This window comes from Pseudomonas sp. UBA4194 (assembly GCF_002379585.1).
GTDB lineage: Bacteria > Pseudomonadota > Gammaproteobacteria > Pseudomonadales > Pseudomonadaceae > Aquipseudomonas.
The window spans coordinates 1,111-56,883 of sequence record NZ_DFUE01000022.1; the positions used below are offsets into that span (position 1 = coordinate 1,111).

Sequence of the window (55,773 nt, forward strand, 5' to 3'; positions counted from 1 at the left end):
GAGGGGACCATTCACCGCAGACCCAAGAACAATCCCGCAAATTTCCCCATTCACCCCATAGCCAAACCCAACCCGCCCCAGTACCGTAAGCCAATCAAACAACCCCTTCGAGGTCCCCATGCTTCTGGAAACCTGGCTGGCCTTCTTCGCCGCCTGCTGGATCATCAGCCTGTCCCCTGGCGCGGGTGCCATTGCGTCGATGTCCTGCGGACTGCAGCACGGCTTTGTGCGGGGCTATTGGAACGCGCTGGGCCTGCAACTGGGTCTGATCATGCAGATCGCCGTCATCGCTGCCGGCGTCGGGGCGATCCTGGCGGCGTCGGCCACAGCCTTCCAGGTAATCAAGTGGTTCGGCGTGGTCTACCTGCTGTACCTCGCGGTCAAGCAATGGCGGGCGCTGCCCACCGATATCAGCGAAGAAGCGGATGGGCGTCCGGTGGGCAAGGCGTCGACGCTGGTGTTGCGGGGTTTCCTCGTCAACGTCAGCAACCCCAAGGCGTTGGTGTTCATGCTGGCCGTGCTGCCGCAGTTCATCGATCCCCACGCGCCGCTGCTGGCCCAATACCTGACCATCGGCGCCACCATGGTGGCGGTGGACATGATCGTCATGGCGGGCTACACCGGTCTGGCCGCCAAAGTGCTGCGCTTGCTGCGCACACCGCGCCAGCAACGGCGCATGAATCGTACCTTCGCGGGACTGTTCGTAGGGGCAGCGACGCTGCTGGCAACCTTGCGGCGGGTGCCTGCCTGACGATGATCAGGGTCTGTGCAGTCTTTGCACAGATCCTGTTTGACCGGCGATCTAGTGCCTGCCGGTGCGGCTATCTAGACTGGGCTCCCCAATTGGCTCTGCCTGGTGATTTGCCATGATCCTGCGTTTTCCCCGTCGTCTGTTTTCCGCCTGTGTACTGCTCGGCATGGCCAGTGCGGCCAGTGCTCAACCCACCATCCGCGCCATGTCGGGCGTCAGTACGATCAGCCACCTGGTTGCACCCAAGACCGCCTTGGTGATCATAGATTTCCAGAATGAATACTTTAGCGGCAACATGCCGATCGTCGACGGCGAAGCCGCATTGAACAATAGCCGGTCACTGATCGAGTTCGCCGACCAGCACGAGATCCCTGTCTATCATGTGCAGCACGTGGCGCCTGCCGGGTCCGCCCTGTTCGCCGCGGACGGCGAAAACGTCAAGTTCCATCCGCGCATGCTACCCCGCGCGGCTGACGTTACCGTGCGCAAGAGCACGGTGAGTGTATTTGCCAGCAGCGATCTGGACGCGCAGTTGAAGAAACGTGGCATTGATACGCTGCTGATCGCCGGCCTGATGACGCATGCCTGCGTGGCGGGCGCGGCCCGGGACGCGGTGCCACTGGGCTACAACGTGGTAGTGGCATCCGATGCCTCGGCCACCCGCGCCATAACCCGTCTGGACGGCACCAGGATCGATCAGAAGGCGCTGCACAATGCGGCGCTTGCCGAGATCGAAGACACCTTCGGCGACGTCCTGACCACCGCGCAGATCAAAAGCCTGCCCGTACGCTGAGAGTCACACATGAACCAACTGTTCGCCATGCGCGTTTTTCGCTGTCTGGTTGAGGCCAACGGTTTCAGCGCAGCGGCCGAACGGCTGGACATTACCCACTCGACCGTCTCCAGACAGCTGCAGCAGTTGGAGGCGCAGCTAGGTGCACGACTGCTCAATCGTACTTCGCGCCAGCTCAGCCTGACCGACGCCGGTCAGCGCTACTACGCCGCGTGCGTGGACATCCTGCAGCGCATCGACGCTGCCGGCGAGGCGGTGGAGGGTGGTCAGGAACGACCATCGGGCCTGTTGCGCGTCAGCGCCCCGCTGGTCATCGGAACGCTGGAACTGCCTTATTGGCTGCCCGCGTTTCAACAGCGCTACCCTGATATCCAACTAGAGCTGTCGTGTTCCGACACCTTGGTGGATCTGGTCGCCGATGGCTTCGACGTGGCGCTGCGCATCTGCACGCCGCTGGCCGATACCAGCCTGGTGGCGCGCTTGTTGGCGATCTCGCCCATGGTGTTGGTGGCCGCGCCCGGCTACCTGCATCGGATGGGCCTGCCGCGGGTGGCCGAAGACCTGAGCGAGCACCGCCTCTTGGCCTATGGCCGCGACACGCTGTGGGAAGTGCAGGAGCCCAGCGGCCAGAGCGCCCAGATAGAACCAGGGCATGCGTTTCGCAGTGACACCATCACCGCCTTGCACGCTGCGACAGTGGCGGGCTTGGGGGTGGCGGCCTTCACGCATGCGACGGTTCAGGCCGACCTGCTGGCTGGCCGACTGGTCAGGGTGTTGCCAGGCATGACGCTGGGTGAGCGCAACTATTACGCCCTGTACCCCCACGCCCGGCACTTGCCTGCGCGGGTACGGGCATTCGTTGACTTCATGCTCGAGCATTATCGCGTCGCAGGCGCAGCGTAACCGGTTGGACGCAACCCGCTGCCTATTCCTGGGTCAGCTCGATCACCCGGTCCACCAGCTTGTTGATCCCCGCTGCAGCTTCGCCAATCGTCTTGGCGCGCATGTACGCGGGGGTGCTGACCAGCTTGCGCGCAGTGTCCTCGACGATGTCGGTCACCTCGCACTCCTCATGGGTGCCGCCCATCTTGTCGATGGCCTGGGCGGTGTCGGCGTCGTTGCCGATGGTGCAGGTCACGCCGGGGCCGTAGATCTTGGCGGCCAGCGCTGGCGAGATGCAGATCAGACCCACCGGCTTGCGCGCTTCGGCGAACGCCTCGGCCAGCGCCTGAACCTGCGGGTCCAATGTGCAGCCGGCGCCCTGGGTGGCAAAGTTGGAGAGGTTCTTGGCCGCGCCGAACCCGCCGGGGACGATCAGCGCGTCGAAATCATCGGCATTGGCTTGGGCGATGTCCTGTACTGCGCCGCGGGCAATCCGCGCCGATTCCACCAGCACATTGCGGGACTCGGCCATTTCCTCGCCAGTCAGGTGATTGATCACGTGCATCTGCGCGATGTCGGGGGCGAAGCACTGGACCTCGCAGCCGCGCTGATCAAGGCGCAGCAGGGTGATCACGCTTTCCTGGATCTCGGCGCCATCGTAGACGCCACAGCCGGAAAGAATCACGGCGATTTTCTTGGTCATGGGCTCAACTCCGATTCTGTCCATTCTCTGTAACATGGATCATGATCGGCACCGCATGTTCACTGCAAGGGTGATATCAGGGCTTTTGCGTCTCGGCCTCGGCGCGCGCCTTGCGGGCAATCCGGGCGGCCTTGATGCGCCGGCGTATCCACAGGCCGACGCCCAGCAGCACCAGGGCGCCGAGCACCCACAGCTCGTACTTCTTGACGTTGCCCAGCATGTGCTCCAGGAACGAGCCGAAATGATAGGCCGCCAGGCCCAGGGCCGTGGCCCACACGGCGGCGCCGATGCCGTTGAGCAACAGGTAGCGACGCGGCGGGTAGCCGGACAGGCCGATGGCCACGGGCATCACCGTGCGCAAACCGTAGACGAAGCGAAAGCTCAGCACCCAGATATCCGGATGTTTGCGAATATGCTCCAGGGCCTTGTCGCCCATCAACTGCCAGCGAGGCTTGCGCGCAAGTAGTTTGCGTCCATGCTTGCGCCCCAGGAAATACCAAAGCTGGTCGCCTGCGTAGCTGCCGAAAAAGGCCACCACCACAACCATATTGATATCCATGTAACCACGGAACGCCAGAAACCCGGCCAGGACCAGAATCGTCTCGCCTTCGAAGAACGTACCGAGAAACAGGGCGAAGTAGCCAAAATCGTTCAGGAATTGTTGGAGCATTTTATCGATGCTGGCGAAATGAACGCGAAGCCTAACCCTTCGCGAAGATTCATGAAAGTATCGAAATGTGTCTTGGCGTTAACATTTCTTGTCAATCTTGTAGGGCAGGGCGGCATTGAACCCGTTCACGGGCCTGTCATCCAATCGTCACAATGGATGCTTATAAATGTTGCGCTCGTCCGTTTAGGATGGGAACGGCTGTCACCAGGGGCTCGTTCACCATGATCGCCCGTTGCCGACACGCGCCTGGGTACATTTCCTCGCGGCAGGGGTCCATGGCCGGCGCACTCGCCGGCCTCCCTGCCGCTCACTCGCTGAGAGGGCGTCAATGCCCTCGGGACCGCTAGATGAACAACGAAGCACAGACCGAAGTCGCTCTCATGGAAGATCAGCCCGTACTCGATATCGCCCCGAAGGCGCCGGTAGCCGAAGTACCGCCCGCCGACCTGGTGATCGAGGAACCTGCGCCCGTGGCACCGGCCATTGCCGTGCCTGGCCTGGACGACAGCAGCCTGTACATTCATCGCGAGCTGTCCCAGCTGCAATTCAATATTCGCGTGCTCGAGCAGGCACTGGACGAGTCGTACCCGCTGCTCGAGCGGCTGAAGTTCCTGCTGATCTTTTCCAGCAACCTGGACGAATTTTTCGAGATTCGCGTGGCAGGTCTCAAGAAGCAGATCACTTTTGCCCGCGAACAGGCCGGCGCCGACGGCTTGCAGCCGCACCAGGCGCTCGCACGCATCAGCGAGCTGGTGCACGGGCATGTCGATCGCCAGTACGCGATTCTCAATGACATCCTGTTGCCGGAGCTTGAGAAGCACCAGGTGCGCTTCATCCGTCGCCGTCACTGGACCACCAAGCTCAAGACCTGGGTGCGCCGGTTCTTCCGCGACGAGATCGCGCCGATCATCACCCCGATTGGCCTGGACCCGACTCACCCGTTCCCGTTGCTGGTGAACAAGAGCCTGAACTTCATCGTCGAGCTCGAAGGTATCGACGCCTTTGGCCGCGACTCGGGCCTTGCGATCATTCCTGCGCCGCGTCTGCTGCCGCGTGTCATCAAGGTGCCTGAAGACGTTGGCGGGGCAGGGGACAACTTCGTGTTCCTGTCGTCGATGATCCATGCCCACGCCGATGATCTGTTTCAGGGCATGAAGGTCAAGGGCTGCTACCAGTTCCGCCTGACCCGCAACGCCGACCTGTCGGTGGACACCGAGGACGTCGAAGACCTGGCGCGTGCCCTGCGTGGCGAGCTGTTCTCCCGTCGCTACGGCGATGCGGTACGTCTGGAAGTGGCGGACACCTGTCCCAAGCACTTGTCCGACTACCTGCTCAAGCAGTTCAACCTGGCCGAAACCGAGCTGTATCAGGTCAATGGTCCGGTGAACCTGACGCGGCTGTTCAGCATCACTGGTCTGGACAGTCATCCGGAGCTTCAATACCTGCCGTTCACGCCGCAGATCCCCAAGCTGCTGCAGAACAGCGAGAACATTTTCAGTGTGGTGAGCAAGCAGGACATCCTGCTGCTGCACCCCTTCGAATCGTTTACTCCGGTGGTCGACCTGTTGCGCCAGGCCGCCAAGGACCCTCACGTGCTCGCGGTGCGCCAGACCCTGTACCGCAGCGGCGCCAATTCCGAGATCGTCGATGCGCTGGTGGATGCCGCCCGCAACGGCAAGGAAGTCACCGCAGTGATCGAGCTGCGCGCACGTTTTGACGAAGAGTCGAACCTGCAGATGGCCAGCCGCTTGCAGGCAGCCGGTGCAGTGGTGATCTACGGTGTGGTGGGTTTCAAGACCCACGCCAAGATGATGCTGATCCTGCGCCGCGAGGCCGGTGAGATCGTCCGCTACGCGCATTTGGGCACCGGTAACTACCACGCCGGCAATGCCAAGCTCTACACCGACTACAGTCTGCTGACTTCGGACGACGCCTTGTGCGAAGACGTCGGCAAGCTGTTCAGCCAACTGATCGGCATGGGCAAGACGTTGCGCATGAAAAAGCTCCTGCATGCGCCGTTCACCTTGAAGAAGGGCATGCTGGACATGATTGCCCGGGAGACCCAGTTCGCCGTGGACGGCAAGCCGGCGCACATCATTGCCAAGTTCAACTCGTTGACCGATCCAAAGATCATTCGAGCGCTGTACAAGGCCAGCCAGTCGGGTGTGCGCATCGATCTGGTGGTGCGCGGAATGTGCTGCCTGCGTCCGGGCATCGCCGGGGTTTCGCACAACATCCACGTGAGGTCCATCATCGGTCGCTTCCTGGAGCACACCCGGGTGTTCTACTTCCTCAACGGAGGCGAGGAGCAGATGTTCCTGTCCAGCGCCGACTGGATGGAGCGCAACTTGGACAAGCGGGTCGAGACTTGCTTCCCGGTGGAAGGCAAGAAGCTGATCATGCGGGTCAAGAAGGAGCTGGAGAGTTATCTGGCCGACAATACCCACTCATGGATCCTGCAGTCCGACGGGCGTTATGTGCGTAACACGCCTACCGGCAACCAGAACGCCCGCAGCGCTCAGGATATCCTGCTGGAAAGGCTGAGCAATCCGATCCTGCCAGTACGTTAACCTGTAGCACCGGCGTAAGCCGGGTCCGGCCGCCGCGGTGTATCAGACCCACCGCAACCCCCAACACCCGACCCACCAATGTAGCACCGGCGTAAGCCGGGTCAGGGCTCCGTGGTGTATCAGACCCACCCCGATATCGCCGGACGCGGCTTACGCCGCTGCTACAGGGTGGGTCAGCGCACGCTTAGGGTGAAGCCTACGCGTGTCAGCCATTCCGCTTCCTGGTCGAAATCCGCCTTGGTCAGCTGGTTGTTCTCCAGCCAGCCATCGGGGAATACCACATCCAGGCTCTTGGCCTTGGCGTGCAATGTCACCGAAGGCATCTCCTGGGTGCCACGGATATGGTGAAACAGGATCGCGAAGCGCAGCAGCACGCACAAGCGGATCAGCTGGGTGCCTTCATCGCCGAAGTCGGCGAATTTGTCCTTGGGGATGTTGCGCCGGTGGCCACGGACCAGCAGTGCCAGCATCTGCTGGTCTTCGCGGGAAAAGCCGGCGAGGTCTGAGTGCTCGATCAGGTAGGCGCCGTGCTTGTGGTAGTGGTAGTGCGCGATGTCCAGGCCAATTTCGTGCACCTTGGCCGCCCAGCCCAGCAACTCGCGCCACACGCCATCGTCCAGTTCCCAATCGGTCGCCACCTGATCGAACGCATGCAGCGCCTTGCGTTCGACCCGCTGGGCCTGCTCCACATCGACGTGATAGCGCTCCATCAGCGAGCTGAGCGTGCGCTCGCGCACGTCTTCGTGGTGGTGACGGCCCAGCAGGTCGTACAGCACGCCTTCGCGCAACGCGCCGTCGCAGTGATCCATACGCTGCAGTGCCAGGGCATCGAAGATGGCTTCGAGAATGGCCAGGCCGGCCGGGAAGATGGTGCGCCGGTCCGGCTTGATCCCCTCGAAGTCGATCTTGTCGACTTCACCGAGCTTGAACAGCTTGCGCTTGAGCCAGGCCAGGCCGTCGGCATTGACCTCCCCCGAACCCTGGCCGCCTGCCTTGAGGGCCAGGCCAATCGCACGGATGGTGCCTGACGAGCCGATGGCCTCATCCCAGCTCAAACGATGCAACGCGTTCTCGATGGCCATGATTTCCAGCCGCGCCGCGGTGTAGGCCTGGGCGTAACGCGCCGGCGTGATCTTGCCATCGCGAAAATAGCGCTGGGTGTAGCTCACGCAGCCCATTTGCAGGCTTTCGCGCAGCAGGGGCTCGAAGCGCTGGCCGATGATGAATTCGGTACTGCCGCCGCCGATGTCGGCCACCAGACGCTTGCCCGGGGTGTCGGCCAGGGTATGGGAGACGCCCAGATAGATCAGTCGCGCTTCCTCGCGCCCGGAGATGACCTCGACGGGGTGGCCGAGGATCTCCTCGGCGCGAACGATGAAGTCGTTGCGGTTGCGTGCCTCACGCAGGGCGTTGGTGCCGACGATGCGCACGGCGCCCAGGGGCAGACCGTTGATCAACTGGGCGAAGCGCTTCAGGCAATCGAGGCCGCGCTGCATGGCTTCTTCGCTGAGCATGCGCTCCTCGTCGATACCGGCGGCCAGCTGGACCTTCTCGCCTTGGCGTTCGAGGATGCGGATTTCATTGACGTGGGCCTTGGCCACCACCATATGAAAGCTGTTCGAGCCCAGGTCGATGGCGGCGATCAGGGACAGGTTCTTGGCTTTGGTCTGCGGCATGGTCAGAGGATCTCGGTCGTTAACCCCAACATCGTGCCACGATCGGGCCGCGCCGCCAACGCGGCATATTTGGGATGGGGGGTGGATGGTCCCCTCACCCCAGCCCTCTCCCTGAGGGAGAGGGGGCTAGAAGCAGATCGAGGTGCGTCGGCAGGAGATGGCCGGCTGCGATGCCTACCCCTGCTGCATCCCAATGAAATTCGCCAATTCCGGCGTCTGCGGATTGGCGAACAGAATCTTCGGATCGCCCACCTCATGCACTTTTCCGTGGTGCATGAACACCAGCTTATCCCCCACCTCGCGCGCGAAGCGCATCTCGTGGGTGACCATGATCAGCGTCATGCCTTCCTCAGCCAGCTTGCGCACCACGCTGAGCACTTCGTTGACCAGCTCAGGGTCCAGCGCCGAGGTAATCTCGTCGCACAGCAAGACCTTGGGTGACATCGCCAGCGCACGGGCAATCGCCACGCGCTGCTGTTGCCCGCCGGAGAGCCGGTCCGGGAACGCATCGAATTTCTCGCCGAGCCCGACCCGTTCCAGCATGTCTTTGGCCAGTTCCCGGGCCTTGGCCTTGGACACTTTCTGCACCACCTGCGGCGCCAGCATCACATTCTCGCCCACGGTGAGGTGGGGGAACAGGTTGAACTGTTGAAACACCATGCCGACCTTCTGCCGCAGACTGCGCAAGTCGGCGCGGGCGGCGTCCAGGTATTCGCCGTCCACCTCGATGACCCCATCGTTGATCGACTCCAGGCCATTGAGCGTACGCAGCAGCGTGCTCTTGCCCGAGCCGCTGCGGCCGATGATCGCCACCACCTGGCCTTCCTCGACGCTCAGGTCGATGCCCTTGAGCACGTGGTGATCGCCATAGTATTTGTGCAAGGCGGAAATTCTAAGCAGAGGCATGCAGTCTCCTTTCCAGATAGCGAGCGCTGAGCGACAGCGGGTAGCACAAGGCAAAATAGCCCAGGGCCACGAAGCCATAGACCATGAAGGGTTCGAAGGTGGCATTGGCCAGCATGCCGCCGGTCTTGGTCAGCTCGGTGAAGCCGATGATCGAAGTCACGGCGGTGCCTTTGACCACCTGCACCGAGAAGCCCACCGTCGGCGCCACGGCGATGCGCAGTGCCTGGGGCAGAATCACGTAGCGCAGTTGCTCGGTCCGGTTCAGCGCCAGGCTGGCCGAGGCTTCCCATTGGCCATTGGCGATGGATTCCACGCAGCCGCGCCAGATCTCCGCCAGGTAGGCGCTGGTGAACAAGGTCAGGGCCAATGCGGCGGCCAGCCAGGGCGAGATGTCCACGCCCAGCAGGGCGACGCCGAAAAACACCAGAAACAGCTGCATCAGCAGTGGCGTGCCCTGGAACAGCTCGATGTAGCAACGCGCCAGGGTGCGGATGGGATGGGTCTTGGAGATGCGCATCGTCATCACCAGCAAACCGATCACGCCGCCGCCGACGAACGCCACCAGGCTCAGGGCCAGTGTCCACTGCAACCCCACCAGCAGGTTGCGCACGATGTCCCATAAGGTGAAGTCCATCAGCTGTTCCTCATGATGTAGCGCCGCCCCAGCCAGTTGAGCAGCATGCGGATCAGGATCGACATGGCCAGGTACACCAGTGTCGTCAGCAGGTAGGTCTCGAAGGCGCGAAAGTTACGCGACTGGATGAAGTTGGCGTAGAAGCTCAGCTCCTCGGTGGCGATCTGCGAGCACACCGCCGAACCCAGCATGACGATGATGATCTGGCTGCTCAGGGCGGGCCAGACCTTGCCCAGCGCCGGCTTGAGCACCACATGACGGAACGCTTCGAAGCGGCTCATGGCCAGGGCCGCCGAGGCTTCCAGCTGGCCCTTGGGGATGGCCTGGATGCCGGCACGGATGATCTCCGTGGAGTACGCGCCCAGGTTGACCACCATGGCCAGTATCGCCGCCTGCCATTCGCTGATCTGCACCCCCAGAGAGGGCAGGCCGAAGAAGATGAAAAACAGTTGCACCAGAAACGGCGTGTTGCGGATCAATTCCACGTACACGCCGAACAGGGCGGCGAACGGCTTGATGTTCCAGGCTCGCACGGCGCCGCCGACGATGCCCAGGCCGACACCGAACACGGCGCCGATGAACGTCAGCTGCAAGGTGAACAGCGCACCCTGAAGCAACAGATCAGCGTGCTCCAGTACCGGGGCGAAAGAGAACTGATAAGCCATGGGCTGCTCTCGCGAATCAAAGGTCGGCTGGCAGGGGCTGCTTCAGCCAGGTCTGGGAGTTTTTCTCCAGGCTGCCATCGGTCTTGCCGCTGGCGATGATCTGGTTGACCTTCTCCAGCAGGGCCGGCTGGTTCTTGTTGATACCCACGTATACCGGCGAGTCCTTGAGCTTGAGCTTGAGGGCTGGAATACGCTTGGGATTCTTCTCGGAAATGGCCACCATCACCACGTTGCCGCTGGCGATCAGATCGGTCTGGCCGGCCAGGTAGGCGGCGATGGTCGAGTTGTTGTCTTCGAAGCGCTTGATGGTGGTGCCTTCGGGGGCCACCTTGCTCAACTCGATGTCTTCGATGGCGCCGCGGGTGACGCTGATGGTCTTGCCCTTGAGATCGTCGAGGTTGGCGACAGCCGCCTCAGGCGGGCCGAACACCGCGAGGTAGAAGGGTGCATAGGCACTGGAAAAATCGATTACCTGCTCGCGCTCGGGGTTCTTGCCCAGGCTGGAGATCACCAGGTCGACCTTGCCGGTAGTGAGGAACGGGATGCGGTTGGTCGAGTTGACCGGGGTCAGTTGCAGCTTGACCTTCAACTGGTCGGCGATCAGCTTGGCGGTGTCGATGTCCAGCCCGCGCGGCTGCATGTCCGGGCCCACTGAGCCGAAGGGAGGGAAATCCTGAGGCACGGCGACGCGCAACGTGCCGCGGTCGGTAATGTCGCTCAAGCCATCGGCGTGGACGGCTTGGGTCAGCATCAGGCTGGTTACCAGGGCAGTGAGCAGAACGCTGCAACGCTTGATCATGGCTTTACTCCATCAGGGAAAAACGCGAGGTGCATTGCTGATAGCACAGCCCGTGCCAAGATGGGGCAGGGCGCGCCTCGGCCCGGCAGGCATTGAGCGGCAGCGGTCCAGGATCGGTCATGCCGGACTCGCTCGGCGCACCATAAAGGGGCGCGCATGGAGCGAATGCATGCACCGCGCGATGATGCCGTCATCGTTCCATTGGCTGTATCACCCACGTTCATAGTGACGATCAATGATCATCGGCTTCCTGTGGACGGCGGGTGCGGCTATGATGGGCAACGTTTTTCAGAATATGACCACGGAGACACTCCATGAGCAGCGACCTTATCAAGCACGTCAGCGATGCCAGCTTCGAAGCAGATGTACTCAAGGCTGACGGTGCTGTACTCGTCGACTACTGGGCCGAATGGTGTGGCCCGTGCAAGATGATTGCACCGGTTCTCGACGAAATCGCCGAAACCTACAAGGGTAAACTGACCGTCGCCAAGCTCAACATCGACGAGAACCAGGAAACCCCGGCCAAGCACGGCGTGCGGGGCATCCCGACCCTGATGCTGTTCAAGAACGGTAACGTCGAAGCGACCAAGGTCGGCGCACTGTCCAAGTCTCAGTTGGCCGCGTTCCTGGACGCCAACATCTGATACGTGAAAGGCCCCGCATTCGTCGGGGCTTTTTTCTGGGCTCGACACTAGACGCCCAGAAATCGAGGTGTTACATTCGGCCTCGCATTGGTTTCTCCTCTGCCCCCTGCAAGCCGTCGCCGACGCACTCCTACTCGAATCAGTACGCGATCCTGTCGCCTTCTCTGCGGCGCGGCCTCATTAAGCCCAAAGCTTAATTTCTCCCTCCATACACGATTACGTCATTCCCTTATGAACCTGACTGAACTCAAGCAAAAGCCGATTACCGATCTGCTCGAAATGGCCGAACAGATGGGCATAGAAAATATGGCCCGTTCGCGCAAGCAAGATGTGATTTTCTCCCTGTTGAAGAAGCACGCCAAAAGCGGCGAGGAAATCTCCGGTGATGGCGTGCTGGAGATTCTCCAGGACGGCTTCGGCTTCCTGCGTTCGGCTGACGCCTCGTACCTGGCCGGCCCCGACGACATCTACGTCTCGCCCAGCCAGATCCGCCGCTTCAACCTGCGTACCGGCGATACCATCGTCGGCAAGATCCGCCCTCCCAAGGAAGGCGAGCGTTATTTCGCCCTGTTGAAAGTCGACACCATCAACTTCGACCGCCCGGAAAACGCGAAGAACAAGATTCTCTTCGAAAACCTCACGCCGCTGTTCCCCACCGTGCGCATGAAGATGGAAGCCGGCAACGGCTCCACCGAAGACCTCACCGGTCGCGTCATCGATCTGTGTGCACCGATCGGCAAGGGCCAGCGTGGCCTGATCGTCGCCCCGCCGAAAGCGGGCAAGACCATCATGCTGCAGAACATCGCGTCGAACATCACGCGTAACAATCCGGAAGTGCACCTGATCGTTCTGCTGATCGACGAGCGTCCGGAAGAAGTGACCGAGATGCAGCGCACCGTGCGTGGCGAAGTGGTTGCCTCCACGTTCGACGAGCCGCCGACCCGCCACGTGCAGGTTGCCGAAATGGTGATCGAGAAGGCCAAGCGCCTGGTCGAGCACAAGAAGGACGTGGTCATCCTGCTGGATTCCATCACGCGTCTGGCCCGTGCCTACAACACCGTGATCCCGAGCTCCGGCAAGGTCCTGACCGGTGGTGTCGACGCTCACGCCCTGGAGAAGCCGAAGCGCTTCTTCGGTGCCGCGCGTAACATCGAGGAAGGCGGTTCGCTGACCATCATCGCCACCGCGCTGGTTGAAACCGGCTCGAAGATGGACGAAGTGATCTACGAAGAGTTCAAGGGTACCGGCAACATGGAACTGCCCCTGGACCGCAAGATCGCCGAGAAGCGCGTCTTCCCGGCCATCAACATCAACCGTTCCGGCACCCGCCGCGAAGAGTTGCTGACCGCCGACGACGAACTGCAGCGCATGTGGATCCTGCGCAAGCTGCTGCACCCGATGGACGAAATCGCCGCCATCGAGTTCCTGGTCGACAAGCTCAAGCAGACCAAGACCAACGACGAGTTCTTCTTGTCGATGAAGCGCAAGTAAGCCACCGGGCTGCTTGACCCGAATGGCGCCCTACCGGGCGCCATTTGCATTTCAGATCCTCGCAGCATCGCGTAACAGGGAACGTTATGACTGACCTCGCCTATCGACGTGACATCGACGGCTTGCGTGCCTTGGCCGTTATCGCCGTTGTGTTGTTTCACTTTGGGGTGCCCGGATTTTCCGGCGGATTCGTTGGCGTGGATATCTTCTTCGTCATCTCCGGCTACCTCATCACTTCGATCATCTGGCGCGAACGCCAGGCGGGTCGCTTTCGTTTCGTCGATTTCTGGGAGCGCCGCGCGCGGCGTATCCTTCCAGCCCTTGTGGTGATGATGTCGGCGTGCCTGGTGGTCGGGTGGTTCCTGCTGGTGCCGCGCGACTACGAGGAGCTGGGGCGCTCGGCACGCTACCAGGCCATGTTCATCGCCAATGTCCTGTTCGCTCGTCAGGATGGCTATTTCGATATCGATTCGGAACTCAAGCCTCTGCTGCACACCTGGTCACTGGCCGTGGAGGAGCAGTTCTACATCGTCCTTCCGCTGCTCCTGGCGGTGCTTGGCCGCTATCTGCGGTCCTGGCGCCTGGCGTTGCTGGGGGTTGCATTGATGTCGTTCGCGCTCAGTGTGTGGCAGGTCCAGCATGCCTCGGCCCAGGCGTTTTTCCTGCTGCCGGCCAGGGCTTGGGAGTTGTTGGCGGGCAGTCTGCTGGCGCTGGCACCTGCCACACGCCGGCCGGTAGCCGACGGGGTGCGCCAGACGGTTGCCGCTGTCGGACTGGGCGCGCTGTTGCTGGCGATCATCGGCTATGACTGGCAGACCGCCTTCCCAGGCGTGGCGGCGCTGTTGCCGGTGGGCGGGACCGTGGCAATCATCTGGGCCAATGCCGGCCAGCGCACCTGGATTGCGCGCCTGCTGGGCCTGCCGCCATTGGTGGCCGTGGGGCTGATTTCCTACTCGTGGTACCTGTGGCACTGGCCGGTCCATGTGTTTGCCAACTACGCCGCGGTGGACGGTCTGCAGCCTTTGGAAAATGCCGGCTTGATTCTGTTCAGCCTGGGGCTGGGCTACCTGTCCTGGCGTTGGGTGGAGACGCCGTTGCGGCGCAAGCGTTGGCTGGCACAGCCGCGGCGGATGCTCGCTGCGGCAGTCTTGGCCATGTTGCTGGTAGGCGGCGCGGGCCAGGCACTGCGCAGCAGCGAAGGCTGGCCCTCCCGTCTGCCCGAGCAAGCGCTGCGTTATGCCCAAGCCAGCCAATGGCGGGCGGGGCAGCGCGATTGCATGTTCGACAAGCACTCGGCTGCCGATCAGTGGGTGTGCCACTTCGGGACATCCAACGCAGCAGACACCCCCCCGCTGGTATGGGGCGACAGCCACGCAGCTGCATTGGCGCCCGCGCTGCGGCTGCTCGGCGAGCGGTCCGGGAAGGCGCTGGACCTGGCCAGTTCGGCAGGTTGCGCGCCGGTAGCGGGGCTGGAGCGCGACGCGCTATGTCGCCAGTTCAACCAGAACGTGCGGGCCTTGCTTGAGCGCGATCCGAACCGGGACGTGGTGCTGGTCGCCCGCTGGAGCCTGTACCTCTACGGCGATGAACATGGCGACATGACCTATCGCATGAGTGGCCCGGACGCGCCGGGACAGCTCGCCGCCGCCCTGGGCCGCGAGGTCAAGGCGCTGCGCGCCCGTGGCAGCCGTGTCTGGCTGGTAGAGGAAGTGCCGTTGCAACGGGTCAATGCGCCCTATCGGCTCAGCCGCCTGGCCATGCTGCACCGCCCCACCACCGGTGTGGGCCGGCCGCTGGTCGAACATCAGCAACGTCAGGCGTTCGTGCATGCCTTGTTCGCCGACCTCAGTGCCGGTGATCCATCGGTGCGGGTATTGCGTCCCGCAACACTGTTCTGCGCCGATGGCGTGACCTGCGTTGCCGAGGCGGCCGGGCGCTCGCTGTACATGGATGACAATCATCTGGGTGACGATGCGGCGGGCTTTATCGCGCCGCTGTTTGCGCCGTTGTTGTTGCCCGCCGCAACGCGGACCGAGGTCAATCTCCAATAATGCCTCGCCGGCGGCTGCCACCGGCCGCCAGAGCAGGTACGATGTACGCCTATTTTCTAAGTGGCATGGTCGATGAAATTCAAGGATCTTCGGGATTTCGTGCAGCAGCTTGAGCAGCGCGGAGAGTTGAAACGCATTCAGGTGCCCATCTCGCCAGTGCTCGAAATGACCGAGGTCTGCGACCGCACCCTGCGTGCAAAAGGCCCGGCTCTGCTATTCGAAAAGCCCACCGGTTTCGATATCCCGGTACTCGGCAACCTGTTCGGCACCCCTGAGCGCGTCGCCATGGGCATGGGCGCCGAATCCATCGGCGAGTTGCGCGAGATCGGCAAGCTGTTGGCTTTCCTCAAGGAGCCCGAGCCGCCCAAAGGTCTCAAAGACGCGTGGTCGAAACTGCCGATCTTCAAAAAGATCATCGCCATGGCGCCCAAGGTGGTGAAGGACGCGGTGTGCCAGGAGATCGTGCTGGAAGGCGACGACGTCGACCTCGGCATGTTGCCGGTGCAGCATTGCTGGCCCGGCGATGTAGCGCCCCTGATCACCTGGGGCCTGACCGTCACCAAAGGGCCGAACAAGGATCGCCAGAACCTGGGCATCTATCGCCAGCAGGTGATTGGTCGCAACAAGGTGATCATGCGCTGGCTGAGTCACCGTGGCGGCGCGCTGGATTATCGCGACTGGTGCGAGAAACATCCCGGTCAGCCTTTCCCGGTGGCCGTTGCCTTGGGAGCGGACCCGGCAACCATCCTCGGCGCCGTGACCCCGGTGCCCGACAGCCTCTCCGAATACGCCTTCGCCGGCCTGCTGCGAGGCAACCGCACGGAACTGGTCAAGTGCCGTGGCAACGACCTGCAGGTCCCGGCCACGGCCGAGATCATCCTGGAGGGCGTGATTCATCCAGGCGAAATGGCCGATGAAGGGCCTTATGGTGATCACACCGGCTACTACAACGAGGTGGACAAGTTTCCGGTGTTCACCGTCGAGCGGATCACCCATCGTATCAAGCCGATCTACCACAGTACCTACACCGGGCGGCCGCCTGACGAGCCCGCCATCCTGGGCGTGGCATTGAACGAAGTGTTCGTGCCGATCCTCCAAAAGCAGTTCCCCGAGATCACCGATTTCTACCTGCCACCTGAAGGTTGCTCCTACCGAATGGCGGTGGTGACCATGAAGAAGCAGTATCCGGGGCATGCCAAGCGCGTCATGCTGGGGGTGTGGTCGTTTTTGCGACAGTTCATGTATACCAAGTTCGTTATCGTCACCGACGACGATATCAATGCGCGGGACTGGAACGACGTGATCTGGGCCATCACCACCCGCATGGACCCCAAGCGCGACACCGTGATGATCGACAACACACCGATCGACTACCTGGATTTCGCCTCGCCGGTTTCCGGTTTGGGGTCGAAGATGGGGCTGGACGCCACGCACAAGTGGCCTGGCGAAACCACCCGGGAATGGGGACGTGTCATTGTCAAGGATGAGGCGGTGACCCGGCGTATCGATGAACTCTGGAATCAGTTGGGAATAGATTGATGCGTGTGACCTTGCAGCCTTCGGGCGCGGTGCTTGAAACCTTGCCTGGCGAGTCGATCCTGGCAGCCGCGCAGCGTCTGGGATATGAGTGCCCGCAGAGCTGCCGCAATGGCAACTGCCATGTGTGCAGTGCCTTGATGGTCGAAGGTCGGGTGCGTCAGGAGGGCGAAGTCATCGATCAGGGCGAGATCTACACCTGTATCGCCGAGCCCCTGGAAGACTGCGTGATTCTCTGGGACGGTGTGCTGGCCAAGGGCGAGCTGCCGGTACGCACCCTGGCGTGCCAACTGACCGAATGCATCGAAGTGGGTGGCGATGTCTGGCGAGTGCGGCTGCGCGCACCGGCGGGCAAGCCACCGCGCTACCACGCCGGCCAATACATGATGATCGAGCGCGACAACGGTGAGAAATCCGCGTTCTCCCTGGCGTCGGCGCCCCACAGCGGCCGTGATCTGGAAATGCACGTACTGGTGCGTGAAACCAGCGCGCAGAACCTCATCGAGCAGTTGCAGCGCAACGGCATGGCCCGGGTACATCTTCCCTACGGCGACACGCACCTGGCCGAATTGCCCGACGGGCCATTGGTACTGATCGCCGCTGGCACCGGCATGGCGCAGATGCACAGCCTGATCGAGCATTGTCGTGCCCAGGGTTTCAAGCACCCGGTGCACCTGTACTGGGGGGTGCGTCGTCCGGAAGACTTCTACCTGATCGAACACTGGGAGCAATGGAAGCAACTGCCCAATCTGTTCCTGCATCGGGTGGTCAGTGACCTGTGTGGTTGGGAAGGACGCTGCGGCATGCTGCACGAAGCGGTGTGCGAGGACATTGCCGACCTGTCGGGCGTGCATGTCTACGCCAGCGGTTCGCCAGCCATGATCTACGCCACCCTCGATGCCCTGGTCGCCGCTGGCATGGACGCGCACCAGATGCGTGCAGACGTCTTCGCCTACGCCCCCCGCCCGTAGCAGCGGCGTCAGCCGCGTCCCGGCCCGGTGCAAACTGTGGCGGCGTTCAGGACGCGGATGAATCCGCTGCTACAGGGGTGTGCGTCAACTTTGCGATTGTGCCAATACAGTGCGTTATAACCGTCTGAAACTTTAATGATTATAAGGGCTTGTATTTCTTTGCCTATCTGCCATACGGTAATGGCGGGGTACTTGTAATCGGTTAGAGTAAGGTGTCTTTGGCACCTTACGGGGATATCGGGCGACTGCTTATGTCGGCACTTGAAACTGCGCACTTGAATGTAGTGTACCCACCGACGCTCGACTTCGGGCCGCAACTGACCCACGAGCAACTGCTCCATTCACTTCACAGCACCATGCGTCGCCACCACGGCGGTCCGGTCTGGCTGTTCGCCTACGGTTCGCTGATCTGGCGGCCCGAGTGCAATGCGGTCGAACGCCGGCGGGCCCGCGTGCATGGTTATCATCGCGGCCTCTACCTTTGGTCTCACGAGCATCGCGGCACCCCTGAATGCCCAGGTCTGGTATTTGGCCTGGACCGTGGGGGCTCCTGTTCAGGCTTCGCCTATCGACTTCCCGAAGACCAACTTGAAGATTCATTGTTGGCACTGTGGAAACGCGAGATGCCTTATCCCTCGTATCGTCCACACTGGCTAAATTGCCGCCTGGAAGACGGCACCAAAGTGCAGGCCCTGGGGTTTGTTCTGGAGCGTCATCTGCCCAGTTATGCCGGCAACTTGCCCGACAACTTGCTAACCCAGATCCTGGCCAGCGCCAGCGGTCGTTTCGGCACCACCCGCGACTACGTCGAACAGACGATCAACGCCTTGCGCAACCACGAGATGCCGGACAAGAACCTGGAAGCGCGCCTCAAGCGTTGCCACGAAGGCAATTGCACTCAAGCAACCCTACCCCTGTAGCAGCGGCGTAAGCCGCGTCAAGCCACCGACCCTCTGACGGCACGCTTGCCGGTACGCGCGCCAGAGGTGGATCAGCGCAGCTGCTGACGCGGCTTACGCCGCAGATACGTCAGGCGGGGCGGGCGGTGCTGGCGATCTGTTTGTGCCAGAGGGTCGGGATGAGGCAGGCAATGGCCAGCAGACAGGCGCCGACCAACAGCACGAAGCCGCCGTCCCAGCCAAAATGGTCCACGGTGTAGCCCATGGCGGCACTGGCCGCGACCGAACCACCGAGGTAGCCAAACAGACCCGTGAAGCCGGCCGCAGTGCCAGCCGCTTTTTTCGGTGCCAGTTCCAATGCCTGCAAGCCGATCAGCATCACCGGGCCGTAGATCAGGAAGCCAATGGAGAACAGCGCGATCATATCCACGGTGGGGTTGCCCGGTGGGTTGAGCCAGTAAACCAGGGTTGCGACCGTCACCAATGCCATGAACACCACGCCGGTCAGGCCGCGATTGCCTCGGAAGATCTTGTCCGACATCCAGCCGCACAGCAGGGTGCCCGGGATACCGGCCCATTCATAGAAGAAATACGCCCAGGATGTGGTGTCGACGGTGAAATGCTTGGCTTCCTTGAGGTAGGTCGGCGCCCAGTCCAGCACGCCGTAGCGCAGCAGATAGACGAACACGTTGGCCAGTGCGATGAACCACAGCATCTTGTTGCGCAGCACGTACTTGACGAAGATTTCCCGGGCGCTGAATTCTTCCTCGTGGCTGGCATCGTAGCCTTCGGGGTAGTCGTTCTTGTATTGCTCGATGGGTGGCAGGCCTACCGACTGAGGGGTGTCGCGCATGGTCGCGAAGGCGAACAACGCCACCAGCAAGGCCACCGCCGCCGGCACGTAGAAGGCGGCATGCCAATCATTGAACAAGCCCATGCCGAGCAGGAACAGCGGGCCGATCAGGCCGCCGCCCACGTTATGCGCCACGTTCCACACCGAGACCACGCCGCCGCGTTCCTTCTGCGACCACCAGTGCACCATGGTCCGTCCGCTGGGCGGCCAGCCCATGCCTTGGGCCCAGCCATTGATGAACAGCAGGATGAACATCATGGTCACGCTTGACGTTGCCCAAGGCGCAAAGCCGAACACGAACATCACGCCAGCCGAAACCAGCAAGCCGAACGGCAGGAAATAGCGCGGGTTGGAGCGATCGGACACCAGGCCCATGAGGAACTTGGACAACCCATAGGAAATGGCGATGGCCGACATGGCCAGGCCCAGTTGGCCGCGGGTGTAACCCTGTTCTTCGATCAGGTAGGGCATGGCCAGGGAGAAGTTCTTGCGCAGCAGGTAGTAGCCGGCATAGCCGATGAAGATCCCGGCGAAGATCTGCCAGCGCAGGCGGCGGTAGGTGCTGTCGATTTTTTCATCGGGCAGGGTCGCGCGATGAGGGGCAGGGCGGAAGAAGGCGAACATTCACAGACTCCAGTTGTTGTTATGTGCTGCGGATTCGAATGTTACAGTTTCGTTACCGAAAATAACATTGATAATCAGCCATGAAAACTGGGTTGGAATGTTGATATGTGAATCGTGGATGGTTTTGAGAGAGGGTGAGGGGACCATCCACCGCAAAAGCCTGCGCCAGACACCCCTCACTCGCTACACAACAATCACCACTTTGCCGGCAACGGTTCGCTCCGATAGCGCCACGATAGCCTTGTCCGCCGACGCCAGTGGATAAGTCTTCGAGATCACCGGCTTCACAGTCCCCTGCGCCCACCAGGTGAAAAGCTCAGCGAAGTTGGCTTTATTGCGCTCCGCCTCCCGCTGCGCAAACGCCCCCCAGAACACCCCAAGCACCGCCGCACCTTTGAGCAACACCAGGTTGGCTGCCATCTGCGGAATCTGTCCGCTGGCAAACCCCACCACCAGCAAGCGGCCATTCCAAGCCAGCGAACGCACCGCTGCATCGAACAGTTCACCGCCAACCGGATCGTAGATGACGTCCACGCCCCGGCCATCGGTCAGCCGTTTGAGCGCGTCCTTGAGATTCTCGCTGCTGTAGTCGATCAACTCGTCCGCGCCGGCGGCCTTGGCCACCGCCAGCTTCTCGGCGGTGCTGGCAGCGGCGATCACTCTGGCACCCATGGCCTTGCCGATTTCCACGGCAGCCAGGCCAACGCCGCCGGCGGCGCCCAGCACCAGCAGCGTTTCACCCGGCTGCAGCTGCGCGCGTTGCTTCAAGGCATGCATGGAGGTGCCGTAGGTCATGCTGAAAGCCGCTGCCGTGGTGACATCCATCCCTTCTGGCATCGGCAGAACATTGCTGGCGGCAACGGCCACCTCTTCGGCAAAGCTGCCCCAGCCCGTCAGCGCCATCACCCGATCGCCGACCTTCGGATGCGTCACGTTCTGCCCGGTTGCCAGCACTACGCCTGCGGCTTCACCCCCTGGGGAAAACGGCAGCGGCGGCTTGAACTGGTATTTGCCCTCGATGATCAAGGTGTCGGGGAAGTTGACGCTCGCGGCTTTGACCCCGAGCAGAATCTCATCGGCCTTGATCGACGGGCTTGGGACTTCTTCCAGCACCAGCGTCGACGCCGGGCCATAGGCCTTGCACAAGATCGCTTTCATGGGGGCTATTCCTTTGCGGGTAGTGGCCGATAAGTGTAGGTAGATGACCGAGACGGTCAACGAGCATGCTCGCCCCTGATGAGCCGCCATAAGCGCTGGTATCGTGGGGGTCGATCGGTATGCTGGGCACAATGTCGATGAGGAACGAACAGTGAAAGCATGGTTTTTGATGGTACTGGCGCTGACACTGCCAACAATGGCAGTGGCCAACGAAGCCGCGAAAGAGGGCGAGGGCGGCGCGCCCAAGGTCGCCTATGTCGGCATGACCCCGCCATTCGTGGGCAACTACGCCCTGGACGGCAGCCCGAAGCTGCATGTCTACAAGGCCGATATCGCCCTGAAGGTCACCGGCCCGGAAGCCGAGGCCGCTGTAAAGCGCCAGGACCCATTGCTGCGCAACCAACTGGTGGCCCTGTTCGCTCAGCAAACGGTGGACTCGATGAGCAACGTCGAGGCCAAGGAAAAGCTGCGTCAGGAAGCCCTGAAGCAGGTGCAGCAGGTGATGAGCGATGAAGAAGGCAAGCCAATGGTGGAGGATTTGTTGTTCAATAACTTGATTGTGCAGTGATCAGGTCGCTCAGAATCTGACCCTCACCTTGCAGCTTAAGCAGATGCCTTGCGCTGATTGGGTCGCACGGCATTGGCTGGACGAGCTCTGCCGTCCGGGCAGGGCGTCGCCGTGGTAAATAACGGACATTCATACGCCAGTAGGGTAGCCTGTCTCAAATTCATTGAGTTTTGAGATAGCGATGCTCAAACTTCCGCCGGTCGTCATCCGTGATCCACTCCAGCGTATCGCCCGCGATTGCCCTGAGCGGATAGGCGAGTACCTGACCCTGAATGCACCTTTGGATGAGAAGGGCCGCTACCAGCACTTCGACAAGCTTCGTTTCCGTATACCCCAGGGCCTGGATCATGTACTGGTGTGGTCGCTGGTCAAGCTGGCGCGTGAACGCCAGCTGAGCGACGTTGTGATGTTGGGCGCGCCTGCACATCGGTGTCAGTTGCTGCTCACGCCGGCGATCCATGCGGCGACCTCAGAGTGCGATCGCCACACCACCGCTGCCGCGTTGGAATGGATGAGCAGCAAGATCGGCGAGCAGAAGCATGTGACCTACCTGCTCAATGATCTCATCGAGGATGAGGCCATCAGTAGTAGCCAGCTGGAGGGTGCATCCACTACGACCAAGGTCGCCAAAGACCTGCTCAAGCGTCGGCGCGCCCCGCGTAACCCGGATGAAAAGATGATCCTGGGTAATTACCGGATGATGCAGTTCGTCTGGGAAAACCGTGCTCGGGCGCTGAGCGCGGATCTGATTGCCGAGATCCACCAGGTGGGCGTGGAGAACATCGATGATGAGCATTACTACCCAGGGGTGTTTCGGGTCAACGACGAGATAGTGGTTCAGGATGGCGATGGCAATGTCGTGCACTCGCCACCGCCTGCCAAAGGGCTGGAGGCGCGGCTTGAAGCCCTGGCTGCATGGGCCAACAGCAACCATGGGGCGTTCAAGAGCAACAACTATCTGCATCCGTTGATCAAGGCCATCGTGCTGCATTTTGCGATTGGCTATGAACACCCCTTTCACGACGGTAACGGCCGGGTAGCGCGCTCGCTTTTCTATTGGTTCATGTTCAAGCATGACTTTGCGGCGTTTCGCTACATCGCGATCAGCACCTTGCTCAAGGCAGCGCCGGTCCAATACGGCAAGAGCTATCTCTATACCGAAACCGACGACATGGACCTGACCTACTTCGTCGACTACCAGAGCCGTACGATCATTCGTGGCATCGCCGACTTCAAGGAGGCCTATGAAAAGACGCTGGCAGACATGAACGCATTCAATCGGTATCTGTTCGACAGTGGGTTGTATGCCCAGCTGAACGAAAAGCAGAAGACCGTGCTTCAGGTCGCCAGCGATGACAAGGGTATGGAATTTACGGCGGTGAACCTGAAAGAGAGCTTGGGCTGCTCGTATAACACAGCGGCCTCGGTGCTCAATGGCCTGGTGGACCTGGGCTTGTTTCACAAACGCAAGGAAGGCCGAGAGTGGGTGTTTTCCTTGGTGCCCAAGAGTCAGCGCGTCAGACGCTGAAACGGCAAGTCTTGTGCGCACCACCCGCGTCGGGGATCAGCGCAGTGCCATGATTGCTGCCCACTGTTCGGGCGTGACGGGCATCACCGAAAGGCGAGTGCCTTTTTGTACCAGGGGCAGTTCGGCGAGGGCGGCCTGTTGCTTCAGGTAGCCGAGCGCCAGCACTTTGCGAAAAGTCTCCACATGGGCAACGTCCACCGAGGTCCAGGGGTTCTTGTCGGCACTGGCCTTGGCGTCGTAGTAATGGCTCTGGGGGTCCAGTGCGGTGGGGTCCGGGTAATCGGCGGCGACGATCCTGCCCACCCCGGCGATGCCGGGCTCGGGACAGCTGGAGTGATAGAACAGGAACTCATCGCCCACCGCCATGGCGCGCAGAAAATTGCGTGCCTGGTAATTGCGGACACCGTCCCAGCGGGTTTCACCGAGCTTGCCCAAGCCTTGGATGGAGAGTTCATCGGGTTCGGATTTCATCAGCCAATAGGCCATGGGGTACCTCCTGGATAGTGGGCTTTGGCCAGCTTATTGCATTTTCAAAACAAGCCGACAGCCGGTTGACGCCAAGGTTTGCTTGTCTTCGAAGCTTGCCCCAGAATGCGCGCAAATTTAAGCCCGACCATGCTGTTCGGCGTGCTCAAGATACCGTTTTTGTAATGTTCCAAAATTGCCTGTAGGGGGGCAAGATCGATGCGTCGTAAGCCGGATTTGTTGTGGATATTGGTGATTCTGTTTGGTTTGGGCGTGGTCACCACCGGTTACGCGCAGAGTCTGTGGGCGAGCAAGACGGATACCGGGATGGAGCTGACTGTGGTGCAGACGCCTGGTTTCAAGCGCTGATCTCATCGACCCTTTCGCGGGCAGAGCCCGCTCCCACATGAAATCGGCTTCACCGCCGATTCAAGTCAGATACCAGGCCTCATCGGTGACTGTTCCCCGCAGGGGCACATCCCAACTGGCCTGCGTCAGACGCTCCACTTTCTGGCATTCGTGGGCCAGCCCCAGCAGTGTCGGTGCATGCCAGGCCCTGCGCCGACCGCGATAGGCCAGGCTGCGGTCGTAGAACCCGCCGCCCATGCCCAGTCGCCCACCGTGTTCGTCAAAACCTACCAATGGCAGCAGAATCAGGTCCAGTGCCCAGACAGTGCGTTGCCGTGCGCGGTCGATACGCGGCTCGGCGATGCCGAAGCGGTTGCTGCGCAGTTTTTCCCCCCGACGCACCCGCTGGAACACCATCTTGGTGCGCGGCCAATCGCTGAGCACCGGCAGGAAGGTCTGTTTACCGCGGCGTTGCGCTTCGCGCAGCAACGGCCGTGGATCGATCTCGCTGTCGTTGGGCAGGTACAGGGCGATGTAGCGGGCGCGGCGAAACAGTGGATGCTGAGCCAGCTGGCGGTAGAGGCCGTGTGCGGCCTGGCGTTGTTGCGCGGGGGTGAGGGCGCGGCGCGCAGCGCGCAGCTGGCGGCGCAATTGTTGACGGGACAGCGGCGCGGGTGCGGTCATGGGCGCGGTCGATCCTGGTCACAGGCGCCGCTCCACGGATAAGGAACGGCCATTGAAAAGCCCATGCCGGGATCACCCTGGCATGGGCTGGAAATTCAGGTACTCCCCGACGAACCGCTGTCGGTGTAGCCCTTGAACCCGAAAGTTCAAGGTGGAGATTGCAGGAGGTTTTAAGGCTTTCCGTCGAGCGGACATGCACACCAACCTCACGTGCAAGCCCCGTGGTTGTGCGTATCGGCTCAGGGACATGACCGACTGGCAAGCACTCCAGGGAGTGGCGCCAGTATACAGAAAGCGGCTGAGGATTTCAGCCCTTGGGTGGTTCCGGATCGGTAGCCAGCACCAGATCCACACGTTCGAGCAGATCGCGGACCTGTTCACGGGTGGTGCCGCTGACCGCCAGCTCCGGCGTGTCCTGGCGATGCAGCAGGTCGTGGGTGATGTTCAATGCCGCCATGACAGCAATACGGTCGGCACCGATCACTTTGCCACTGCTGCGGATCTCGCGCATCTTGCCATCCAGGTAGCGCGCCGCGCTGACCAGGTTGCTGCGCTCTTCCGGTGGGCAGATGATCGAATACTCTTTGTCCAGAATCTGAACGGTGACGCTATTGCTTGAACTCATGAGTCTTGCTCCAGGGCCTTGAGGCGCGAAATCATTGACTCGACCTTACGCCGGGCAATTTCATTCTTTTCGATGAGGTGTGCGCGCTCCTCGCGCCAGGTTTTTTCCTGAGCTAATAGGAGTGCATTTTGTTCTTTTAGTTGCTCGACACGCCCGATCAATAATTCGAGCCGAGCCATCAGCGCTTGCAGGTCTTTGTGTTCCATGGGGTCCCGGTGAATACGGTGTGGGGAAAAAGTTGCTCGCCGCTGAACTGGCAAGCCCGGTAAGAGAGAACACGTAGTTGGCCGCGTCGATAGTCTGTCGCGGTTGCCGGTGCTAGGATACAAGGCCTTCATTCTAGTCATTGCGCCGTCTGGCGCCTAGTTGCCCATGCCTATTCAGAATTCTCCTTATCACGCTTTCGCCACCCTGCTGCAGAACAGCGGTCACACCGTGTCCCCCGCCGAACTCCACGGCCTGTTGCTGGGCCGCAGTTGCGCCGGTGCCGGCTTCGAAGTCGAACCCTGGCTGGTGGATGCCGCCGACCTGCTGGCGGCGCCTGCTGAAGACAACGTCCGCCAGGCCTTGATCGGCCTGCAGGAAATGGTCAAGGGCGAGCTCACCAGCGACGACATGACCGTGGTGCTGCTGGTTCCGGGCGACGATTCGCCACTGCCCGAGCGCGCAGCTGCCCTGGGCCAGTGGTGCCAGGGGTTTCTCGCCGGTTTCGGCCTGACTGCCCGTGACACCGCCTTGAGCACCGAGGCCATGGAAGTGCTGCAGGACTTGGCCGCCATCGCTCAGGTGCAGGACGCTCTGGAAGAGTCCGAAGACGGCGAGACCGACTACATGGAAGTCATGGAATACCTGCGCGTGGCCCCGCTGCTGCTGTTCACCGAGTCGGCCAGGCAGCCGGCCGAGCCAGGCGCCAAGCCGTCGCTGCATTGATCTGACCCCAAGGAGCGCGCACCTGCCCATGAGCCATATCCCGAAATCGGAATACGCCCGCCGCCGTAAGGCGCTGATGGCGCAGATGGTGCCCAACAGCATCGCTATCCTGCCCGCCGCCGCCGTGGCCATCCGCAATCGCGACGTGGAACATGTCTATCGGCAGGACAGCGACTTCCAGTACCTGAGCGGCTTTCCCGAGCCCGAAGCCGTAATCGCCTTGATCCCTGGGCGCGAGCATGGCGAGTACGTGCTGTTCTGTCGCGAGCGCAATCCCGAGCGCGAGCTCTGGGATGGCCTGCGCGCGGGGCAGGAGGGCGCGATTCGCGATTTCGGCGCCGACGACGCTTTCCCCATCAGCGATATCGACGACATCCTGCCCGGCCTGATCGAAGGCCGCGACCGGGTGTATTCGGCCATGGGCAGTCACCCCGAATTCGACCGTCACCTGATGGAGTGGATCAACGCCATCCGCTCCAAGGCGCGACTGGGCGCGCAGCCGCCCAACGAGTTCGAGGCATTGGATCACCTGCTGCACGACATGCGTCTGTACAAGTCGGCGGCGGAACTGAAGGTCATGCGCCAGGCCGCCGATATCTCTGCGCGCGCACACGTGCGGGCCATGCAGGCGTGTCGCGCAGGCTTGCACGAATACAGCCTGGAAGCCGAACTCGACTACGAGTTTCGCAAGGGCGGGGCAAAGATGCCCGCCTATGGCTCGATCGTCGCCGCCGGGCGCAACGCCTGCATTCTGCATTACCAGCAGAACGACGCACCGTTGCGCAACGGCGACCTGGTGCTGATCGACGCAGGTTGCGAGATCGACTGCTACGCCAGCGACATCACCCGTACCTTCCCGGTCAGCGGCATCTTTTCCCCCGAGCAGAAGGCCATCTACGAGCTGGTGCTCAAGTCCCAGGAGGCCGCGTTCGCCGCCATTGGCCCGAACAAACACTGGAATCAGGCCCACGAGGCCACGGTGCGGGTCATCACCACCGGCTTGGTGGAACTGGGCTTGCTCAAGGGCGAGGTCGACGAGTTGATCGCCGCCGAGGCCCATCGGGCGTTCTACATGCACCGCGCCGGGCATTGGCTGGGTCTGGATGTGCACGACGTTGGCGAGTACAAGGTCGGGGGGGAATGGCGGGTGCTGGAGCCGGGCATGACCCTGACCGTTGAGCCGGGCATCTACATTGCCCCTGACAATCAAAGCGTCGCGAAGAAGTGGCGTGGCATTGGCGTACGTATCGAGGACGACGTGGTGGTGACGCGCAAAGGCTGCGAAGTATTGACGGGCGGTGTGCCCAAGACCGTGGCCGAGATCGAGGCGCTGATGGCCGCTGCCCGAGTGCAGGCAGCATGAGCCGGGTCGATCTGGCCATCATTGGCGGCGGGCTGGTGGGTGCGAGCCTGGCCATGGCCTTGCAGGCCGGTGCCAAGGCGCGCGGCTGGCGTATCCTGTTGATCGAGCAGTTCGCCCCGGGCGACAGCTATCAGCCCAGCTACGACGCGCGCTCTTCGGCGCTGTCGTTCGGTACCCGGCAGATCTATGAACGTCTGGGCCTGTGGCAGGCGATCAGCCGCCGCGCCGAGCCGATTCGCCAGATTCACGTATCCGACCGTGGCCGCTTCGGCAGCACGCGGCTCAATGCCCTGGAGGAAGGCGTACCGGCGCTCGGTTACGTGGTCGAGAACGCCTGGCTCGGCCAGTGCCTGTGGCAGGGCCTGGATCAGCAGGTGGTGAGCTGGCGGTGTCCCGCCGAAGTCACGGCCATGCAGGCGACGGATGACGGCTACCGGCTGACGCTGAACGACGACACCACGGTGCAATGCGATCTGGCGGTGCTGGCCGATGGAGGCCGCTCGGCGCTGCGTGAGCAGTTGGGCATCAACCTGCACGAGACCCGTTACGACCAGAACGCGCTGATCGCCAATATCACCCCAGGCGAGGCCCATCTGGGCCAGGCCTTTGAACGCTTCACCGATGAGGGGCCCATGGCCCTGCTGCCGCTGCCGGACAACCGCTGCGCGCTGGTGTGGACGCGCCGGCCGGCTGACACCCAGCGCTTGCTGGGACTGTCCGATCAGGCCTTTCTCAGCGAACTGCAAAGTGTGTTCGGCTACCGTCTGGGCACGTTGAAACAAGTCGGCGCACGGCATGTCTATCCACTGTCGCTGGTAGAAGCCCAGGAGCAGGTGCGCTCGCATCTGGTGGTGCTGGGCAATGCGGCCCATGCGCTGCATCCGATTGCCGGCCAGGGCTTCAACCTGTCGTTGCGTGATGTCCAGGCGCTGGCCGAAGCCCTTCTGAGCAGCACCGGCTCGCCGGGGGATCTCGCGGTATTGCAGGCCTATCGCGAACGCCAGCGGCAGGACCAGAACCTCACCGTGGGTTTCTCGGATCAGGTCACGCGGCTGTTCGGCACGCCCGACCCGTGGGTGGTGGCCGGGCGCAACCTGGGCCTGCTCGGGCTCGACCTGTTACCGCCGGCCAAACGCTGGTTCGCCCGCCAGGCCATGGGCCTGGGCACCCGCCCGGACATGAAAGGACGATGAGCAGAGTGACCGAATCTATGGAAATGCGCGCCGATGTGGTCATCGTCGGCGCGGGTATGGTCGGCAGCGCCCTGGCGTTGGCGCTGCGCGACAGCGGCCTGGAGATACTGCTGGTCGATGGCAGCCCGCTGAGCGTCAGACCGTTCGACGCCAGCGCGCCGTTCGAGGCGCGGGTCAGTGCCTTGTCCATCGCCAGCCAGCGCATTCTCGAGCGCCTGGGTGCCTGGCAAGGCATTCAGGCCCGGCGGGCCACGCCCTATGGCCAGATGTACGTGTGGGACGGCAGCGGCACCGGTCGTCTTCACTTTTCGGCAGCCAGCGTGCACGCCGAGACCCTGGGCCATATCGTCGAGAACCGTGTGGTGCAGGACGCGCTGTTGGACTGCCTGCATGACGCCGACATCGGTTTGCTGGCCAACGCTCGCCTGGAGCAGATGCGTCATTCCGGCGACGACTGGCTGCTGAGTCTGGCCGACGGCCGCTCGCTGCGCACGCCGCTGGTGGTGGCGGCCGACGGCGCCCATTCGGCGGTGCGCCGGTTGGCGGGTTGCGAGACGCGGGAGTGGGATTACCTGCACCACGCCATCGTCACCAGCGTACGTTGCACCGAGCCACATCGAGATACGGCGTGGCAGCGCTTCACCGATGAAGGGCCATTGGCCTTCCTGCCGCTGGACCGCGGCGACGGTCAGCACTGGTGCTCGATCGTCTGGTCGATCACGCCGCTCGAAGCGGAGCGGATGATGGCGCTGGATGATTCCGCATTCTGCCAGGCCCTGGGGCGTGCCTTCGAAGGCCGTCTGGGCGAGGTACTGGCTGCCGACCCGCGGCTGTGCGTGCCGCTGCGCCAGCGCCACGCCAAGCGCTACGTGCAAGGCGGCCTGGCGTTGATCGGGGATGCCGCACACACCATTCACCCGCTGGCGGGGCAGGGCGTCAACCTGGGGTTTCTGGATGCGGCGGTGCTGGCCGAAGAGCTGATGCACGGCTTGCAGCGAGGAGAGCGCCTGGCCGACGAGCGCGTGTTGAGCCGTTACGAGCGCCGACGCATGCCTCACAACCTGGCGCTGATGGCGGCCATGGAGGGGTTCGAACGCCTGTTCCAGGCCGATCCGCTGCCCTTGCGCTGGCTGCGCAACAGCGGTTTGAAATGGGTCGAGCAGTTGCCTGAAGCCAAGGCCGCCTTCGTGCGTCAGGCCTTGGGCTTGAGCGGCGACCTGCCGCTGCTGGCGCGGCTCTAGAGTTCAGTAACATCCGGTAACGTGTGCTGCCCGAGTTAGGTTGAGATGGCGAATGTGATTCACTACCATTTCGCCCTCAATCGCACTCGGGGAATCGCCTAATGATCGCGCGCAAACGTCTTCTCGTCGCCTTGGCGCTTTCATTGCTGGGCAGTGCCGCCCAGGCTGCCGACGAAGTGGTGGTGTATTCCTCGCGCATCGACGAGCTGATCAAGCCGGTGTTCGACGCCTATACCGAAAAAACCGGGGTCAAGGTCAAGTTCATCACCGACAAGGAAGCGCCGTTGATGCAGCGCATCAAGGCCGAGGGTCAGAACGCCACCGCCGACCTGCTGCTCACGGTGGATGCCGGCAACCTCTGGCAGGCCGAGCAGATGGGTATCCTGCAGCCGATCAAGTCTGCCGTGATCGACGCCAACATTCCTTCCCAGTACCGCGCGGCGTCCCATGAGTGGACCGGGCTGAGCCTGCGTGCGCGCACCATCGCCTACGCCAGTGACCGGGTCAAACCCGAGGAACTGAGCACCTATGAAGCGCTGGCGGACAAGCAGTGGGAAGGGCGCCTGTGCCTGCGCACCGCGAAGAAGGTCTACAACCAGTCGCTGACCGCGACCTTGATCCAGACCCATGGCGCGGAGAAAACCGAGCAGATCCTCAAGGGCTGGGTCAACAACCTGTCCACCGACGTGTTCTCCGACGACATCGCGGTGCTGCAGGCCATCGACGCCGGGCAATGCGACGTGGGCATCGTCAACACCTACTACTACGGCCGGTTGCACAAGCAGAACCCGAGTCTGGCGGTGAAGCTGTTCTGGCCCAACCAGGCGGATCGCGGTGTGCATGTGAACCTGTCGGGCATCGGCCTGAACAAATACGCCCCGCATCCGCAAGCGGCGATTGCGTTGGTGGAATGGATGACCGGGCCTGAGGCGCAGAAGATCTTTGCCGGCGTGAACCAGGAGTTTCCGGCCAACCCGGCAGTGGCACCTTCGGAGGAAGTAGCCGGCTGGGGTGCGTTCAAGGCCGATACACTGCCGGTTGAAGTGGCAGGCAAGCGCCAGGCCGAAGCGATCAAGCTGATGGACCGCGCGGGCTGGAATTGAGCGGATACCGCAGCGCGGCCATCGCGGGCAGAGCCCGCTCCCACAGGGGGTTGCGGGGCGGCGTAGATTTATGTGATGAGCTGATACCGTGGCGTGGCCATCGCGGGCAGAGCCCGCTCCCACAGGGGGTTGCGGGGCGGCGTAGATTTATGTGATGAGCTGATACCGCGGCGCGGCCATCGCGGGCAGAGCCCGCTCCCACAGGGGGTTGCGGTGCGGCACAGATTTATGTGATTAGGTGATACTGCGGCGTGGCGAGCGGCTTTTGTGGGAGCGGGCTCTGCCCGCGATGCGTCGGCCCTGACACCCCCCTCAACCCCATCGAGCATCGCCCTTGTCCTACCCCCTACAACGTCGCTGGTACCCCCTGGTCTTCGCTGTCGCGGCGCTGATCCTGCTGCCTCTGAGCGTGCTGGCGTTGTCCTGGCAATCGGTCGACGGTGAAATCTGGTCGCACCTGTGGGCCACCCAGATGCCACGGCTGCTGGGCAATACCCTGACCCTGGTACTGGGCGTGGGCGCTGGCGTCACCGTCATCGGCGTCAGCCTGGCCTGGCTCACCAGCCTGTGCGAGTTCCCCGGCCGGCGCTGGCTGGACTGGGCCTTGATGCTGCCCTTCGCCATCCCGGCCTACGTACTGGCCTTCGTCTTCGTCGGCCTGCTGGATTTTGCCGGGCCGGTGCAAAGCCTGCTGCGCGAACAGTTCGGCAGCGGCTTGCGCCTGCCGCGGGTGCGCTCCACCGGCGGCGTGATCATCGTTCTGGTGCTGGTGTTCTACCCCTACGTTTACCTGTTGGCGCGCACCGCCTTCCTGGCTCAGGGCAAAGGCCTGATGGAAGCTGCCCGAGTCCTCGGTCAGTCGCCCTGGCAGGCGTTCTGGCGCGTGGCGCTGCCCATGGCGCGCCCTGCCATCGGCGCCGGCGTGGCCCTGGCACTGATGGAGACCCTGGCCGATTTCGGCGCGGTATCTGTGTTCAACTTCGATACCTTCACCACTGCCATCTACAAGACCTGGTACGGCTTCTTCAGCCTTTCCAGCGCTGCACAACTGGCCAGCCTGTTGTTGCTGGCGGTGATGCTGGTGCTGTACGGCGAACGCCGTGCACGCGGCCAGGATCATGCCGCCAACGAGCGGCCCAGAGGCGCGGCCTTGTATCGCCTGCGCGGGGTGAAAGCCTGGGCGGCCAGCGGCTGGTGCGCCCTGGTGTTCGCCTGTGCCTTCGTGGTGCCGATGCTGCAATTGCTGGTGTGGTGCTGGCAGCGCGGGCGCTTCGACCTGGATGAGCGCTACCGCGATCTGATCCTGCACACCTTGTATCTGGGGGGTATGGCCGCTGTGCTGACGGTGGCGGTGGCCCTGCTGCTGGCCTTCGCTCGCCGGCAGGCGCCAACCCCTGGCATTCGCGCAGGGGTAAGTCTGGCCAACCTGGGCTACGCGCTGCCAGGCTCGGTACTGGCGGTGTCGATCATGCTGGCGTTCAGCTTCCTGGATCGCTCGCTGGTGGTACCGCTGTCCAGCTGGCTGGGCGGTGCCGGCAAACCGCTGCTGCTGGGCAGTGTCGCTGCGCTGCTGGTGGCCTACCTGATCCGCTTCATCGCGGTGGCCTACGGGCCGTTGGAAAGCAGCCTGGCACGCATTCGGCCGTCGTTGCCGGAGGCGGCGCGCAGCCTTGGGGTCAGCGGCCCGCGGCTGTTCTTCAAGGTGTATCTGCCATTGCTGCTGCCGGGCACCCTGAGCGCCGCGTTACTGGTGTTCGTCGACACGCTCAAGGAGATGCCGGCCACCTTGCTGATGCGACCCTTCGGCTGGGACACCCTGGCGGTGCGCGTATTCGAGATGACCAGCGAGGGGGAGTGGGCGCGCGCGTCGCTGCCGGCCCTGACGCTGGTGCTGGTGGGGCTGCTGCCGGTCATCGGCCTGATTCGGCGTTCGGCACGCCCGCTCGGTCAAAGCCACTGACCTCCAAGGGTGCCAGCAGCCGACCTTGCCGCTACAATGCGCGGCATTCGGCGCGGGCATCATGGATAACCGGTTCGCGCCTTCGCCACGCCCGGAAGGAGAAACCCATGGGACAGCGTACGCCTCTGTATGACTTGCACCTCGCGCTGAGCGCGAAGCTGGTCGATTTTGGCGGTTGGGACATGCCTCTGCATTACGGTTCACAAGTAGAGGAGCACCACCAGGTACGTCGCGACTGCGGCGTTTTCGACGTGTCGCACATGACCGTCATCGACCTCGACGGGGCGGACGCCCAATCCTTTCTGCAGCACCTGCTGGCCAACGATGTGGCCCGCCTCGGCGCCCCCGGCAAGGCGCTGTACAGCGCCATGCTCAACGAGACGGGCGGGGTCGTGGACGACCTGATCGCCTATCTCACCGAGCAGGGCTATCGACTGGTGGTCAACGCCGCTACCCGCGACAAGGACATGGCCTGGCTGAACGCCCGGGCCAGGGGTTTTTCAGTGCGCCTGCGCGAGCGTCCGGAGCTGGCGATGCTGGCCGTCCAGGGGCCTCAGGCACGGCGCAAGGTTGCTGAGCTGGTGAATGCCGCGCGCAGCGAACTGATCAGCCAGCTCAAGCCTTTCGAAGGCCGCAGCGAAGGCGACTGGTTCATCGCCCGCACTGGCTACACCGGTGAGGACGGCGTCGAGATCGTCCTGCCCGCCGAGCAGGCGCCAGCCTTTTTCAACGACCTGGTAGGTGCCGGCATTTCCCCGATTGGCCTTGGCGCGCGAGACACCCTGCGCCTGGAAGCGGGCATGAACCTGTACGGTCAGGATATGGACGAGCAGCATTCCCCGTTGACCTCCAACATGGCGTGGAGCATTGCCTGGGAGCCAGGCGAGCGCGAGTTCATCGGTCGCCGGGCGCTGGAGCAGGAATACGCCGGCGGAGCCGCCATGAAACTGGTGGGCCTGGTGCTGGAGGAGCGTGGTGTATTGCGTGCCCACCAGGTGGTGCGCATCGCCGGGGTTGGCGAAGGAGAGATCACCAGTGGTAGCTTCTCCCCTACGCTGAGCAAGTCGATTGCCCTGGCGCGAGTGCCCAGGGCGACCGCCGACCGTGCGGAAGTGGAAATACGTGGCAAGTGGTACCCGGTACGGGTGGTCAAACCGACCTTCGTACGGCATGGTAAAACCCTGATCTGACATTATGCGCGGGCCTACCGCCGACCCTGTTGAGGACTTAGAAATGAGCGATATCCCTGCTGAAATGCGTTTTGCCGAGAGCCACGAGTGGGCGCGTCTGGAAGCCGATGGCAGCGTGACCGTGGGCATCAGTGACCACGCTCAGGAAGCCTTGGGTGATGTGGTGTTCATCGAGTTGCCGGAGATCGGCAAGGTCTTCGCCGCGGGCGATCAGGCCGGTGTGGTGGAGTCGGTGAAGGCCGCTTCGGATATCTACTCGCCGGTCAGCGGCGAAGTGATCGCCATCAACGAAGCGCTGGCCGATGGCCCGGAGAGCGTGAACAGCTCGCCGTATGGCGCGTGGTTCTTCAAGATCAAGCCCAGCGAGGTGGCAGAGCTTGATAACTTGCTGGATGCGGCGGGGTACAAGGCCGCGATTGGCGAGTGATGGGTTGAGTGTGGTGGTGGATGCTGCCCTGGGGTAAGGGGGCCATCCACCACCGGTCCCCGCGCCGCCTCCAACTCAAACCGGCCGATCCCCCAGTATTGTCGCCCGGTGCATCACCCTTCTCTGCGGCCGATAATCATCAGCCGCGTAATGCTGTGTCACCCGGTTGTCCCAGAACGCCACATCATCGGCTCGCCACTGCCAGCGCACGGTGAACTCCGGGCGTATGGCGTGGGCAAACAGTAGTTTGAGCAACGCCTCGCTTTCTGCCGCCGAAACTTCGTTGATCCGCGTCGTGAACCCCTCGCTGACGAACAGCGCCTTGCGCCCGGTCACCGGGTGGGTGCGCACCACCGGGTGCGACAACGGCACGTGCTGGCTGCGGGTCTGCTCCCAGCGGGCAAGGGCTTGGGCGTCGTTGCCGAAACGCTCCAACGGAAACGACTTGGCGAAGTCATGGGTCGCCGTGAGGCCGTCGAACAGCCGTTGCAGCGCCGGTGACAATGCCTCGAAGGCCGCCGTGCCACTGGCCCAGCTGGTATCGCCGCCGTAGGCCGGCACCTGTTTGGCGCTCAGCACTGCACCCATGGCCGGGTTGGGCAGAAAGGTCACGTCGGTGTGCCAGATGGCGTTGTCACGCACGTCGGTCACCGCCGTATCCAGCACCAGCACCTCGCGTTGCTCGGGCACGCTGGGGTAGATCGGATGGATGTGCAGCTCACCGAATTGCTGGGCGAAGCGGGCCTGCTGAACCGGGGTGATCGGCTGGTCGCGCCAGAAGATCACCTGATGGTCGAGCAGGGCTTGCTCGATCGCGCGACGCTGTGGCTTGGTGATATCCCGAGTCAGGTCGATACCCTGGACCACCGCGCCGATGGCGGGGGTCAGGGGAGTGATATGCAGAGTCATGTTGTTCAGCTCTGTTGAGGTGTCGGAAAATGCGGGACTTCAGTGCGTCTGTCCGTGCCAGGGCACCAGGTGGCGTTGCAGGGCGCGCAGGCCCATCTCCAGGGCGAAGGCAATCAGGGCGATCACCAGGATCCCCAGCACCACCACATCGGTCACCAGGAACTGTGCGGCCGATTGCACCATGAAGCCCAGGCCGCTGGTGGCCGCGATCAGTTCAGCGGCCACCAGGGTCGACCAACCGACCCCCAGGCCGATTCGAATGCCGGTGAGAATCTCCGGCAAGGCACTGGGCACGATTACATGGCGGACCAGCTGCCAGCGGGTTGCCCCCAGCGACTGCGCAGCGCGTAATTTGGCCGGGTCCACGGTGCGTACGCCGGTGGCCGTGGCGATGGCAATCGGGGCGAAGATCGCCAGGTAGATCAGCAGCACCTTGGAGGTTTCGCCGATGCCGCACCAGATCACGATCAGGGGCAGGTAGGCCAGCGGCGGAATCGGCCGGTAGAACTCGATCAGCGGGTCGAGGATGCCCTGGGCGACGCGGTTGTGGCCGATGGCGATGCCTACCGGAATGGCCAACAGTACGGCAAACAGCAGGGCCAGGCCGATGCGGCCGAGGCTGGCGGCCAGATGCTGCCAGAGGGTCGCATCCATGTAGCCCTGGGTGGCCAGCAGCCAACCCTTTTGCAGCACGGCGGCGGGCGAGGGCAGGAACAGCGGCTCGATCAATTCGCTGGCGGTCACGGCCCACCAGAGCAACAGCACGCCGACCAGGGTCAGGGTACTGATCCAGCGGGTGCTCAGGCTCAACCGTTGCTGCCCCGGGTTCGCCGGACGGCTGGCCACGGCCGGAATTTCGTAGCTGCTCATGCGGGCTCCTGCCGCGGCGCGGCACGTTGGGCGAAGACCTGAGCGAGCACATGCTCGCGGGTTTCGATGAAGCGTGGATCGGATTTGATCGCCCGAGCGCTTTCGCCGGCGGCGTAACGCTGGCCGAAATCCAGGCTCAGGCGTTCCTCGATGCGCCCTGGATTGGGCGCCAGCAGGATCAGGTCGGTGGCCAGGAACACCGCTTCCTCGATGTCATGGGTGATCAGGAAAATCGGCTTGGCGGTGCGTTGCCACACCTGCAGCAGCAGTTCCTGCATCTGCTCGCGGGTGAAGGCGTCCAGCGCCCCGAAGGGTTCATCCATCAACAGCACGCGCGGATCGGCCGCCAGCGCACGGGCCAGGCCTACGCGCTGTTTCTGCCCACCGGACAGCTGCCACACGCGGCGCTCGGCGAAATCGGCCAGATCCACCAGGGCGAGCATGTCCCGCGCCTTGGCTTCACGTTGCGCGCGGGGCACCCCGGCCAGTTGCAGGCCAAAGGCGACGTTGGCCAGGACGTCCTGCCACGGCAGCAGCGCGTCGTCCTGGAACACCACCCCGCGATCGGCCCCAGGGCCCTGTACGAGCACGTCGTCCAGGCTGATGCGACCGCTGCTGGGCGTGACGAATCCGGCAATCAGATTCAGCAGTGAGGTCTTGCCGCTGCCGGACGGTCCCAGGGCCACGCACAGCTGCTGCGGGCCCAAGGTCAGGGAAATGTCCTGCAACACCGGCTGCGCGGCGCCGGGGTAGTGGGCGCCGATCCGTTCGAGGGTCAGGTGAGCCATGAGGCAATGCTCCGGTGAGGGTTACTGCACGAACTTGGCGCTGACGTATGGCGCGTAGTCCGGCAGCACGGCTTCAAGCTTGCCTTGCTCCTTGAGGAACTCGGCGGTCTTGGCGATCGATTGGGCGGTGCCGCCGTCGAGCAGGGCACTCGACGCCTGGGCACTGGCATCCGGGTAGGTCGAGCCCGCCAGCAGGTCCGGCACGTCGGCCGCGTTGGAGCCGGTCAGCTTGGCAATCTTCTGCACCTGTTCGGAGTCGACGGTCCAGGCAGCTTTGTTCCTGGCGTAGTCAGCGAACGCGTCCAGGGTGACCTTGGCGAACTGGGCGATCACCTGCGGGTGCTTGTCGGCGTAGTCCTTGCGCGCCACCCAGACTTCGAAGGTCGGCGCGCCCCACTGGCCGACCTGAGCGGCGTCGGTGAGGGTCTTGCCGGTCTTGCGAATCTCCCCCAAGGCTGGCGACCAGACGAACGCACCGTCGATGTCGCCGCGCTTCCAGGCCGCGGCGATTTCGGCCGGCTGCAGGTTCACCACCTTGACCTTGCCTTCCAGACCCCAATGCTTGAGGGCACCGAGCAGGCTGTAGTGGGAGGTCGAAACGAACGGTGTGGCGATGGTCTTGCCCACCAGTTGCTGGGGGTTGTCGATGCCACTGCCGTTGCGCACCACCAGGGCCTCGGCGGAATTGATCTGCGCCGAGACGATGAACGCCACGATCGGCAGTTTGCGCGAGGCTGCCGCGGCCAGAGGGCTGGAACCCAGGTTGCCGATCTGCACATCGCCCGAGGCGATCGCGGTGACCACTTCCGGGCCGCTGTTGAAGCGGCGCCAGTCGATCTTCTCGCCGATGGCTTTTTCGTAAACCCCGTCGGCCTGTGGCACTTTGCTGGGGTCGATACCGGTCTGGTAGCCCACGGTCAGGTTGGCAGCCTGGACCCCCAGGGTCAGGCCGGTGAGGGCCAGGGCGGTGATGAGTCGACGCGCGAAGAATTGCTGGGCCATGGTGGCTGCCTCGAAAAATTGTGGTTATGGGTGTGGCGCGGGTTGGGCGGGGTGCAGGTCAGGGCTGCCAGGTGGCAACCGCCTTGGCGTCCACCGGCTTGGGCAACAGGCCCGCAGCCAGGAACGCGTCGGCGATGCTTTGTTGCTCACCCAGTTGGTCGGCGGTCACCGGCTGCACCTGGTAGGTGCGGTGCAGGTTGGCGGCTTCCACGGTGGCGCCGTCGAGGTTGCCCCACAGCGGGCCGAGAATCGCCGCGGCCTTGGCGGGGTTGGCCTTGGTCCACTCACCGGTCTGCTGCAGCTCGGCGAACACCTGCTTGAGCACTGCCGAGTGGCTCTTGGCGTAGGCCGCGCTGGTCAGGTAATAGCGTTTGTACTGGGCCAGCCCCTTGCCGTCGGCCAGGGTGCGGGTGGGCAATTGGCGCTGGGCGGCGGTGAGGAAGGGTTCCCAGGTCACCCAGGCATCGACCTTGCCGTTTTCGAAGGCGGCACGGCCATCGGCGGGGGTCAGGTAGGCCGGCGTGATATCAGCGAATTTCAACCCGGCCTTGGTCAGCGCGGCAATCAGCAGGTAGTGGCTGCCGGCGGCTTTGGTCACGGCAACCTTCTTGCCCTTGAGGTCCGCCAGGCTATGCAGCGGCGAATCTTGTCGCACGACGATGGCCTGGGCCTGGGGTGACGCGGATTCCTGGGCGAAATACGCCAACTGAGCGCCGGCGGCCTGGGCGAACACCGGGACGGTGTCGGCGACATCGGCACTGATGTCGACGTTGCCGACGTTCAATGACTCGAGCAGGGGCAAACCACTGGGAAACTCATGCCAGCTGACCTTGATGCCGTCTTTGGCCAGGGCTTTCTCCAGCGTGCCCTGGGTCTTGAGCAGGGTGATCAGCGTGGACGATTTCTGATAGCCGATGCGCAGGGTTTCCTCGGCATGGGCCAGTAGCGGCATCGTGGCGGCCATGGTCAGGGCGAGCCCGACGAACAGCTGCGAAACTGGGCTGGAATTTTTTGAACGGGTGCCGATTCGCATGGAAACCTCGAGGCCGCCTTGGGCGGTAGTGGGGGCATGATCGAGAGCATCCGGTGGTCCGGTGGGTGGAATCTAAACGATCTAAGAATCGTTATTGAAATATCATTTGGGAATTAGCTTATTAGACCCGTAACGGGTTGACCGTTTGTTTGGTTATGCGCTTTTGTTATTCGATAAAATTCTAAAAATTAATGAAACAATTCTTTTTGGTTTTGTGAAAATTTCGTTAACCTCGGCAACCAGAGAATGGCTTAGACCAAAGTCTCGAAACGGCTTGTAACCATTGACTAATTGGTCACGCATTGGCGCTAATCGCGCATCGGCGGAGAAGGGGCAGCAGACCCCGACCAAAGAACACCACAAAAATTAGAAACGAGAGGAGCATCACATGTACAAGCAGTCGCTCGCCGCAGCCATCGCGCTCGCCAGCATCTCCGCCACTGTTCAGGCAGCCGACCCAGCACCGTCGGGCTTCTTGGACGGCAGCAAGGCCACCATCAGCTCGCGTACCATGTACTTCCGTAACGACAACCGTGACGGCGGCGCCGACCAGCAGGAATCCGGCCAGGGTTTCCTGTTCAACTTTCTCTCTGGTTACACTGCCGGTACCGTAGGTTTTGGCCTGGACGTCCAGGGCATGACCGGTATCCACCTGGACGGTGGCCGTGGCCATCACCCCGACAACAGCAACTTCTTCCCGAGCGACAGCGATGGCTCGGCCGAGAAGAGCTGGTCGCGTCTGGGCGCCAACGGCAAGGTCAAATTCTCCAAGACCGAAGCCAAGATCGGTAACGCGCTGCAGCCCAACCTGCCAATCCTGGTATCCAACGATGGTCGTCTGCTGCCACAGACCTTCCAGGGCGCGATCGTTACCTCCAAGGAACTGGACAACTTCACCTTCACCGCAGGTCGCCTGAACAAGGCTGCCGGCCGTGCGTCGAGCAACTACGACAACCTGTCGGTTGCCGGCGGCACCAAGGGCTCGAACAACTTCTCGTTCGCCGGTGTGGATTGGAAAGCCACCAAGGACCTGACCCTGCAGGCCTACCACGCGCAGCTGGAAGACTACTACAAGCAGACTTTCCTGGGCGCCGTGCACGTGCTGCCACTGGGAGAAGACCAGTCGTTCAAGACTGACCTGCGTTACTTCGACAGCCGTTCCAACGGCAAGAATGGTGACGTTGGCTACCGCTTTGCCAATGGCTACGCCAGCAACGTAGGCGAGGTCGACAACAAGACCTGGAGTGCCATCTTCACCTACGCCATCTCCGGTCACTCGTTCCTGCTGGGCTACCAGTCGGTGGGCGACGACAGCGGCATGCCTTACATCAGCAACGGCAGCGTCGTCGACGGCCGTGGCCGCAACGAAGGCCAGGGCGGTTCCAGCGTCTACCTGTTCACCGACAGCATGGTCACCTCGTTCACCCGTGCTGGCGAGAACACCACCTTCGGTCAGTACTCGTATGACTTCAGCCGTGTGGGCGTACCAGGCCTGAAAACCTCCGTAGCCTATCTGCGTGGTGATGACATCCGTGTAGCCACCGGTTCCGACCGTACCGAGTGGGAACGCGACATGCGCGTCGACTACGTGATCCAGGCCGGTACCTTCAAGAACGTGGGCTTCTCGCTGCGCCAGGGTACTTACCGTGGCGACGTGGCAGGTTCGGCCGATACCGATCAGACTCGCTTCATCGTCAACTACACCTACGCTCTGAAGTAGTAGGTCTGGTTGCAGGAAAAGCCCGCCTTGTGCGGGCTTTTTCGTTTCTAGGAATTGGTGTGGATGGTCCCCTCACCCCAGCCCTCTCCCTAAGGGAGAGGGAGCCTGACGCGGTGTGCTTTTGACTTTCTCTCCCAGGGGCAATACGGCGGCAGGGGGGCGCTTACCACCATTTTCGGCTCAAGCCCTGTGCCCATATTCCGAATCTACCTAACGCCATCACCATCCATTCTTTTTCTTTCTGCGCCGGCCAGTGCACAGTCGTCTTCATAACAGCCAAAGGAGCCGCACCATCATGACCATCCGCCTGGGCGACATCGCCCCCGACTTCGAGCAGGATTCCAGCGAAGGCACCATTCGCTTCCACGAGTGGCTGGGCAACCAATGGGGAGTGTTGTTCTCTCACCCCGCCGACTTCACCCCCGTGTGCACCACGGAGCTGGGCTTCACCGCCAAGCTCAAGGATGAATTCGCCCAGCGTAACGTCAAGGCCATTGCCCTGTCCGTAGACCCGGTCGATTCCCATCACCGCTGGATCGGTGACATCAACGAAACCCAGGGCACCACGGTCAATTTCCCGATCCTGGCCGATGCCGATCGCAAGGTGTCGGACCTGTACGATCTGATTCATCCGAACGCCAACGACACCCTGACGGTTCGGTCGCTGTTCGTGATCGACCCGAACAAGAAGGTCCGCCTGACCATCACCTATCCCGCCAGCACCGGGCGTAACTTCCACGAGATCTTGCGGGTGATCGACTCGCTGCAATTGACCGACAGCCACAAGGTGGCAACACCGGCCAACTGGCAGGACGGCGATGAAGTAGTGATCGTGCCGTCGCTCAAGGATGAAGAGGAAATCAGGCAGCGCTTTCCCAAAGGTTATCGGGCGGTGAAGCCCTACCTGCGTCTGACGCCTCAGCCAAACCGTTAGGGCTGCTCGAGGAGCTGATTCCACACCCCCTGTGGGAGCGGGCTCTGCCCGCGATGGGGACGCTGCGGTGTCTGGTCGGACGCCATCGCGGGCAGAGCCCGCTCCCACAGGTCCATCACCCACAGGTCCATCACCCACAGGTCCATCACCCACAGGTCCTTGAGCAACCGGACCACTCTCCAAGCCATGTGCATATGCTTTTAAAATCTAAACAAATGAAAAAATATGATTTAAAGATATAAACCCCGCCTGTTAATGTTCCCCCCATCAAGCGCCTTCAGCTGAAGCGCCAAACCCCGCTATTTCAAGGAAGCGCCCTATGCTGGTCGTATCTCTGGGCGGCAGCCCCAGTCTGCGTTCGCGTTCCAGTGTGTTGCTGGAACGCAGCAAGCACTGGCTGCAACAACACGGCGTCGAAGTCGTCGGTTTTCAGGTACGGGACTTCCCGGCCGAAGATCTGCTGCACGCTCGGTTCGACAGCCCGCAAGTGCTGCACTTTCTCGAACTGGTGGCCAAGGCCGATGGCTTGGTGGTTGCCACGCCGGTGTACAAGGCCTCGTTTTCCGGTGCCCTGAAAACCCTGCTGGATCTGCTGCCCGAACGCGCCCTGAGCAACAAGGTGGTACTGCCCATCGCCACGGGTGGCAGCATCGCCCACATGCTGGCAGTGGACTACGCCCTCAAGCCCGTATTGGCCTCGCTCAAGGCGCAGGAAATGCTCCAGGGCATCTTTGCCGACGACAGTCAGATCGCCTATGGCGAAGGCAGCGCGGCCGCACAACTGGCGCCGGCGCTGGAACAGCGGCTGGAGAATGCGCTGCAGGAATTCCATGGCTTTCTGGTGCGCAAGCCTCGCGCCCACGACCCGGCCTTGTTGACCGAGAGTCTGCGCAGCGCGCGCTGGAGTATCTAGACATCCGCGACGGGGTGCTGCCCAAGACCCCGTTGCAGGCAGGCTCGCTCCCACAAGGGCACTGCCGTCCGTATCGCGTTGTACTCACCTTACTCGCCCGCCAACGGGCAAGCAGGTGCTGCCAATCCCCTACTGCAAAAGGAGAGTGCCATGGGCACCTTGTTCCTGCGCCGTGGCTTGGTCGCACTGTTTGCTGCGGCCGTGTCGTTCGGCGCCATCACCCAGGCCCAGGCTGAAACCCTGCGCATCGGTTACCAGAAATACGGCACCCTGGTGCTGCTCAAGGCCAAGGGCACGCTGGAAAAGCGTTTGGCGTCCCAGGGCATCGACGTCAAGTGGACGGAGTTCCCCGGCGGCCCGCAGCTGCTGGAGGGCCTGAACGTCGGCTCCATCGACTTTGGTGTGACCGGTGAAACCCCGCCGGTGTTTGCCCAGGCCGCCGGCGCCGATCTGCTTTACGTCGCCTACGAGCCGCCGGCGCCCACCAGTGAAGCGATCCTGGTGCCCAAGGACTCGACCCTTCAGTCGGTCAAGGACCTCAAGGGCAAGAAGGTCGTCCTCAACAAGGGCTCCAACGTGCACTACCTGCTGGTTCGCGCGCTGGAAGAAGCGGGTCTGAAGTACAGCGATATCCAGACCGTTTTTCTGCCACCGGCCGATGCCCGTGCTGCCTTCGAGCGTGGCAGCGTCGATGCCTGGGTGATCTGGGACCCTTACCAGGCCGCCGCCGAGAAGCAACTGCAGGCACGAACCCTGCGCGACGGCACCGGTATCGTCGAGAACCTGCAGTTCTACCTCGCCACCAAGCCCTACGCCCAGCAGCATCCGCAAGTGATCAAGGCGCTGGTGGAAGAAGTGCGCGCCGTCGGCGAGTGGTCCAAAGCCAACCCCGAGGACGTCACCGCCCAGGTCGCGCCGATTCTGGGCTTGCCGGCTGACATCACCCTGACCTCGGTCAAGCGTCAGGGCTACGGCGCCGAGTTCCTCAATCCGCAAACGGTGGCGGCGCAGCAGAAGATCGCCGACAGCTTCTACCAACTGAAGTTGATCCCCAAGCCGCTGCGTATCCAGGACGTTATCTGGACGCCGCCGGCCAAGGTCGCCACCGCACCTTGAAGCCTTCCCACCGCCATTGCATCAATACCCCCGCAGCCTGGCTGCGGACCGAGCCAATTCAGGAGACAACTCCATGAGCCTCAATATTTTCTGGTTCCTTCCCACCCATGGAGACGGCCATTACCTGGGCACCTCCGAAGGCGCCCGCGCGGTCGACCACGGTTACCTGCAACAGATCGCCCAGGCTGCTGATCGTCTGGGCTATGGCGGCGTGCTGATTCCCACCGGGCGCTCCTGCGAGGATTCCTGGCTGGTGGCGGCGTCGCTGATTCCGGTGACCCAACGCCTGAAATTCCTCGTTGCGCTGCGCCCGGGCATCATCTCGCCGACCGTGGCTGCGCGTCAGGCAGCGACGCTGGATCGGCTGTCCAACGGCCGCGCACTGTTCAACCTGGTGACCGGCGGCGACCCGGATGAGCTCAGCGGTGATGGCTTGTTCCTCAGCCATGAAGAGCGCTATGAAGCGTCGGTGGAATTCACCCGCATCTGGCGTCGTGTGCTGGAAGGCGAAACCGTTGACTACGACGGCAAGCACCTCACCGTGAAGGGCGCCAAGCTGCTCTACCCACCGGTGCAGCAGCCGCGGCCACCGCTGTATTTCGGTGGCTCGTCCGACGCCGCCCAGGACCTGGCGGCCGAGCAGGTGGAGATGTACCTGACCTGGGGAGAGCCGCCCGAGGCGGTCGCCGAGAAAATCGCCCAGGTCCGCGAGAAGGCCGCCAGACAAGGCCGCACGGTGCGCTTCGGCATTCGCCTGCATGTGATCGTGCGGGAAACCAACGCTCAAGCGTGGCAGGCAGCTGAACGGCTGATTGCGCACGTTGACGACGACACCATCGCACGCGCCCAGGCCTCGCTGTCTCGCTTCGACTCGGTGGGCCAGCAACGCATGGCCGCCCTGCACGGCGGCAGCAAGGACAAGCTGGAGGTCAGTCCGAACCTGTGGGCCGGTGTCGGTCTGGTTCGCGGTGGCGCGGGCACGGCACTGGTCGGAGACGGCCCGACCGTGGCCGAGCGGGTCAAGGAATACGCCGCATTGGGCATCGACACCTTCATTTTCTCGGGATACCCCCATCTGGAGGAATCCTATCGGGTCGCCGAACTGCTGTTCCCGCATCTGGACGTGAACCGTCCCGAAGCCCCGACCGGCGCCAACTATGTCAGCCCGTTCGGCGAAATGGTCGCCAACGACATCCTGCCCAAAGCTGCCTCGCAAAGCTGAGAACCTGAAATGAACGCATCCACGAAAATCATCCACAGGCTGGCGCCATGGGCACTGCCGGTGGGTCTGCTACTGGCATGGCAGTTGGCGGTCAGCACGGGCTGGCTGTCGACACGCATCCTGCCAGCGCCCAGTGCGGTCATCGAAGCAGGCGTCAATCTGTTTGAAAGTGGCGAAATCTGGACGCACCTGGCCATCAGCGGCTGGCGTGCCGGCATCGGCTTCGCCATCGGCGGTGGTATCGGCCTGGTGCTGGGCCTGATCAGCGGCCTGTCACGCTGGGGCGAGCGCCTGCTCGATACCTCGGTGCAAATGATCCGCAACGTGCCGCACCTGGCGCTGATACCACTGGTGATTCTGTGGTTCGGCATCGACGAGTCGGCGAAGATCTTCCTGGTCGCCCTGGGCACGCTGTTCCCGATCTACCTGAACACCTATCACGGCATCAAGAACGTCGACCCGGCCCTGGTGGAGATGGCCCGCAGTTATGGCCTGTCCGGCGTGCGCCTGTTCTGGCAAGTGATCCTGCCCGGCGCCTTGCCCTCCATTCTGGTGGGGGTGCGTTTTGCCCTGGGCCTGATGTGGCTGACGCTGATCGTCGCGGAAACCATTTCGGCCAGCTCAGGCATTGGCTACCTGGCGATGAACGCGCGTGAATTCCTGCAAACCGACGTGGTGGTATTGGCCATCGTCCTCTACGCGATCCTCGGCAAGCTCGCCGACCTCGCGGCTCGCGGCCTGGAGCGTGTGTGGCTGCGCTGGCATCCGGCCTACCAGACTGGCAAGGGAGGTGCGGCATGACCGTCCTGAAAGAACAACCCCCCCACCTGCTGCGCGGAATTCCGCTGGCGGTGCGCAAATTGCGCAAGACCTTTGGCGAGCGCCAGGTATTGCGTGACATCGATCTGCACATTCCCGCCGGCCAGTTCGTCGCCATCGTTGGCCGCAGCGGCTGCGGCAAGAGCACCTTGCTGCGCTTGCTGGCAGCGCTGGACAAACCCACCAGCGGCGAGCTGTTGGCCGGCTCCGCGTCCCTGGCCGCAGCCAAGGACGACACCCGCCTGATGTTCCAGGAGGCACGTCTGCTGCCCTGGAAGCGGGTCATCGACAACGTGGGTCTGGGGCTGTCCGGTGACTGGCGTCCACAAGCCTTGCAAGCGCTGGCAGCGGTGGGTCTGGCCGAGCGTGCCAATGAATGGCCTGCCGCGCTGTCGGGTGGGCAGAAGCAACGCGTAGCGCTGGCTCGGGCGCTTATCCACAAGCCGCGTCTGCTGTTGCTGGATGAACCGCTCGGCGCGCTGGATGCCCTGACCCGCATCGAGATGCAGCAACTGATCGAAAACCTCTGGCAGGAGCATGGGTTTACCGTGCTGCTGGTGACCCACGATGTGGCCGAGGCCGTGGCCATTGCCGATCGGGTGATCCTGATCGAGGACGGCCAGGTGGGCCTGGACCTGCTGGTCGATCTGCCCCGACCGCGCGCCCGCGGTTCCCATCGCCTGGCGGCGCTGGAAGCCGAGGTGCTGCACCGGGTGCTGGCCCTGCCGGGCAACCCGCCGGACCCGGAACCCGTTTCACCCTTGCCTACGCAATTGCGTTGGGCCCTGTGATTCTTACCCTCTACAAAGGATAAACACCATGAGCATCAAAGCGATCAACGTACGTAACCAGTTCAAAGGCACCGTGAAGGAAATCATCGAAGGGCCGGTATTGTCGGAAATCGACGTGCAGACCGCTTCGGGGATTGTCACTTCGGTGATCACTACCCGCTCGGTGCGGGAGCTGGAATTGGTGGTAGGCAGTGAGGTGATTGCCTTCGTGAAGTCGACCGAGGTGTCGATCGCCAAGCTGTAAACAGCCTGTAGCAGCGGCGTAAGCCGCGTCAGGGCAGCCCCCCGTTCCAGGTGGCGGCCGGACGCGGCTTACGCCGTTGTTACGGACGCGGCTTACGCCGTTGGTACGGACGCGGCTTACGCCGCTGCTACAGGGGGTACGCGTAAGCGTTAGACGGTGTGCAGGTACCAGTTGTACTCGAGGTCCGAAATGGAGTGTTCGAATTCCTCCAGCTCGCTTTCCTTGCACGCCACGAAGATATCGATGTACTTGGGATCGATATACCGCGCCAGCACTTCGCTGTCGTCCAGCTCGCGCAGGGCGTCACGCAGGTTGGTCGGCAGGCTCTGCTCGTTCTGCTCGTAGGAGTTGCCGGTCACCGGCTCATTGGGCTCGACCTTGTTGGTCAGGCCATGGTGAACACCGGCCAGTACCGCAGCCATCAGCAGGTAAGGGTTGGCATCGGCGCCCGCCACGCGGTGTTCCAGGCGCACCGCATCCGGTGTGCCGGTGGGTACGCGCAAGGCCACGGTGCGGTTGTCCAGGCCCCAGCAAGGGGAGTTCGGCACGTAGAACTGAGCACCAAAACGGCGGTACGAGTTGACGTTCGGGCACAGGAACGCCATCGAAGCCGGCAGGGTCTCGAGCACACCGCCGATTGCGTGACGCAATGCGGCGTTCTGCTCGGGATCCTCACTGGTGAAAATGTTCTTGCCGTCCTTGTCCAGGATCGAGATGTGCACGTGCAAGCCGTTGCCCGCCTGGCCCGGGTAGGGCTTGGCCATGAACGTGGTGTCCATCTCATGGTCGTAGGCGATGTTCTTGATCAGACGCTTGAGCAATACCGCGTAATCGCACGCGCGCATGGCGTCCGGCACGTGATGCAGGTTGACCTCGAACTGGGCCGGGGCGCTTTCCTTGACGATGGCGTCAGCGGGAATACCTTGCTCCTTGGCGCCTTCGAGGATGTCCTGCAGGCAGTCGACATACTCGTCCAGATCGTCGATCAGGTAGACCTGGGTCGAGTGCGGACGCTTGCCGGAAATCGGTGAGCGCGGCGGCTGTGGACGGCCGTTCACGTTCTCCTGGTCGATCAGGTAGAACTCCAGTTCGAAGGCGGCGCAGATGGTCAGGCCCATGGCGTCGAACTTCTCGACCACCTGGCGCAGCACTTCCCGCGGGTCGGCGAAGAACGGCTGGCCTTCGAGCTCGTGCATGGTCATCAGCAGTTGCGCGGTAGGGCGCTTTTGCCAGGGCTCGTTGCACAGCGTATCGGGGATGGGGTAGCAGATTCGATCGGCGTCGCCGATGTCAAGGCCAAGGCCTGTGCTCTCGACGGTCGAACCGTTGATATCCAGGGCAAACAGGGAGGCAGGCAGGTTGATGCCTTTCTCGTAAACCTTATGGAGGCTGGTGCGTTCTATGCGCTTGCCGCGCACCACACCATTCATATCTGCAATCAGAAGGTCGACGTACAGAACCTCAGGATGTTCCTTAAGGAATGCGTTCGCTTCGTTAAGCTGAACGGCACGCGGGGGTACCGACATGATGCAACACCTTTGTTGTTAAAAATATCAATCATTGGGCTGAACAGGTTTCAGTCAATCCGAAAGCCCACTTGAAGTCAAGCAAGCTCGGGTTTGCCCTGAAAGAGCGCTAACAGGGCTGTTTTGCCGCAAATTGGGGCGGCTGACCGGAAGTTTCAGGCGGCCAAACTTGCACGATGAAAGGGCGTTGTTGTTTTTACCTGGCGGTAGTTGTGGAAAAAAATGAACAAGGCTAAGCTCGGTCGCAACCCAGAACTTCAATAATACCGGGGTGTATCATGGCACGCCTGCCATCATCTGGCGTCAATGCGGGCTCGCGACAGAACCATTCTGCGGGGTCACGCCGTCTTTCAAGTTGTCGCAGGGTCGTTTCCGGCCTGCAGCCAACGCTTCGGAATTCTCCCCAGGGCGCGCGGGTATCGAGCGCAATGGCGAGCAGAATATTTGACAGTCGCCCACGGTGGTCTTTTCTTTTTTCAACTTCAAGGTACTGCCACAGGTGCGAACCCGCTAACCTGAACTTCACGTTCCGGCCGGGCATCGAAAGGCCGGGCGGGCGCTCTGGCGCGACTGTTTCCCTGTTGTTCCCAACGACGCCCATGCGTCAAAAAGTGTCCGGCTCGCCGCGAGCCTGGCGTATTGCCTCCTGAGGTATTTATGAGTCCCAACCTCGACCAGCTCACCGATTGGTTGAAAGAACACAAGATCACCGAAGTCGAATGTCTGATTGCAGACCTCACCGGGATCACCCGCGGCAAGATCTCCCCGACCAACAAGTTCATCGCCGAAAAAGGCATGCGTTTGCCGGAAAGTGTCCTGCTGCAGACCGTTACCGGCGACTACGTCGAAGACGACATCTATTACGATCTGCTCGACCCGGCCGATATCGACATGATCTGCCGTCCCGACGAGAACGCGGTGTTTCTCGTGCCCTGGGCCATCGAGCCCACTGCCCAGGTGATCCATGACACCTACGACAAGCAGGGCAACCCCATCGAGCTGTCGCCGCGCAACGTGCTCAAGAAGGTCTTGAAGCTGTACGCCGACCGTGGCTGGCAGCCCATCGTCGCGCCGGAAATGGAGTTCTACCTGACCAAGCGTTGCGAAGACCCGGACTTCCCGCTGCAGCCGCCCATTGGCCGCTCGGGGCGTCCTGAAACCGGGCGCCAGTCGTTCTCGATCGAAGCGGCGAACGAATTCGACCCGTTGTTCGAAGACGTCTACGACTGGTGCGAAGCGCAGAACCTGGACCTCGACACCCTGATCCACGAGGACGGCACGGCGCAGATGGAAATCAACTTCCGTCACGGTAACGCGCTGCATCTGGCCGATCAGATCCTGGTGTTCAAACGCACCATGCGCGAGGCCGCGCTCAAGCACAATGTGGCCGCGACCTTCATGGCCAAGCCCATGACCGGCGAACCCGGCAGTGCCATGCACCTGCACCAGAGCATCGTCGATGCGAGCACCGGCAAGAACATCTTCTCCAATGAAGACGGCTCCATGAGCCAGCTGTTCTTGCATCACGTCGGCGGCCTGCAGAAATTCATCCCCGAACTGCTGCCGCTGTTTGCGCCCAACGTCAACTCGTTCCGCCGTTTCCTGCCCGACACCTCGGCGCCGGTCAACGTCGAGTGGGGCGAAGAGAACCGGACCGTGGGCCTGCGCGTGCCGGATGCCGGACCGCAGAACCGGCGTGTGGAAAACCGTCTGCCCGGTGCCGATGCCAACCCCTACCTCGCCATCGCCGCCAGCCTGCTGTGTGGCTACATCGGCATGGTCGAGGGCATCAATCCCAGCGCCCCGGTGCAGGGGCGAGGCTATGAGCGCCGCAACCTGCGCCTGCCTTTGACCATCGAGGACGCCCTGGAGCGCATGGAAAACTGCAAGACCGTGGAGAAGTACCTGGGCAAGAAATTCGTTATCGGCTACGTCGCGGTCAAGCGCGCCGAGCACGAGAACTTCAAGCGCGTGATCAGTTCCTGGGAACGTGAGTTCCTGCTGTTCGCGGTGTAGCAGACAGGTGTAAGGAAACAGGAGCGCACATGAGCAATAATAATCCTCAGACCCTGCAGTGGCAGGCCCTGAGCGGCGAGCATCACCTGGCCCCTTTCAGCGACTACAAGCAGCTGAAAGAGAAAGGCCCGCGCATCATTACCAAGGCCCAGGGCGTGCACCTGTGGGACAGCGAAGGGCACAAGATCCTCGACGGCATGGCCGGTCTCTGGTGCGTGGCTATCGGCTATGGCCGCGAAGAGCTGGTGCAGGCGGCGAGCACGCAAATGCGCGAGCTGCCTTATTACAACCTGTTCTTCCAGACCGCCCACCCGCCGGCCCTGGAACTGGCCAAAGCGATTTCCGAGCTGGCCCCGGCAGGCATGAGCCACGTGTTCTTCACCGGTTCCGGCTCCGAAGGCAACGACACCGTGCTGCGCCTGGTGCGCCACTATTGGGCACTCAAGGGCAAGCCCGAGAAGAAGGTGATCATCAGTCGGATCAATGGCTACCACGGCTCCACGGTGGCTGGCGCCAGCCTGGGGGGCATGTCGGGGATGCATGAGCAGGGCGACCTGCCGATCCCCGGCATCGTGCACATTCCCCAGCCGTACTGGTTCGGTGAAGGCGGCGACATGACACCCGACGCGTTCGGCGTGTGGGCCGCCGAGCAGTTGGAAAAGAAGATCCTGGAAGTGGGCGAGGACAAGGTCGCCGCTTTCATTGCCGAACCGATCCAGGGTGCCGGTGGCGTGATCATTCCTCCCGAGAGCTACTGGCCCAAGGTCAAGGAAGTACTGCAGCGCTACGACATCCTGTTCGTGGCCGACGAGGTCATCTGCGGGTTCGGTCGCACCGGCCAATGGTTTGGCAGCGATTACTACGACCTCCAACCTGACCTGATGACCATCGCCAAGGGTCTCACCAGCGGCTACGTCCCCATGGGTGGTGTGATCGTGCGTGACGAGGTGGTCAAGGTGATCAACGAGGGCGGCGATTTCAACCACGGCTTCACCTATTCCGGGCACCCGGTGGCCGCCGCCGTGGCCCTAGAAAACATCCGCATCATGCGTGACGAGCAGATCGTCGAAACCGTGAGGGCGCAAACGGCACCCTATTTGCAGAAGCGTTTGCGTGAACTCGCGGATCACCCGCTGGTAGGTGAAGTACGTGGCCTGGGAATGCTGGGGGCGATCGAGCTGGTCAAGGACAAGGCCACCCGCGCGCGGCACGAGGGGCGTGGGGCGGGCATGATCTGTCGGCAGTTCTGCTTCGACAACGGCCTGATCATGCGCGCGGTCGGCGACACCATGATCATTGCGCCACCCCTGGTGATCAATTGCGCCGAAATCGACGAGCTGGTGGACAAGGCGCGCAAGTGCCTGGATCTGACGCTCGAAGCATTAGGTGGCTAAATGCTAGGCTTGCCCGGCGGGGCACTGTGCTCGTCCCTGCAGGCGCGGCGTGAGCCGCGGCTGCAGGCAGGACACGTGCCGGGATTCGAGAGCGCATCAGGTCCACGACTAGAAAACTAGGAGCATTACGCATGAAAGTATTTGGCAAGACCCTCCTCGCCATGTCCCTGATGGGTGTCATGGCCGGTGTTGCACAGGCTGACGACAAGGTGCTGCACGTCTACAACTGGTCCGATTACATCGCACCGGACACCGTGAAGAAGTTCGAGGCAGAGTCGGGGATCAAGGTCGTCTACGACGTATTCGACAGCAATGAAACCCTGGAAGCCAAGCTGCTGGCAGGCAAGTCGGGCTACGACATAGTGGTGCCGTCGAACAACTTCCTGGCCAAGCAGATCAAGGCGGGCGTGTACCAGGAACTGGATCGCTCCAAGCTGGAAAACTGGAAAAACCTGAACAAGGACCTGCTCAAGGCGGTGTCCGTCAGCGACCCGGACAACAAGCACGCATTCCCGTACATGTGGGGCTCGATCGGCATCGGTTTCAACCCGGACAAGGTCAAGGCCGCCCTGGGCGCCGACGCACCGACCAACTCCTGGGACCTGCTGTTCAAACCCGAGAACGCGGCCAAACTGAAGTCGTGCGGTATCAGCTTCCTCGACTCGCCAACGGAAATGCTGCCGATCGCGCTGCATTACCTGGGTTACCCGACCGATTCCCAGGACAAGGGCCAGCTGGCCGAAGCCGAAGCGCTGTTCCTGAAAGTGCGTCCATCGATTGGCTACTTCCACTCGTCCAAGTACATCTCCGACCTGTCCACCGGCAACATCTGCGTCGCCGTGGGTTATTCGGGTGATATCTACCAGGCCAAATCCCGCGCTGAAGAAGCCGGTGGCAAGGTCAAGGTCAGCTACAACATTCCCAAGGAAGGTGCTGGCAGCTTCTTCGACATGGTCGCCATTCCCAAGGATGCCGAGAACGTCGAGGGTGCCTACAAGTTCATGAACTTCCTGATGAAGCCGGAAATCATGGCGGAAATCACCAACAGTGTGCAGTTCCCGAACGGTAACGCGGCTGCAACACCTCTGGTGGATAAAGCCATCAGCGGCGATCCGGGCATCTACCCGCCAGCCGATGTGCAGGCCAAGCTGTACGCCATCGCCGACCTGCCGGCCGCGACCCAGCGACTGATGACCCGCAGCTGGACCAAGATCAAGTCGGGCAAATAAGCACCGGTTCGGCGGTGTCCGCAGGTTCCGTGGGTGCGGGTTCTACCTGCGATGCGGCGGCGCGCTCTGTGAGCGACGCCTCATCGCAGGCAGAGCCCGCGCCCACGGCTTCGGTGGCGGCATTGGAATCAATCATTGCGGCGCAAGGACATGAACGGTAAGTTGCGCGCCGGTTTTATCATATAAAACAAGCTCTTGAGAGGATATTCACGTGTCTGATTCTTTGTTTCGCAAGGCCATGTTGATCGGTGCAGGTCTGACCTTGGCCCTCAACGCACAGGCCGCCGACACCGTGCATATCTACAACTGGTCCGACTACATCGGCGAAAGTACCCTGGCGGATTTCGAGAGCAGCACCGGCATCAAGCCGGTGTACGACGTGTTCGACTCCAACGAAACCCTGGAAGGCAAGTTGCTAGCCGGTCACACCGGCTATGACGTGGTGGTGCCGTCCAACCACTTCCTGGGCAAACAGATCAAGGCGGGGGCTTTCCAGAAACTGGACAAGTCGCAGCTGCCCAATTATTCGAATCTCGACCCGGTGCTGCTCAAGCGCCTGGAAAAGAACGACCCTGGCAACCTGTATGCCGTGCCCTACCTGTGGGGCACCAACGGCATCGGTTACAACGTCGACAAGATCAAGGCCGTGCTGGGGGTCGACAAGATCGATTCCTGGGCCATGGTCTTCGAGCCCGAGAACATCAAGAAGCTCTCCAAATGCGGCGTCGCGTTCCTCGACTCCCCGGACGAGATGTTCCCCGCGGTGCTCAACTACATGGGCCTGGACCCCAACACCACCGACGAGAAACTGTACAAGCAAGCCGAAGCCAAGCTGCTCAAGGTGCGCCCGTACGTCACGTACTTCCACTCGTCCAAGTACATCTCCGACCTGTCCACGGGCGATATCTGCGTAGCCGTGGGGTATTCGGGCGACGTATTCCAGGCCAAGACCCGTGCCGAAGAAGCCGGCAAGGGCGTCAACATCCAGTACGTGATTCCCAAGGAGGGCGGCAACCTGTGGTTCGACATGCTGGCGATTCCCGCCGATGCGCCGAACCCCAAGCAGGGCCTGGCCTTCATCAACTATCTGTTGAAACCCGAGGTGATCGCCAAGGTCAGCGACTACGTCGGCTACGCCAACCCCAATCCCAAGGCCGGCGAGCTGATGGATCAGGACGTGCGCAACGACGAGGCGGTTTACCCGTCCCAGGCCGTACAGGACAAGCTTTACGTCAACGTTGAATTGCCACCCAAGGTGCAACGCTTGATGACCCGCAGCTGGACTCAGGTCAAGTCGGGCAAATAAATACTCAGGGCGTGCCTATACAGGGCCGCTCGCTCAATTTTGGGAGTCTCGTGAATGGCTGTTGCCTCCAGCGCCTACAAAAAAGTCCTTGAAGGCGGTCAGCAACCGAAGAAGGTGCTGGTCAAGATCGAGAAGGTGACGAAGAAATTCGACGAAACCGTGGCCGTCGATGACGTGTCGCTGGAGATCAACCAAGGCGAGATCTTTGCGCTGCTGGGCGGTTCGGGTTCCGGCAAGTCGACCCTGCTGCGCATGCTGGCGGGGTTCGAGCGGCCCACCGAGGGGCGCATCTTCCTCGATGGCCAGGACATCACCCACATGCCGCCCTACGAGCGGCCGATCAACATGATGTTCCAGTCCTACGCGCTGTTCCCACACATGACGGTGGCGCAGAACATCGCCTTCGGCCTCAAGCAGGACAAGCTGCCCGCGGCGGAAATCGATGCCCGCGTGGCCGAGATGCTCAAGCTGGTGCAGATGACCCAGTACGGCAAGCGCAAGCCGCATCAACTGTCCGGTGGTCAGCGCCAGCGTGTGGCCCTGGCCCGTTCGCTGGCCAAGAAGCCCAAGCTGCTGCTGCTCGACGAACCCATGGGGGCGCTGGACAAGAAGCTGCGCTCGCAGATGCAGCTCGAGCTGGTGGAAATCATCGAGCGCGTCGGCGTGACCTGCGTGATGGTGACCCACGACCAGGAAGAGGCCATGACCATGGCCCAGCGCATCGCCATCATGCACCTGGGCTGGATCGCCCAGATCGGTAGCCCTATCGATATCTACGAGACGCCCACCAGCCGCCTGGTGTGCGAGTTCATCGGCAACGTCAACCTGTTCGAAGGCCAGGTGGTCGAGGACATGGAAGGCTACGCGCTGATCAGCAGCCCGGAGCTTGAGCGCAGCATCTACGTCGGCCACGGTGTCAGTACTGCCGCCGAAGACAAAAACGTCACCTACGCCATACGCCCGGAGAAGCTGCTGGTGACCACCGAGCAGCCGACCACCGAGCACAACTGGTCGCGCGGCAAGGTCCACGACATCGCTTA

Annotated in this window: 54 protein-coding genes and 1 other RNA gene (1 of these 55 only partly in view); 34 read left to right on the forward strand and 21 right to left on the reverse strand. The window is 62.3% G+C overall.

The genetic code is table 11. The annotated features are described in order from the left end of the window. Positions 1-118: 118 nt before the first annotated feature. From B3397_RS06140 to B3397_RS06150, 3 genes are all read left to right on the forward strand, one after another. Positions 119-751, forward strand: coding sequence for a LysE family transporter (locus B3397_RS06140; protein ID WP_296248224.1), 633 nt, complete (start codon positions 119-121; stop codon positions 749-751). Between the two features lie 115 nt (positions 752-866). Beyond that, on the forward strand, positions 867-1,544 hold the full coding sequence (locus B3397_RS06145) for a cysteine hydrolase family protein (protein ID WP_414704352.1): 678 nt from the start codon (positions 867-869) through the stop codon (positions 1,542-1,544). Positions 1,545-1,553: 9 nt separating this feature from the next. Continuing rightward, positions 1,554-2,447 carry a LysR family transcriptional regulator gene (locus B3397_RS06150; protein WP_296248226.1) on the forward strand — a complete coding sequence of 298 codons (894 nt, stop codon included), beginning with the start codon at positions 1,554-1,556 and terminating at the stop codon, positions 2,445-2,447. Between the two features lie 22 nt (positions 2,448-2,469). Here B3397_RS06150 and elbB read toward each other — a convergent pair whose 3' ends face one another. After that, a complete protein-coding gene (gene elbB / locus B3397_RS06155) occupies positions 2,470-3,129 on the reverse strand; it encodes an isoprenoid biosynthesis glyoxalase ElbB (protein WP_296248228.1) in 660 nt (219 codons plus the stop codon). Positions 3,130-3,205: 76 nt separating this feature from the next. Further along, the gene (locus B3397_RS06160) at positions 3,206-3,799 is read right to left on the reverse strand and encodes a DedA family protein (RefSeq protein WP_296248229.1); all 594 of its coding nucleotides are present in this window, start codon (positions 3,797-3,799) and stop codon (positions 3,206-3,208) included. A gap of 347 nt (positions 3,800-4,146) precedes the next feature. On the opposite strand from B3397_RS06160, the gene ppk1 reads away from it, so the two are divergent. Then, entirely contained in the window at positions 4,147-6,369 is a 2,223-nt protein-coding gene (gene ppk1 / locus B3397_RS06165) for a polyphosphate kinase 1 (RefSeq protein ID WP_296248230.1), read from the forward strand. A 173-nt stretch (positions 6,370-6,542) separates the two neighbouring features. Here the strand turns inward: ppk1 and ppx are convergent, their stop codons facing one another. The 5 genes from ppx to B3397_RS06190 all read right to left on the reverse strand — a co-directional run bounded on the left by ppx (position 6,543) and on the right by B3397_RS06190 (position 11,049). Next, a complete protein-coding gene (ppx, locus tag B3397_RS06170; RefSeq protein WP_296248232.1) occupies positions 6,543-8,045 on the reverse strand; it encodes an exopolyphosphatase in 1,503 nt (500 codons plus the stop codon). A gap of 174 nt (positions 8,046-8,219) precedes the next feature. After that, positions 8,220-8,951 (reverse strand): amino acid ABC transporter ATP-binding protein, encoded by a 732-nt coding sequence (locus B3397_RS06175; RefSeq protein WP_296248234.1) that lies wholly within the window; start codon positions 8,949-8,951, stop codon positions 8,220-8,222. Further along, entirely contained in the window at positions 8,938-9,588 is a 651-nt protein-coding gene (locus tag B3397_RS06180) for an amino acid ABC transporter permease (protein ID WP_296248349.1), read from the reverse strand. The genes B3397_RS06175 and B3397_RS06180 overlap by 14 nt, the downstream gene beginning before the upstream one ends. Further along, positions 9,585-10,250: an amino acid ABC transporter permease gene (locus B3397_RS06185; protein ID WP_296248236.1), complete on the reverse strand. Its 666-nt coding sequence runs from the start codon at positions 10,248-10,250 to the stop codon at positions 9,585-9,587. Before B3397_RS06185 ends, B3397_RS06180 begins: the two co-directional genes overlap by 4 nt. A gap of 16 nt (positions 10,251-10,266) precedes the next feature. Continuing rightward, positions 10,267-11,049, reverse strand: a complete 783-nt coding sequence (locus tag B3397_RS06190; protein ID WP_296248238.1) for a transporter substrate-binding domain-containing protein — start codon at positions 11,047-11,049, stop codon at positions 10,267-10,269. Between the two features lie 314 nt (positions 11,050-11,363). Here B3397_RS06190 and trxA point away from each other — a divergent pair, with 314 nt between their 5' ends. From trxA to B3397_RS06220, 6 genes are all read left to right on the forward strand, one after another. Beyond that, positions 11,364-11,693, forward strand: a complete 330-nt coding sequence (gene trxA / locus B3397_RS06195) for a thioredoxin TrxA (protein WP_043192254.1) — start codon at positions 11,364-11,366, stop codon at positions 11,691-11,693. A 231-nt stretch (positions 11,694-11,924) separates the two neighbouring features. Continuing rightward, entirely contained in the window at positions 11,925-13,184 is a 1,260-nt protein-coding gene (gene rho / locus B3397_RS06200; protein WP_296248241.1) for a transcription termination factor Rho, read from the forward strand. A gap of 86 nt (positions 13,185-13,270) precedes the next feature. Beyond that, positions 13,271-15,235, forward strand: coding sequence for an acyltransferase family protein (locus B3397_RS06205; RefSeq protein WP_296248243.1), 1,965 nt, complete (start codon positions 13,271-13,273; stop codon positions 15,233-15,235). A 72-nt stretch (positions 15,236-15,307) separates the two neighbouring features. Next, complete coding sequence (gene ubiD, locus B3397_RS06210; protein WP_296248244.1) at positions 15,308-16,774, forward strand: 4-hydroxy-3-polyprenylbenzoate decarboxylase; 1,467 nt, start codon at positions 15,308-15,310, stop codon at positions 16,772-16,774. Continuing rightward, positions 16,774-17,742, forward strand: a complete 969-nt coding sequence (locus B3397_RS06215; RefSeq protein WP_296248245.1) for a CDP-6-deoxy-delta-3,4-glucoseen reductase — start codon at positions 16,774-16,776, stop codon at positions 17,740-17,742. Before ubiD ends, B3397_RS06215 begins: the two co-directional genes overlap by 1 nt. 251 nt (positions 17,743-17,993) lie before the next feature. Further along, positions 17,994-18,662: a gamma-glutamylcyclotransferase gene (locus tag B3397_RS06220; protein WP_296248247.1), complete on the forward strand. Its 669-nt coding sequence runs from the start codon at positions 17,994-17,996 to the stop codon at positions 18,660-18,662. 109 nt (positions 18,663-18,771) lie between these two features. Here the strand turns inward: B3397_RS06220 and glpT are convergent, their stop codons facing one another. Both glpT and B3397_RS06230 read right to left on the reverse strand, forming a co-directional pair. Next, entirely contained in the window at positions 18,772-20,118 is a 1,347-nt protein-coding gene (glpT, locus tag B3397_RS06225; protein ID WP_296248249.1) for a glycerol-3-phosphate transporter, read from the reverse strand. 183 nt (positions 20,119-20,301) lie between these two features. Further along, the gene (locus tag B3397_RS06230; RefSeq protein ID WP_296248250.1) at positions 20,302-21,276 is read right to left on the reverse strand and encodes an NADPH:quinone oxidoreductase family protein; all 975 of its coding nucleotides are present in this window, start codon (positions 21,274-21,276) and stop codon (positions 20,302-20,304) included. A 151-nt stretch (positions 21,277-21,427) separates the two neighbouring features. On the opposite strand from B3397_RS06230, the gene B3397_RS06235 reads away from it, so the two are divergent. Together B3397_RS06235 and B3397_RS06240 are read left to right on the forward strand one after the other, a co-directional pair. After that, positions 21,428-21,844, forward strand: coding sequence for a flagellar basal body-associated protein FliL (locus tag B3397_RS06235; RefSeq protein ID WP_296248251.1), 417 nt, complete (start codon positions 21,428-21,430; stop codon positions 21,842-21,844). Positions 21,845-22,025: 181 nt separating this feature from the next. Further along, a complete protein-coding gene (locus B3397_RS06240) occupies positions 22,026-23,372 on the forward strand; it encodes a Fic family protein (protein ID WP_296248253.1) in 1,347 nt (448 codons plus the stop codon). A gap of 36 nt (positions 23,373-23,408) precedes the next feature. On the opposite strand, the gene B3397_RS06245 is transcribed toward B3397_RS06240, so the two are convergent. After that, positions 23,409-23,858 (reverse strand): EVE domain-containing protein, encoded by a 450-nt coding sequence (locus B3397_RS06245; protein WP_296248255.1) that lies wholly within the window; start codon positions 23,856-23,858, stop codon positions 23,409-23,411. Positions 23,859-24,056: 198 nt separating this feature from the next. On the opposite strand from B3397_RS06245, the gene B3397_RS06250 reads away from it, so the two are divergent. Beyond that, entirely contained in the window at positions 24,057-24,206 is a 150-nt protein-coding gene (locus B3397_RS06250; protein WP_296248257.1) for a hypothetical protein, read from the forward strand. A gap of 60 nt (positions 24,207-24,266) precedes the next feature. Here the strand turns inward: B3397_RS06250 and B3397_RS06255 are convergent, their stop codons facing one another. The 4 genes from B3397_RS06255 to B3397_RS06270 all read right to left on the reverse strand — a co-directional run bounded on the left by B3397_RS06255 (position 24,267) and on the right by B3397_RS06270 (position 25,700). Continuing rightward, complete coding sequence (locus B3397_RS06255; protein WP_296248258.1) at positions 24,267-24,869, reverse strand: 5-formyltetrahydrofolate cyclo-ligase; 603 nt, start codon at positions 24,867-24,869, stop codon at positions 24,267-24,269. A gap of 99 nt (positions 24,870-24,968) precedes the next feature. After that, positions 24,969-25,146: non-coding RNA, 6S RNA (ssrS, locus tag B3397_RS06260), on the reverse strand. Positions 25,147-25,176: 30 nt separating this feature from the next. Next, complete coding sequence (locus tag B3397_RS06265; protein ID WP_296248259.1) at positions 25,177-25,494, reverse strand: cell division protein ZapA; 318 nt, start codon at positions 25,492-25,494, stop codon at positions 25,177-25,179. Then, on the reverse strand, positions 25,491-25,700 hold the full coding sequence (locus B3397_RS06270; RefSeq protein ID WP_296248261.1) for a TIGR02449 family protein: 210 nt from the start codon (positions 25,698-25,700) through the stop codon (positions 25,491-25,493). Before B3397_RS06270 ends, B3397_RS06265 begins: the two co-directional genes overlap by 4 nt. Positions 25,701-25,866: 166 nt before the next feature. On the opposite strand from B3397_RS06270, the gene B3397_RS06275 reads away from it, so the two are divergent. The 8 genes from B3397_RS06275 to gcvH all read left to right on the forward strand — a co-directional run bounded on the left by B3397_RS06275 (position 25,867) and on the right by gcvH (position 34,901). Then, complete coding sequence (locus tag B3397_RS06275) at positions 25,867-26,424, forward strand: YecA family protein (protein ID WP_296248262.1); 558 nt, start codon at positions 25,867-25,869, stop codon at positions 26,422-26,424. Positions 26,425-26,452: 28 nt separating this feature from the next. Further along, complete coding sequence (gene pepP / locus B3397_RS06280; RefSeq protein WP_296248264.1) at positions 26,453-27,787, forward strand: Xaa-Pro aminopeptidase; 1,335 nt, start codon at positions 26,453-26,455, stop codon at positions 27,785-27,787. After that, positions 27,784-28,980, forward strand: a complete 1,197-nt coding sequence (gene ubiH / locus B3397_RS06285; protein WP_296248266.1) for a 2-octaprenyl-6-methoxyphenyl hydroxylase — start codon at positions 27,784-27,786, stop codon at positions 28,978-28,980. Before pepP ends, ubiH begins: the two co-directional genes overlap by 4 nt. 23 nt (positions 28,981-29,003) lie before the next feature. Further along, entirely contained in the window at positions 29,004-30,221 is a 1,218-nt protein-coding gene (locus tag B3397_RS06290) for a 2-octaprenyl-3-methyl-6-methoxy-1,4-benzoquinol hydroxylase (protein ID WP_296248350.1), read from the forward strand. Positions 30,222-30,322: 101 nt separating this feature from the next. Beyond that, positions 30,323-31,324 carry an extracellular solute-binding protein gene (locus tag B3397_RS06295; RefSeq protein WP_296248268.1) on the forward strand — a complete coding sequence of 334 codons (1,002 nt, stop codon included), beginning with the start codon at positions 30,323-30,325 and terminating at the stop codon, positions 31,322-31,324. Positions 31,325-31,658: 334 nt separating this feature from the next. Further along, complete coding sequence (locus B3397_RS06300) at positions 31,659-33,284, forward strand: ABC transporter permease (protein WP_296248271.1); 1,626 nt, start codon at positions 31,659-31,661, stop codon at positions 33,282-33,284. A 107-nt stretch (positions 33,285-33,391) separates the two neighbouring features. Further along, positions 33,392-34,474 (forward strand): glycine cleavage system aminomethyltransferase GcvT, encoded by a 1,083-nt coding sequence (gene gcvT / locus B3397_RS06305; RefSeq protein WP_296248273.1) that lies wholly within the window; start codon positions 33,392-33,394, stop codon positions 34,472-34,474. A gap of 43 nt (positions 34,475-34,517) precedes the next feature. After that, positions 34,518-34,901, forward strand: coding sequence for a glycine cleavage system protein GcvH (gene gcvH / locus B3397_RS06310; protein ID WP_296248275.1), 384 nt, complete (start codon positions 34,518-34,520; stop codon positions 34,899-34,901). 75 nt (positions 34,902-34,976) lie between these two features. Here the strand turns inward: gcvH and tauD are convergent, their stop codons facing one another. Genes tauD through B3397_RS06335 form a run of 5 tightly spaced genes read right to left on the reverse strand, consistent with a single transcriptional unit; the run spans position 34,977 to position 39,434 of the window. Next, positions 34,977-35,810 carry a taurine dioxygenase gene (tauD, locus tag B3397_RS06315; RefSeq protein WP_296248276.1) on the reverse strand — a complete coding sequence of 278 codons (834 nt, stop codon included), beginning with the start codon at positions 35,808-35,810 and terminating at the stop codon, positions 34,977-34,979. Positions 35,811-35,849: 39 nt separating this feature from the next. After that, positions 35,850-36,680: a taurine ABC transporter permease TauC gene (gene tauC / locus B3397_RS06320; protein WP_296248278.1), complete on the reverse strand. Its 831-nt coding sequence runs from the start codon at positions 36,678-36,680 to the stop codon at positions 35,850-35,852. Then, the gene (gene tauB, locus B3397_RS06325) at positions 36,677-37,468 is read right to left on the reverse strand and encodes a taurine ABC transporter ATP-binding subunit (protein ID WP_296248281.1); all 792 of its coding nucleotides are present in this window, start codon (positions 37,466-37,468) and stop codon (positions 36,677-36,679) included. Before tauB ends, tauC begins: the two co-directional genes overlap by 4 nt. A gap of 21 nt (positions 37,469-37,489) precedes the next feature. Next, positions 37,490-38,470 (reverse strand): taurine ABC transporter substrate-binding protein, encoded by a 981-nt coding sequence (gene tauA, locus B3397_RS06330; RefSeq protein ID WP_296248283.1) that lies wholly within the window; start codon positions 38,468-38,470, stop codon positions 37,490-37,492. Positions 38,471-38,528: 58 nt separating this feature from the next. Beyond that, positions 38,529-39,434 (reverse strand): aliphatic sulfonate ABC transporter substrate-binding protein, encoded by a 906-nt coding sequence (locus B3397_RS06335; protein WP_414704353.1) that lies wholly within the window; start codon positions 39,432-39,434, stop codon positions 38,529-38,531. Between the two features lie 457 nt (positions 39,435-39,891). Between B3397_RS06335 and B3397_RS06340 the strand changes: the two genes are divergently transcribed. Together B3397_RS06340 and B3397_RS06345 are read left to right on the forward strand one after the other, a co-directional pair. Then, positions 39,892-41,223, forward strand: a complete 1,332-nt coding sequence (locus B3397_RS06340; protein ID WP_296248286.1) for an OprD family porin — start codon at positions 39,892-39,894, stop codon at positions 41,221-41,223. 295 nt (positions 41,224-41,518) lie between these two features. Further along, the gene (locus B3397_RS06345; protein WP_296248288.1) at positions 41,519-42,157 is read left to right on the forward strand and encodes a peroxiredoxin; all 639 of its coding nucleotides are present in this window, start codon (positions 41,519-41,521) and stop codon (positions 42,155-42,157) included. On the opposite strand, the gene B3397_RS06350 is transcribed toward B3397_RS06345, so the two are convergent. After that, positions 42,154-42,345 carry a hypothetical protein gene (locus B3397_RS06350; protein ID WP_296248290.1) on the reverse strand — a complete coding sequence of 64 codons (192 nt, stop codon included), beginning with the start codon at positions 42,343-42,345 and terminating at the stop codon, positions 42,154-42,156. The two genes, B3397_RS06345 and B3397_RS06350, sit on opposite strands and share 4 nt — an antisense overlap. Before the next feature lie 131 nt (positions 42,346-42,476). On the opposite strand from B3397_RS06350, the gene ssuE reads away from it, so the two are divergent. The 6 genes from ssuE (at position 42,477) to B3397_RS06380 (ending at position 47,262) form a co-directional block, all read left to right on the forward strand. Then, the gene (gene ssuE / locus B3397_RS06355) at positions 42,477-43,070 is read left to right on the forward strand and encodes an NADPH-dependent FMN reductase (RefSeq protein ID WP_296248291.1); all 594 of its coding nucleotides are present in this window, start codon (positions 42,477-42,479) and stop codon (positions 43,068-43,070) included. 150 nt (positions 43,071-43,220) lie between these two features. Further along, the gene (locus B3397_RS06360) at positions 43,221-44,186 is read left to right on the forward strand and encodes a sulfonate ABC transporter substrate-binding protein (RefSeq protein WP_296248292.1); all 966 of its coding nucleotides are present in this window, start codon (positions 43,221-43,223) and stop codon (positions 44,184-44,186) included. 73 nt (positions 44,187-44,259) lie between these two features. Continuing rightward, positions 44,260-45,408, forward strand: coding sequence for an FMNH2-dependent alkanesulfonate monooxygenase (gene ssuD / locus B3397_RS06365; RefSeq protein ID WP_296248294.1), 1,149 nt, complete (start codon positions 44,260-44,262; stop codon positions 45,406-45,408). Positions 45,409-45,417: 9 nt separating this feature from the next. Further along, the gene (gene ssuC, locus B3397_RS06370) at positions 45,418-46,209 is read left to right on the forward strand and encodes an aliphatic sulfonate ABC transporter permease SsuC (RefSeq protein WP_296248295.1); all 792 of its coding nucleotides are present in this window, start codon (positions 45,418-45,420) and stop codon (positions 46,207-46,209) included. Then, positions 46,206-47,018 (forward strand): aliphatic sulfonates ABC transporter ATP-binding protein, encoded by an 813-nt coding sequence (gene ssuB / locus B3397_RS06375; protein ID WP_296248297.1) that lies wholly within the window; start codon positions 46,206-46,208, stop codon positions 47,016-47,018. Before ssuC ends, ssuB begins: the two co-directional genes overlap by 4 nt. 28 nt (positions 47,019-47,046) lie before the next feature. Beyond that, complete coding sequence (locus B3397_RS06380) at positions 47,047-47,262, forward strand: TOBE domain-containing protein (protein ID WP_296248299.1); 216 nt, start codon at positions 47,047-47,049, stop codon at positions 47,260-47,262. Positions 47,263-47,411: 149 nt separating this feature from the next. Here the strand turns inward: B3397_RS06380 and B3397_RS06385 are convergent, their stop codons facing one another. Further along, entirely contained in the window at positions 47,412-48,788 is a 1,377-nt protein-coding gene (locus tag B3397_RS06385) for a glutamine synthetase family protein (protein ID WP_296248301.1), read from the reverse strand. Between the two features lie 657 nt (positions 48,789-49,445). Between B3397_RS06385 and B3397_RS06390 the strand changes: the two genes are divergently transcribed. The 5 genes from B3397_RS06390 to potA form a co-directional block, all read left to right on the forward strand. Then, positions 49,446-50,804 carry a glutamine synthetase family protein gene (locus B3397_RS06390; RefSeq protein ID WP_296248303.1) on the forward strand — a complete coding sequence of 453 codons (1,359 nt, stop codon included), beginning with the start codon at positions 49,446-49,448 and terminating at the stop codon, positions 50,802-50,804. 29 nt (positions 50,805-50,833) lie between these two features. Further along, positions 50,834-52,198 carry an aspartate aminotransferase family protein gene (locus B3397_RS06395; protein WP_296248304.1) on the forward strand — a complete coding sequence of 455 codons (1,365 nt, stop codon included), beginning with the start codon at positions 50,834-50,836 and terminating at the stop codon, positions 52,196-52,198. 131 nt (positions 52,199-52,329) lie between these two features. After that, entirely contained in the window at positions 52,330-53,427 is a 1,098-nt protein-coding gene (locus tag B3397_RS06400) for a polyamine ABC transporter substrate-binding protein (RefSeq protein WP_296248307.1), read from the forward strand. 211 nt (positions 53,428-53,638) lie between these two features. Continuing rightward, positions 53,639-54,733: a polyamine ABC transporter substrate-binding protein gene (locus B3397_RS06405; RefSeq protein WP_296248310.1), complete on the forward strand. Its 1,095-nt coding sequence runs from the start codon at positions 53,639-53,641 to the stop codon at positions 54,731-54,733. Between the two features lie 54 nt (positions 54,734-54,787). Further along, positions 54,788-55,773 carry the 5' portion of a polyamine ABC transporter ATP-binding protein gene (potA, locus tag B3397_RS06410; protein WP_296248311.1) on the forward strand. Its footprint extends 157 nt past the window's final position, so the window shows 986 of its 1,143 coding nt (coding positions 1-986); the start codon lies at positions 54,788-54,790; its stop codon lies off the right edge, out of view.

Excerpts from the sequence above, each read along its gene's own strand:
- B3397_RS06290 (WP_296248350.1), top strand. The coding sequence starts at position 29,004 with ATGCGCGCCGATGTGGTCATCGTCGGCGCGGGTATGGTCGGCAGCGCC.
- tauD (WP_296248276.1), bottom strand. The coding sequence starts at position 35,810 with ATGACTCTGCATATCACTCCCCTGACCCCCGCCATCGGCGCGGTGGTC.
- B3397_RS06380 (WP_296248299.1), top strand. The coding sequence starts at position 47,047 with ATGAGCATCAAAGCGATCAACGTACGTAACCAGTTCAAAGGCACCGTG.
- B3397_RS06175 (WP_296248234.1), bottom strand. The coding sequence starts at position 8,951 with ATGCCTCTGCTTAGAATTTCCGCCTTGCACAAATACTATGGCGATCAC.
- B3397_RS06275 (WP_296248262.1), top strand. The coding sequence starts at position 25,867 with ATGCCTATTCAGAATTCTCCTTATCACGCTTTCGCCACCCTGCTGCAG.
- B3397_RS06150 (WP_296248226.1), top strand. The coding sequence starts at position 1,554 with ATGAACCAACTGTTCGCCATGCGCGTTTTTCGCTGTCTGGTTGAGGCC.
- B3397_RS06345 (WP_296248288.1), top strand. The coding sequence starts at position 41,519 with ATGACCATCCGCCTGGGCGACATCGCCCCCGACTTCGAGCAGGATTCC.
- rho (WP_296248241.1), top strand. The coding sequence starts at position 11,925 with ATGAACCTGACTGAACTCAAGCAAAAGCCGATTACCGATCTGCTCGAA.
- B3397_RS06385 (WP_296248301.1), bottom strand. The coding sequence starts at position 48,788 with ATGTCGGTACCCCCGCGTGCCGTTCAGCTTAACGAAGCGAACGCATTC.
- ssuC (WP_296248295.1), top strand. The coding sequence starts at position 45,418 with ATGAACGCATCCACGAAAATCATCCACAGGCTGGCGCCATGGGCACTG.
- B3397_RS06145 (WP_414704352.1), top strand. The coding sequence starts at position 867 with ATGATCCTGCGTTTTCCCCGTCGTCTGTTTTCCGCCTGTGTACTGCTC.
- B3397_RS06240 (WP_296248253.1), top strand. The coding sequence starts at position 22,026 with ATGCTCAAACTTCCGCCGGTCGTCATCCGTGATCCACTCCAGCGTATC.
- tauA (WP_296248283.1), bottom strand. The coding sequence starts at position 38,470 with ATGGCCCAGCAATTCTTCGCGCGTCGACTCATCACCGCCCTGGCCCTC.
- B3397_RS06220 (WP_296248247.1), top strand. The coding sequence starts at position 17,994 with ATGTCGGCACTTGAAACTGCGCACTTGAATGTAGTGTACCCACCGACG.
- B3397_RS06185 (WP_296248236.1), bottom strand. The coding sequence starts at position 10,250 with ATGGCTTATCAGTTCTCTTTCGCCCCGGTACTGGAGCACGCTGATCTG.
- B3397_RS06350 (WP_296248290.1), bottom strand. The coding sequence starts at position 42,345 with ATGGCTTGGAGAGTGGTCCGGTTGCTCAAGGACCTGTGGGTGATGGAC.
- ppx (WP_296248232.1), bottom strand. The coding sequence starts at position 8,045 with ATGCCGCAGACCAAAGCCAAGAACCTGTCCCTGATCGCCGCCATCGAC.
- ppk1 (WP_296248230.1), top strand. The coding sequence starts at position 4,147 with ATGAACAACGAAGCACAGACCGAAGTCGCTCTCATGGAAGATCAGCCC.
- B3397_RS06395 (WP_296248304.1), top strand. The coding sequence starts at position 50,834 with ATGAGCAATAATAATCCTCAGACCCTGCAGTGGCAGGCCCTGAGCGGC.
- ssuB (WP_296248297.1), top strand. The coding sequence starts at position 46,206 with ATGACCGTCCTGAAAGAACAACCCCCCCACCTGCTGCGCGGAATTCCG.
- B3397_RS06360 (WP_296248292.1), top strand. The coding sequence starts at position 43,221 with ATGGGCACCTTGTTCCTGCGCCGTGGCTTGGTCGCACTGTTTGCTGCG.
- B3397_RS06295 (WP_296248268.1), top strand. The coding sequence starts at position 30,323 with ATGATCGCGCGCAAACGTCTTCTCGTCGCCTTGGCGCTTTCATTGCTG.
- pepP (WP_296248264.1), top strand. The coding sequence starts at position 26,453 with ATGAGCCATATCCCGAAATCGGAATACGCCCGCCGCCGTAAGGCGCTG.
- B3397_RS06215 (WP_296248245.1), top strand. The coding sequence starts at position 16,774 with ATGCGTGTGACCTTGCAGCCTTCGGGCGCGGTGCTTGAAACCTTGCCT.
- B3397_RS06255 (WP_296248258.1), bottom strand. The coding sequence starts at position 24,869 with ATGACCGCACCCGCGCCGCTGTCCCGTCAACAATTGCGCCGCCAGCTG.
- B3397_RS06245 (WP_296248255.1), bottom strand. The coding sequence starts at position 23,858 with ATGGCCTATTGGCTGATGAAATCCGAACCCGATGAACTCTCCATCCAA.
- elbB (WP_296248228.1), bottom strand. The coding sequence starts at position 3,129 with ATGACCAAGAAAATCGCCGTGATTCTTTCCGGCTGTGGCGTCTACGAT.
- ssuD (WP_296248294.1), top strand. The coding sequence starts at position 44,260 with ATGAGCCTCAATATTTTCTGGTTCCTTCCCACCCATGGAGACGGCCAT.
- ubiH (WP_296248266.1), top strand. The coding sequence starts at position 27,784 with ATGAGCCGGGTCGATCTGGCCATCATTGGCGGCGGGCTGGTGGGTGCG.
- B3397_RS06205 (WP_296248243.1), top strand. The coding sequence starts at position 13,271 with ATGACTGACCTCGCCTATCGACGTGACATCGACGGCTTGCGTGCCTTG.
- B3397_RS06160 (WP_296248229.1), bottom strand. The coding sequence starts at position 3,799 with ATGCTCCAACAATTCCTGAACGATTTTGGCTACTTCGCCCTGTTTCTC.
- B3397_RS06390 (WP_296248303.1), top strand. The coding sequence starts at position 49,446 with ATGAGTCCCAACCTCGACCAGCTCACCGATTGGTTGAAAGAACACAAG.
- B3397_RS06335 (WP_414704353.1), bottom strand. The coding sequence starts at position 39,434 with ATGGCCGCCACGATGCCGCTACTGGCCCATGCCGAGGAAACCCTGCGC.
- B3397_RS06230 (WP_296248250.1), bottom strand. The coding sequence starts at position 21,276 with ATGAAAGCGATCTTGTGCAAGGCCTATGGCCCGGCGTCGACGCTGGTG.
- B3397_RS06265 (WP_296248259.1), bottom strand. The coding sequence starts at position 25,494 with ATGAGTTCAAGCAATAGCGTCACCGTTCAGATTCTGGACAAAGAGTAT.
- glpT (WP_296248249.1), bottom strand. The coding sequence starts at position 20,118 with ATGTTCGCCTTCTTCCGCCCTGCCCCTCATCGCGCGACCCTGCCCGAT.
- gcvT (WP_296248273.1), top strand. The coding sequence starts at position 33,392 with ATGGGACAGCGTACGCCTCTGTATGACTTGCACCTCGCGCTGAGCGCG.
- B3397_RS06250 (WP_296248257.1), top strand. The coding sequence starts at position 24,057 with ATGCGTCGTAAGCCGGATTTGTTGTGGATATTGGTGATTCTGTTTGGT.
- B3397_RS06340 (WP_296248286.1), top strand. The coding sequence starts at position 39,892 with ATGTACAAGCAGTCGCTCGCCGCAGCCATCGCGCTCGCCAGCATCTCC.
- tauB (WP_296248281.1), bottom strand. The coding sequence starts at position 37,468 with ATGGCTCACCTGACCCTCGAACGGATCGGCGCCCACTACCCCGGCGCC.
- B3397_RS06400 (WP_296248307.1), top strand. The coding sequence starts at position 52,330 with ATGAAAGTATTTGGCAAGACCCTCCTCGCCATGTCCCTGATGGGTGTC.
- trxA (WP_043192254.1), top strand. The coding sequence starts at position 11,364 with ATGAGCAGCGACCTTATCAAGCACGTCAGCGATGCCAGCTTCGAAGCA.
- gcvH (WP_296248275.1), top strand. The coding sequence starts at position 34,518 with ATGAGCGATATCCCTGCTGAAATGCGTTTTGCCGAGAGCCACGAGTGG.
- B3397_RS06190 (WP_296248238.1), bottom strand. The coding sequence starts at position 11,049 with ATGATCAAGCGTTGCAGCGTTCTGCTCACTGCCCTGGTAACCAGCCTG.
- ssuE (WP_296248291.1), top strand. The coding sequence starts at position 42,477 with ATGCTGGTCGTATCTCTGGGCGGCAGCCCCAGTCTGCGTTCGCGTTCC.
- ubiD (WP_296248244.1), top strand. The coding sequence starts at position 15,308 with ATGAAATTCAAGGATCTTCGGGATTTCGTGCAGCAGCTTGAGCAGCGC.
- tauC (WP_296248278.1), bottom strand. The coding sequence starts at position 36,680 with ATGAGCAGCTACGAAATTCCGGCCGTGGCCAGCCGTCCGGCGAACCCG.
- B3397_RS06140 (WP_296248224.1), top strand. The coding sequence starts at position 119 with ATGCTTCTGGAAACCTGGCTGGCCTTCTTCGCCGCCTGCTGGATCATC.
- B3397_RS06270 (WP_296248261.1), bottom strand. The coding sequence starts at position 25,700 with ATGGAACACAAAGACCTGCAAGCGCTGATGGCTCGGCTCGAATTATTG.